Origin of the sequence: Paractinoplanes bogorensis (assembly GCF_018829635.1) — a bacterium.
In the GTDB taxonomy this organism is placed as follows: domain Bacteria; phylum Actinomycetota; class Actinomycetes; order Mycobacteriales; family Micromonosporaceae; genus Actinoplanes; species Actinoplanes bogorensis.
Genome location: NZ_JAHKKG010000002.1, coordinates 625905 through 682365, shown reverse-complemented (window position 1 = coordinate 682365; position 56461 = coordinate 625905). Strand labels below are relative to the sequence as shown.

Sequence of the window (56461 nt, the reverse complement as noted above, 5' to 3'; positions counted from 1 at the left end):
CGGCAAGAAGTTCCGGGTACGCGCCGACTACGTCACCGGCACGTCCGGCGACAGCCTCAATTACACGACAGCCGGCGCCTGGAAATACTTCACTTACACCAAATGACCCCGGCCGGATGAACCCCGGTCAAGAGCGCGAAAATCCCGTACGCAGGGTCGTTACCGTGCCGGAGTGACTACCAAGAGAGATCGTAAAGACACTCGCGGTGACTCTACGGTCGCCGGCCACCTGCGCCGCGCCGGGTGGGCTGTCGCAGTTGCCCTGATCGGGATGCTCGCACTCAACGCCACCGTGGCGCGTGCCAGCGACGCCGCCCGGCCGCGCACCGTGGTGCCGGGCGCGTCCGGGATCATCGCGCTGCGGCCGGACGGCAAGGTGTTCGCCACCGTCAGCCAGGCGTCGATCCGGCTGTGGAGCGCGACCACCGGACGCCGGGCCGCGCCGCCGATCAAGGGATACCGGGGACCGGTCAACTCGCTCGCGTTCAGCCCGGACGGCAGTGAGCTGGCCGTGGCCGGCACCGGCGACGTGACCCGCTGGGACATCACGACCGGGCAGCAGGCCGGGACGGCACTGGCCGGTCACGTCGGGGCCGTGCGCTGGGTGACCTACAGCCCCACCGGCGACCTGATCGCCACGGCCGGCGACGACGGCACGGTCCGGCTGTGGAACCAGGCGACCGGCGAACTCGTACGCACCGTGAACGGGCACGCGGGCGGGGTGCGCCTGGCTGTGTTCAGCCCGAACGGCGAGCGTCTGGCGACCACGGGCGTCGACAACACCGTACGGCTGTGGCAGACCAGCACCGGCCTCCCCGTCGGCACGCCGCTGACGGTCGGATCCGGCCCGGTCTACGCGGTGAGTTTCAGCCCGAACGGCCGGCTCCTGGCCGCCTCGGGTGGTGGCAGCGCCGTACGGCTGTGGAACGCCACCACCGGTGAGCCGGCCGGCGAAGCGCTCACCAGCAACGCCGGGCCCGTCTACGCCCTGACCTTCAGCAAGGGCGGCAAGCTGCTGGCCACCTCGTCGGGCGGCGACAACACCGTGCAGCTGTGGAACATGGCGTCCCGGCAGCCGGCCACCGAGCCGCTGGCCGGGCACACCGGGCCGGTGCGGGCGATGCGGTTCACCCCGAACGGCAAGCTGCTGGTCACCGGCAGCGACGACGGGACCGTACGGGTGTGGGCCGCGACCACCGGCGAACAGGTCGGCTCGACGCTGACCGGGCACCTCGGCCGGGTCTGGTCGGTGCGGATCACCCCCGACGGCAAGCGCCTGATCACCGCGGGCGAGGAGAACAAGGTCCGCCTGTGGCGGCTTCCCACCAAGTGACACCGATGTGAGAACGGGCCCGGGCCGCGACGACGCGACCCGGGCCCTTTTCGCTGGACGTTGGTAGGTTGCGATCGTGAGCCACGTACGAGCAGCGCTGTATCTCGACTTCGACAACGTGTTCGGTGGGCTCTACAAGCTGGATCCGGAAGCGGCCGTGCAGTTCGCCAGCGACCCGGGAGCGTGGCTCGGCCGGATGGCCGTCACCGCCACCTCCGAGGCGCCGCGGCGCTGGCTGGTGCTGCGCTGCTATCTCAACCCGGCGGGCTGGGTCTACGCCACCGATCAGACCCGCCTCTACTTCTCCAAGTTCCGGCCCGGTTTCGTACGGGCGGGCTTCGACGTCATCGACTGCCCCCGCTACAGCGGCACCAAGAACGCGGCCGACATCCGCATCGTGGTCGACGCCGTGGACGCGTTGTCGGCCGACACCCGCTACGACGAGTTCGTGGTCGCCTCCGGTGACTCCGACATGACCCCGCTGCTGCAGCGCCTGCGCCGCTCCGACCGCCGCACGATGATCGTGTCCCCGGCCGACGCGGCCGAGGCGTTCACCTCGATCGCCGACCACGTGCTGGACAGCCAGCAGCTGCTCGAGCTGGTGCAGGGCGAGCCGGTCGAACTCGGCGACGAGTTCGACGTCGAGGCCGACGAGTCGTTCCGCACGTTCATCACCAGCGAGTACGAGGCGGCGACGGAACCGCTCAACATGGCGTCGCTGGCCGCCCGGCTGCGCGTCCAGCTGGGCCAGGAGATCACCGACAGCAACTGGTTCGGCTTCGGCAGCTTCGCCCGCGCGGTGGCCAGCCTGAAACTGCCGGACCTGCAGATGTCGCAGCTCTTCCTGTGGGACGACACCCGGCACACCGCCCCCGAGCCGGGCTCGACGACCGCGCCCGGGCCGCCGCTGCCCGAGCCGGTCGAACGCCTGGCCGGTCAGCTCGACCTGCCCCGGCTGCCGCAGGCGTGGTGGCCGGCGATCTACGAGACGCTGGCGGCGTATGCGGGGTCGCACCGCTTCAACCTGACCCAGTGCACCGGCTGGTCCCGCGACCGGCTGCGCGACCAGGGCGTGCCGGTCAGCCGGGGTGCGGTGGCGTTCGTGGTGCGGGGGGCGGCGTTCGGCGGGTGCCCGCTGTTCCGACAGCCGCCACCCACGAACGACGAGATCGGGGCGGCCTTCGTGGCCAACGTGCTGAGCCGGGCCGAGGCCACCGAGATGACCTTCACCGACGAAGAAGCTTCCGCCGTACGGGAGTGGCTGCTCACCGGCTGATTTTCAGTCGAGTTCGACGGCGTCGATGCGATAGACCGCCGGGAGGTCGTCGCTGTCCTCGTCGTAGATCCGGGCCCGGGTGCGCACACCGTCGGGGCCGACGAGCCAGAAGTCGCTCGGTGGGAGCGGCATTGCTTTGTAGGCCACGACGGTGTCCAGGCTCTGGGCGAGTAGGGCCGCGGCGTCGGATTCCGATGGCGGATCGGTGATCGTGATGGACAGGTAGACGTCCAGATGCCAGTCGAAGTCGCCCGCAAGGGGTGTGATGGTGCAACTGACCGGGGCGCCCCAGTTGCGGTCGTCCTCGCCGTCGTCGCCAACGTCGACCTCGTTGCCCGTGAGCTCGGCCAGGACCTCGGCGAGCTGTTCACGCTCCGGGTGGCCGCGCAGCCAGAAGCCGTAGCTCATAGCCTTACCAGGTCTTCGCCCAGTCGGGCGGGGGGACGACTTTGAGTCCGGGCTCGCCGGAGATCGGCTCCAAGGCGTACAGGATGGTCAGGTCTTCGTTATCGGGGTCGGTCATCACCCGGCCGAAGCTGCCGTCCGCGGCGACCAGGAACCAGTAGTCGGGGGCGGGGCTGCCCTCGTCGACCAGCGCGCGGCTGCGGGCGATTCGGCAGACCGCCTGGGCCAGTTCGAGCGGGGTTGCCCGGGTCAGTTCCTGGAGCTTGTCGCCGGCCTGGAGTTCATGGCCGAAGGGCCCGTCGACTGGTGTGATGAGCACGATCGGATCAGGGCCGCCATAGGAGTTGAGCTGCTCGTACGGTCCTACGTAGACGAATTCCGGGGCGACGTTGTAAAGGGTGTGCAACGCCTGACGTAGCGCTTCGGCGGGCGTCGTGCTGTCGAAGTAAATGCCGTAGCTCATGCGCCACCTCGGTAGCTCTTGTGGTGCTGGAAGACGTCGAGGGCCCGGGTCCAGTCCGCGTCGCTCACGCTCGGGTCGCGGCGCAGTGCCTCGCGAGCCGCGCCGATGTCGCCGTCCGCGCCGATCAGATTCTTCAGAACCTTGTACTCCGAGCGGTTGAGGTTGACGAAGCCGGGACCGTCGACCGGGAAGGTCGTTCCGGTTGATTCCACACCATATCTGCGACCGTTGACCTCGTAGGTGTTGGTCTGCGGGTCCCAAGCGCCGCGACCGGCGGATATGTCGGCCAGATCGCCGGGAACGTCGGTGCCGGGCAGCACGATGGTGTTCTTGTCGTCGCTGCGGCTCTTGAGTTTGACGCTGTTCAGGTTGTGGCGACCGGCGTTGGGCGGGCGGAGCGGAATCTTCGCGGCCGGTCCGGTCACCGGGCTCGCGCCGCCGCCGCTGCTCGCTCGCGCTGCGGTGCCGGCTCGGCCCTCCTGGGCTTTTGCGGTGACCTTGGCTTGAGCCGCGGCGATGTTGCCGGCGTCGCCGCCGTCGGCGCTGCCGTGGGTGCGGCGGCGCGGTGGGGGCGGATCGCCGCCGTCGCCGCCGCCCGGGGAGTGCGGGCGTGGCTTCGCGGTCATCGCGGGCGCCTCCGGGAGTCAGGTTCGGGCGTCAGGGTAGCGGGGCTTGTCTCGCGCAATGAATAAAGTTTCTTTACAGAAAGCATTGACCAACCACCCTCGTATTTGGTTGTGTCAATGTGCCGCGCGCGCCCTTCATCCCCCCGGCGCTAGAAAAGGTCCGCCATGAAAAGAAAACATCTGCTGACGATGCTTGCCGTCCTCACCCTGGGTGTGGCCGGCGCGGTGGCTCCTATGGCGATGTCCCAGGCGGCTGCCGCCTGCGTGACGCCCTACAACAACAGCGCGGTCTACACCGGCGGCATGACCGCCTCCTACAACGGCCGCAACTGGACCGCCAAGTGGTGGACCCAGGGCGAGGCCCCCAGCACGGGCGGCTCGAACGTCTGGCAGGACAACGGCGGCTGTGACGGCAACAGCGGCGGCGGTGGCGGGAACACCGGCGGCTGCAACTACCCGAACTGGGTCGCTCAGCAGCCGTACTCGACCGGCGCGATCGTCCGGTACACCAACGGGCAGTACTACCAGGCCACCCACGACAACCCGGGCTACGACCCGGTGATCAGCACCTGGTACTGGTCGCCCTACTCCTGCAGCGGCGGGGGCGGCAACAACGGTGGCGGCAACAACGGCGGCGGTGGCACGTCCGGGTTCGTCGTCAGCGAGGCCCAGTTCAACTCGATGTTCCCGGGCCGGAACGGCTTCTACACGTACGCCGGTCTGACCGACGCCATGAAGAAGTTCCCCACCTTCGCGACCTCGGGCAGTGACACCGTCAAGAAGCAGGAGGCCGCGGCCTTCCTCGCCAACGTCAGCCACGAGACCGGCGGTCTGGTCTACATCGACGAGATCAACCAGGCCAACTGGCCGCACTACTGCGACACCTCGCAGTCGTACGGGTGCCCGGCCGGTCAGTCCGCGTACCACGGTCGCGGCCCGATCCAGCTGAGCTGGAACTTCAACTACTACGCGGCGGGCAACGCGCTCGGCATCGACCTGCTGCGCAACCCGAACCTGGTCGCCACCAATTCCTCGATCTCGTGGCAGACCGGCCTCTGGTACTGGAACACCGGAACCGGCGCGGCCGGCATGACCTCGCACACCGCGATGGTCAACGGTAGCGGCTTCGGCACCACGATCCGGGCCATCAACAGCATCGAGTGCAACGGCGGCAACTCGGGCCAGGTGGCGAGCCGGGTGAGCCTCTACACCCGCTTCGCCGGCATCCTGGGCGTCCCGACCGGGGGCAACCTGTACTGCTGATGTCCCAGCTTTGAGAAGGGAGGCGCCGACCGGCGCCTCCCTTTTCCCGTTTCGCCGCATCAACGACCGGATCCGGTGTTCGCTGAGCAGGGCGGGAAACATCGGACCGGGGGCTCGTGTGACGGCTGACAACAGGAGTGGACGCGTGCTGCGTCTGCTCACCGACCGACGGGTCGGTACGAAGATCATGCTGGCGGTCGTGGCGGTCACCCTGTTCAGCGTGGCCGACGGGCTGATCGCGCTGCGCAGCCTCGGCGAGACGAACAAGCAGGTCGGCGCGGGCTATCAGCACAGCCTCGAGCTCGAGACGGTGGGCAATCTGCGCAGCGCCGTCAACCGCACCTGGCTGAGCGTCAACGACTATCTGCTCGCCGTCGACGACGCGGGACGGACCAAGGCCCGCACGGCGCTCGCGACCAACCAGCAACAGGTGCAGGAGTACGCCGGCGCGTTCGAGGCGTACCCGGTCAGCGCCGCCATGCGGACCGCCGAGACCGACTTCACCACGGCTTGGACGGCGTACGTCGACGTGCTCGACAACCAGGTGCTGACGACGGCCGCGCTGCGGGACCGGGCGGCATTGCAGACCGTGCGGACCGGGCCGCTGGCCCAGGCGATGAACGGCGTCCGTACGCCGATGACCCAGCTCGCCGACCTCACCGTGTCCGCCGCCGAGGCGCAGCAACACGTCGCCGAGAGCCGTTACCAGTCGACGAAATGGCTGGTCATCATCATGCTGGCCGGCGGCGCGCTGCTCGGGATCGTGCTCGCGCTGGGCATCACCCGGCTCATCGTGCGTCCTCTGACTCAATGCGTCACCGCGCTGGAGCGGGTCGGTGAGGGCGATTTGACCGTACGGGTCCAGGTGGCCAGCTCCGACGAGGTGGGCCGGATGGCGCAGACGCTCAACCACACCGCCGAGGCGATGGCCGGCACGGTCGGACGGGTGCACGCGAACTCGGACCTGCTGGCCTCGGCGTCCGAGCAGCTGTCGGCGGTGTCAGCCGAGCTCGCCGCCTCCGCCGAGGAGACGTCGGTGCAGGTCAGCACCGTCTCCGACTCGGCCGGTCAGGTCTCCCAGGGCGTGCAGGCGGTGGCGGCCGGCGCCGACGAGATGGGCGTGTCGATCCGGGAGATCTCGAACAGCGCCAACGAGGCGGCCGGGGTGGCGGCCGAAGCGGCCCGCACGGCCGAGTCGACCAACACCAGCGTCGCGCGGCTCGGCGAGGCGTCGGCCCAGATCGGTACGGTCGTCGCCCTGATTACTTCGATCGCCGAGCAGACCAATCTGCTCGCGCTCAACGCCACCATCGAGGCCGCCCGGGCCGGTGAGGCGGGCAAGGGCTTCGCGGTGGTGGCGGCCGAGGTCAAGGATCTGGCCCAGGAGACCGCGCGGGCCACCCAGGAGATCACCTCGCAGGTGTCGGCGATCCAGGACGAGACCGGCAACGCCGTCCACGCGATCCGGCAGATCGCCGAGGTGATCGGCACGATCAACGACTACGCGACGACGATCGCGGCCGCCGTCGAGGAGCAGACCGCGACGACGGCCGAGATCGCGCGCAGTGTCGGGCAGGCGGCGCAGGGCTCGACCAGCATCGCCGAGAACATCACCGGCGTCGCTCAGGCGGCCCACCAGGTGACCTCGGGCGCGACCGAGACCCAGCAGACCGCCTCCGAGCTGGCCCGCACGGCCGCCGACCTGCAGAGCACAGTGTCGACGTACCGCCTCTAGCTCAGAACGTGCGCGAAGCCTCGTCCAGCGTGGCGATCTCGTCGGCCGTGAGGGCGAGCGTGGCCGAGGTGATCAGGGCCGGGAGCTGCTCGACCGTACGGGCACTGGCGATCGGGGCGGCGATCTGCGGACGCGTACGCAACCAGGCCAGCGCGACGGTGGCCGGCTCGACCCCGTGGTTGTCGGCGATGCCGGTCAGCACCTTGATCACGCCGAGGCCCTCCTCGGTCAGGTACGCCTTGGCGCCACCGCCGCGCGGGCCGCTGCTCAGGTCGGCTTCGGTGCGGTACTTACCGGTGAGGAATCCGCTGGCCAGCGCGTAGTACGGCAGCACGGCCAGGTTCTCGGCGGTGGCGATGGGGAGAATGTCGCGCTCGTACGGCGTACGGGAAACCAGGTTGTAATGGGGTTGAAGGGCGACCGGCAGCGTGAGGTGGTCGCGCCGGGCGATCTCGAACCACTCGCGGATGCGCTCGGGGGTGTAGTTGGAGACGCCGATCGCGCGCACCTTACCCGCCTTGACCAGCGCGTCGAACGCGCCCACGGTCTCCTCGAGCGGCGTGTTGGCGTCGTCGTAGTGCGCGTAGTAGAGGTCGATGTAGTCGGTCTTGAGCCGGCTCAGTGACGCGTCGGCCGCGGCCGCGACGTTGGCGGCGGCAAGGCCCCGGAACTGCGGATGCTGGCTGACCTTGGTGGCGAGGACGACGCGGTCACGGTTGCCGCGAGCCTGGAACCAGTCGCCGATGATCGTCTCGGACTCGCCGCCCGAGTTACCGGGAACCCAGGCCGAGTAACCGTCCGCAGTGTCGACGAAGTTACCGCCCGCTTCCACGAACGCGTCGAGAATGCGGTGCGAGGTCGCCGCGTCGCTGGTCCAGCCGAATACGTTGCCGCCGAGGTTCAGCGGGAACACCTCGATCCCGCTGCTGCCCAGAGTGCTCATGGTCGTTCCTTCCGCCGTCGATCTTGTACGACCATTCAAGTACCCGAGGAGTGCGAATCACGCGTGTTCGTCGCCACAGCTTGCTTCTGCCGGTCCCAGGCTGTTTCTGGTAGTCCCAGGAAAACGGGACTCCTGGATGGCCCGCCCGGTCGAGGACGACAGTGGGGTCATGACGACTTTCACGATGGCCGGCGGAATCACGGTCGAACGCATGGGATACGGCGCGATGCAACTGGCCGGACCAGGTGTTTTCGGCCCGCCGCGAGACCGGGACGAGGCGCTCGCGGTCCTGCGCACGGCGGTCGAGGCGGGCGTGAACCACATCGACACCGCCGATTTCTACGGACCGCACATCACCAATCAACTCATCAAGGAAGCCCTTTTCCCGTACGCGGAAAGCCTCCTGATCGTCACGAAGGTCGGCTCGGTACGCGACGACAAAGGCGCCTGGCTGCATGCCCGCGCCCCGGAGCAGTTGCGGGCCCAGGTACACGACAACCTGCGCAACCTCGGCGTAGACGAACTCGACGTGGTGAACCTGCGCGTCGGCGGCGGCGCGGACGGCCACTCGGTGGTGCCCGGCTCGATCGCCGAGGAGTTCGGGACGCTGGCCGACCTGCGGCGCGAGGGCCTGATCAAGCACCTGGGCCTGAGCGTGGTCGACGCCGACCAGGTCGCCGAGGCACAGGCGATCGCCCCGATCGTCACGGTGCAGAACTGGTACAACGTCGCACACCGTGGTGACGAGAAGCTGATCGCATCACTCGGTGAGCAGAACATCTCGTACGTTCCGTTCTGGCCGCTGGGCGGCTTCACTCCGCTGCAGTCGGGCACGCTCGACTCGGTGGCGTCCCGGCTCGGCGCGACCCCCAAGGCGGTGGCGCTGGCGTGGCTGCTCCACCGGGCACCGAACATCCTGCTCATCCCCGGCACGTCATCGGTCGCCCACCTGCGGGAAAACCTGGCCGCGGGCTCGCTGACCCTCGACCAGGAGGCGATCGACACCCTCGAGACGGTCGGCTGACCCCGGTCAGTCGTCTTCGATCTCGTGGTCGAAGAGGCGGCCGGTGGCCGGGTCGACGTGGATCTCGTTCTCGACGCCGCGCAGGAGGAACTTCAGCTCCCAGCTGTCGTTCTCGCGTTCGGTCTCGACGACCCGCGCGCCGGTGAACTCGGCTCGGACGATCCGGGCGGCACCGGCCGCGTCGATGTCCCGCGTGGGCGGCGTCGTCGCCTTGGCCGGCGGCTTTGTCGCGGCGGGCGGCTCGGCTGTCGCGGGCGGCGTGGGTTTGGCGGGTGGCTTTGTGGCGGCCGGCGGCGTGCTCGGGGCGCTGGCCGTGGGCCGGTCGGGTTCGAACACCACGGCCTGGTCGTCGGCGGCCTGGTGGGCACCGAACGGGTCGGCGACCATCACGGTTCCGGCGACCACGACGATGCCGGCCACCCCGGTCGCGATGCCACCCAGCAACAACCTGCTCATCAGCGCGTCCTCTCCGTTGTCCGCGCTGAGGTACGCGAGGTTGCCGCCGGACGACGGGTGCCAGGATCAAACCTGGGGACGTCCTGGCCCAAATCTGGACATCACCAGGCGACGACACCCTGCGTGGCCGGCTGGAGCGTGCCGACCTGGAGCGACTTCATGGTGATGGCGCTCTTCTCGGGGGCCGGGAAGTCGATCAGCTTGGCGGGCGGGCCGTCGGTCGAGGCCTGCAGGTTGAACGACAGCGTGTTGCCGGCGCCGCAGGTCGCGTCGCCCTTGTCGCACGGCACCCACTTGATGCCCTCGAACGCGCTGCTGCCGGACTTGAGCATGATCGGGATCGCCTTGCCGGGCTGGTTCACCTCTTTGGTCGGCACGTCGACGACCTCGTCGGCGGCGTTGCGCAGCGAGATCGACGCGCGACCGTTCACCCCGCAGTCCGAGTCCGACTTGTTGGTGACCGCGACCAGGCCCCGCTGCGCGCCGTCCTTCCGGTCGGGCTGCAGGGTGATCTCCACCGACAGGTCGTCGTTGGTGCAGGGCGCTCCGGGTTCACGCGACGGCACCGACGAGGGTGACGGTGACGCGGGTGCCGACGACGGCGTGGTCGTCGTGGCCGCGGCGGGGACGGCGGCCGTGTCTCCGGTGTTGTTGGCGCAGGCCTGCGTGCCGAGCGTGAGCCCAACGGCCGTCACACCGAGGACGGCGGCGCGGAAGGTGCGCTTATTCATGATTGCTCCCGGTTAGTCGGTCTTCATGCGGTGTTCTCCACATTGCCCGACAAGATCGAAAGCATGCGTCCGCGCGGCCCGGCTGGCATGAACCCGGGAGAGAGTTCACCCGACGATCACCCGATCGGCCGCTCCCGGCTGGGCGATCAACCGCGGAACGTCCCGGCCGGGCCGGCGGTGCAGGTCGAGCCCGTTGCGAGCCAGTTCGAACGCCACCTGGACCGATTGCCCGTACGCAAGGCCCTGATAGAACCCGGCCGAGAACTGGATGCCGTCGTGTCGTCGAAGGCGGCGTTCATACCGACGACGCAGGGCACGTGCCGGGCGATCGCCGTCGCCTGGGGCTCGGTGTAGCAGGCGTTCAGCACGACACACTCGATGCCGCGGCGCAGGATCCGGAAGAGATCGTGCAGTGCTTCCGGCGGTACGGGATGGGACCGGCCCGCGGCATCGGTCATCATGAGGCCGCTGCGCGCGTCGGCATGGCCGGAGAAGTGCACGATCGTCGGGCGATGGTGCAGCAGTTGCTCAGGCAGATCACCCAGGCGCAGGGCGGTGGCGACACGCACCTCGAGCCGATCGCTCGCCCCGGCCCCGGCGATGGCCTGGTTGATCGCCCGGTTCTCCTCGTCCAGCCGGAGCGACGGCAGCCGCTGGGCGTGGGTTGTCGTCCGGTCGTCGAAGGTGCGCTGGGTCGGGCTGCTGGTGCTCGGGTGTGCCGGCCGCGCGGTGCCCACGTGGGTCGGGGTGGCCTACGTGGTCGGTGTACTCGCCACGATCGGATTTCAGACGTTTCAGGTGGTGCGGCGGGTCGCCACGCCCGACCTGTACGCGCTGAAGGTCACCGCCGGTGTGACCAACGCGGCCCTGGTCAGCGACGACCGCGACGTGATCTGGAACCTGTCGGCACAGGTCGCGGCGGCGATCAACAACCCGGCCCTGGAGTTCCGCGTCGAGGTGCGAGGAGACATCGTGTTCGGCGACAAGATCGACGGCGACGTGATCGACGGCGACAAGATCGTCTACGGGGGCTGACGTGCGAGCGCTCACCGATGCGGCCGCCGGGCTCGTTGTCGACGTGGTCTCGACGCTGCTGGTCGTGGCGATTCTGCTGCTGCTCCTGCGCCGGGTCATGCCGGGGCTCGGCAATGCGCTGTGGGGTTACTACCGGCGGCTCCTCGGATGGCTGTTCGCCCTGCCGGTGCGCCTGATCCGGTGGCTGATCCGGGAGGCGGCCGGGCGGCGGAGAAGCCGCTAGCGGATGCGGGGACGCAGGACTCGCTCGAGCAGCGGGCTCAGGAACATCAGGAGGAACGCCGAGTAGTTGATCGAGTGGGCGAAGACCGAGCCGATCAGGGTGGCGACCAGCTGGAGGATGAAGGCGGCCACATTGCCCAGCACCACCTCGGCCGGGACCGGGGTGCGGCCCTCGCTGAGTTCGGGGTGGCGGTGGGCGTACAGGGAAAGAAGCGTGAGGGAACCGCTCGCCAGCACCAACGTGCCGCCGTAGAGGGCCACGCTGCCGGCCGACGGGCTGTACGCGGTGATGAGGGCGGTCGGGATAGGCAGGAAGACGATTGCCAGGGTCCATAGACCGCTCAGGAACACCACGCGGGAGCGGATCAGCGACACGTGTTTGAAGATCCGGTGGTGGGCCCACCAGAGCCGGAAGATGACGCAGAAGCTCAGCAGGAACGCCCCGAACTCCAGCGCGTGATCCTGCACCAGGGCGCCGAGAGTGGGGTGTTCCTCTTCGGACAGGCCGGTGATGACCTCGAGGAGCGGCAGGATCAGCAGCGTCATCGCGATCGCGGCGACGGCGTCGGTGAAGAAGACGAGCCGTTCCGAGCTGGTCTCCTCGCGGGGGTCGGTCACGCAGGGCAGTATGCGCGATCGGTTAATGCGTTGCGAGGGCCCGCGACGATCTTCTAGCGTGATGGGCATGACGAACACGGAACGGCCTTCTGAGGGCAGCGGCGGCTAGCCCACTCGAGATGCGTGGTCGCCGCCTATCCCCGTACGGGAAGGGCGGCTTTTTTGTTTGCGGTAAAAGCAGTATCAGCGGGCTGTTGGAGTAGCGGTCAACTCGCCTGACTCTCGATCAGGAGATCACGGGTTCGAATCCCGTACGGCCTACGTAAGTGCTCGGCGCGGTGGACGAAAGGTAGAGTCGCCCGGCTTTCACCCGGGACACGTTGCGGGTTCGAATCCCGTCCGCGCTGCTCAACTGAATAGAGCATGCCCTGGTAGCTCAGAAGGATAGAGCGGCCGAAAACGTTGAAGCGGTGTCACGGCGGGAGAGTTGCGGATGCACCGGGACCGGGCCTGTGGTGTAGAAGACCCCGGGACAGGGAACCTCATCCCCCGGCAGGGAAGCGAGTTGCCTCACCGTCGACTAGGGGACGCGGGTTCGAGTCCCGCCCAGGGCGCAGCAAAGGGGGCCCGGCAATGCGCCGGGCCCCTTTTTCATGCCGCGGAACAGGTCGGTGACAGGGAACCGGGCGAACCCGTGCCCTGGAAACCGAACTCGACGTATCCGCCGGCCGGGATCTGGCCGTTGAAGGTGACGTTGGTAAATGTGGTGCCGGTTCGGTTGGCATTCCAGGTATTGGTGACGGCGGTTCCGGCGGGAAGGGTCAGGCCGACGGTCCAGCCATTGACGGCGGTGGCGGCCGAGACGCGGATCGTGGCGACGAAACCACCGGTCCAGGCGTTGACCGAAGCGGTCGCCGAGCACCCACCAACAGGCGGCGGGGGAGCAGTAGTAGGCGGGGGAGTAGTAGGAGAAGGCGGCGGCGTGGACGAAGAGCCCAGGACGGGGGTCGTCCAGTCGGCCCAGTCGGCGAGCCGGCCCTGGGCCTTGCTCGCGATGCGGATCACGCCGGGGTCGGAACCGGTCCTGAGCAGGTGTTTGCGGATGTTCTGCTGCAGCGGCGTCCGCCACTCGGCCCGGTTGGCGCAGTGTGTGCCGTCCGAGACGTCCGACCAGTACGAGATGTTGTCGCCCGCCCCGAGCGCCTTGTAGACCTCCGCCGCCCCGAGCGCGGCCACACTGGCCGACCGCGGCCCGAGGTTGGCGATGTGCGGGTTGTCCATGATGAACAGTCCCCGCGGAGCGACCATGGCCGCGATCTGGTGGGTGTCCACGGGAAGCCGCTGCGGACTACCCGTGAACGAGCCGAACGCGTCACCGAGCCACGGCTGTTCCCCGTACGCGGAGGAAAGGCTCTGCGCGCCTTCGCCCGGAACGCCGCGGAAGATCGGTGCGCCCGCGGTGCCCGACTCGATCGGCATGGTGAGCGCGATCCGCTGGTCGAACGCGCCGATCACGAAGGCGCCCTTGCCGAACCGGGAGCAACCGGTCACTCCGGTGGCGTCGGCCCGCAGGATGCTGCCGCCGGACTGCTCGAGCACGTCGATGATCCGGCTCACGCCCCACGACCAGGCCATCAGGAGTCCGGTCGGGCTGGTCGCGCCGTAGATGCTGTAGAACGCGCCCTGTTTGTTGGTGCGGCCGGTGCCTTCCTTCCCGACCGCGTACGGGTCGTAGTTGATCACAGCCGCACCGGCCGCCTTGATCGACGCGGTGTCGGCACCGAACCCGCCCAGCACGACGACCGCGGGGAACGGTCCGGTGCCGCTGGGGAGCTCGACCCGGGCCGTGAAGCTCGAGCTGCGGCCCTGGTGGCTGACGTTCACGGTGATCGACGAGCTGGACACGGTGCCGGTGACCGACTGGGGTTTGGCCGGTTTCTCGCCGTAGACGAACTTCTCGGACAGCCGTTTGATCTCCTCGCGCCGGCAGGTCCACTCGGCGCGGGTGCTGATGCGGGTGCCGTCGATCTTCCTGAACGGGTCGGGGAGTTTGGCGTTGGTGGGCAGTGCGCCGGTGTCGGGCAGGGCGGGGACGGCGCAGTTGGCGCCTTCGTCCTCGACACCTACGGCCGCTTGGGCGGGAAGGGCGGCGGCCACCGTGACGCAGGCCAGCAGCGTCACGATCGCCGTGCGGATCGGGGGACGGGTCATCAGAGCTCCTCCGGACGAGCGGGGATTGGGAGCGCTCCCAGTGGCAGTCTCCGACTCGGTATCGAAAAGTGTCAATAACTTCTCGGAAACTTCCGGGGATTCGTGACCGAAACTCTCGGCCGAGTAGGGGCCGGAGGGGCGTGAGTTGACTTCTACAAGCGAATAAAAGAAGGTAAGCCTCAGCGTAGTTAGGTTTGGCTTACCTAGGAGATCTCGATGACGGCCATCTACCTGATCGGGCTCCGGGAAGGGCTGGAGATCACGTTGGTGGTCTCCATCCTCGTCGCGTTCCTCGTCAAGTCCGACCGCAAGCCGCTGCTCAAGTGGGTCTGGGCGGGCGTGTTCGTGGCCGCCGCCCTGTCGATCGGATTCGCCGCGCTGCTCCAGTTCGGCATCGCCCAGCTCTCGTTCACCCACCAGGAACTCTTCGAGGCCATCGCCTCGCTGGTGGCGGTCACCTTCGTGACCTGGATGATCTTCTGGATGCGGCGGATGGCCCGCCAGATGGGCAAGGAACTGCGCGGCCGCATGGAGGACGCGATCCAGGTCGGCCCGCTCGCCATCGTCGGCGTCGCCTTCCTGGCCGTCGTTCGCGAAGGGCTCGAGACCTCGATCCTGTTCTACGCCGCCGCCCAGGGCGCGGCCGACAGCGCCCGTCCGATCATCGGCATCACCCTCGGCATGCTGACCGCCGTGGTGTTGGGCTGGCTGCTCTACCTGAGCGCCGTCCGGATCAACCTGACCAAGTTCTTCACCTGGACCGGCGCGCTGCTGGTGCTGGTCGCCGCGGGCATTCTCAAGTACGCCGTGCACGACTTCCAGGAGGCCGGCGTGCTGCCCGGGCTCAACAACCTCGCGTACGACATCAGCGCGAGCTGGCCGCCCGACACCTGGTACGCCGAACTGCTGCGCGGCATGGTCAATTTCACGCCCGCGCCCACCGTGTTCGAGACGATCGCGTGGCTCGCGTACGGGATCCCCGTTCTTGTGCTCTTCCTCTGGCCGGCCCGCACCAGCAAGCCGGCGCCCGAACCCGTCAAGTCCTCTTGAGGAGATCCATGCGCACCCCCCGTTTGCTCGCCATCGTCGCGGCCGCCGCGGCGACTGTCCCGCTCGCCGCGTGTGGCGGCAACGATGAAGCCGGCACGGCCTCCGGCGCCAGCGGCAAGATCACCGTCGACGCCTCGGACACCGAGTGCAAGGTGGCCGCCGCCGAGTCGGACGCCGGCACCGTCACGTTCGCGATCACCAACAAGGGCAACAAGGTCACCGAGTTCTACGTCTACGCGGCCGGTGACCGGGTCATGGGCGAGGTCGAGAACATCGCGCCCAGCCTGTCCCGCGAGTTGATCGTCGAGCTGGCCGCGGGCACGTACGAGACGGCCTGCAAGCCCGGCATGATCGGCAAGGGCATCCGGAACGCGTTCACGGTCTCGGGTTCGGCCCCGGCGCTGACCGAGGACGCCAAGCTGGCCCAGGCGACCAAGGACTACCAGCGCTACGTCAAGAGCCAGACCGGTGCGCTGATCGAGCAGACCACCGCCTTTGTGAACGCGGTCAAGGCGGGCGACATCGAGAAGGCCAAGGGGCTGTTCCCGATCGCCCGCACCTACTGGGAGCGGATCGAGCCGGTGGCCGAGAGCTTCGGTGACCTCGACCCCAAGATCGACGCGCGTGAGGCCGACCTGGCGCCGGGCGAGAAGTGGACCGGCTTCCACAAGCTCGAGAAGGACCTCTGGGTCAGCAAGGACGTCAGCAAGTCGGGCCCGACCGCCGACCAGCTGCTGGTCGACGTGCAGACGATCGTCGACAAGTCGGAGACCGTGACGCTCTCGCCGGTGCAGCTCGCCAACGGCTCCAAGGGCCTGCTCGACGAGGTGGCCAGCGGCAAGATCACCGGCGAGGAGGACACCTTCTCGCACACCGACCTGTGGGACTTCGCGGCCAACGTCGAGGGTTCGCAGGCCGCGATCGCGGCGCTCCGCCCGGCGATCGAGGAGAAGGACGCGGCGCTGGCCAAGACCCTCGACGAGCGGTTCGCGTCGGTCGAGGCGGCGCTCGAGAAGCACCGGCAGGGCGACGGCTGGGCGCTGCACAACACGCTCAGCGAGGCCGACCTCAAGGTGCTGAGCGACGAGATCAACGCGCTCTCCGAGCCGATCAGCAAGGTCGCCGCGCTGGTCGCAGGTAAGTAAGGACGCAGCATGAAACGACGCAAGGTGATCGGGCTGGCCGGAGCGGGCGTAGTAGGAGCTGCGACGGCCGGTACGGTCGCCTGGCGCATGGCCGACGATCCGGTCGCGCCCGCGGCGCCGGCGCCTGATCGGATCGAGTTTTACGGTGAGCGGCAGGCCGGCATCATCACCCCGGCCCAGGACCGGCTGCACTTCGTCGCGTTCGACGTGATCACCAAGGATCGCGATGCCCTGATCGACATGCTGCAGTCGTGGACGGCGGCGGCCGCCCGGATGACCGCGGGCAAGGAGGCCGGCGCACTCGGTGCGGTCGGCGGCGTGCCCGAGGCCCCGCCCGAGGACACCGGCGAGGCGCTCGGCCTGCCCGCGGCCGACCTCACCATCACCATCGGTTTCGGCCCGAGCCTGTTCGACTCCCGCTTCGGGCTGCGGGCCAAGAAGCCGGCCGCGCTGGCCGATCTGCCCAAGTTCCCGGGCGACACCCTCGACCCGGGCATCTCGGGCGGCGATCTCTGCATCCAGGCGTGCGCCAACGACCCCCAGGTCGCGGTTCATGCCGTACGCAACCTCGCGCGCATCGGCATGGGCGTGGTGAGCGTCCGGTGGTCTCAGCTCGGGTTCGGGCGTACGTCGTCCACGTCGACCTCGCAGGCCACCCCGCGCAACCTGTTCGGCTTCAAGGACGGCACCGCCAACCTCAAGGCCGAGGAGGCCACGCTGCTCGACGAGCACCTGTGGGTGCACGCGGGCGACGGGCCGGACTGGATGGCCGGCGGCTCGTACATGGTGACCCGCAAGATCCGGATGCTGATCGAGACGTGGGACCGCACCTCGCTGCTCGAGCAGGAGACGATCGTCGGGCGGGACAAGGGCGAGGGCGCCCCGCTGAGCAGCAAGGCCGAGTTCGACGAGCCCGACTTCGCGGTCGAGGGGGACGACGGCGAACCGTTGATCGCCCAGGATGCGCACGTCCGTCTGGCCCATCCGACCGAGAACAACGGCGTCCGGATGCTGCGCCGCGGCTACAACTTCGTGGACGGCTCGGACGGGCTGGGCCGGCTCAACGCGGGGCTGTTCTTCATCTCGTACCAGCGGGATCCGCACAAGCAGTTCGTGCCGGTGCAGACCAAGCTGGCTCGGCTGGATCAGATGAACGAGTACATCCGGCACGTCTCCAGCGGCCTGTTCGCCTGCCCGCCGGGGCTGGCCGCGGCCGACGACTACTGGGGTCGCTCGCTGTTCGGCTAACCCACAGGGTCGATCGATAGGGTCTGCGCGTGACCACACCACCGACCGGGGGCGGGCGGCGTCGGCCCGGACAGCTCGAGACCGAGATCATGACGGTCCTCGACGCGACTCCGGGCTCACTCACTCCCGGTGAGGTGCGCGATCTTCTCGAACCGGACGGATCGCTCTCTTACAGCACAGTTGTGACCACTCTCACTAGGCTGTTCGAGAAGGGTGCGGTGGCTCGGCAGCGGGACGGACGGGCCTTCCGGTACGGCGCATTGAGCGCCCCGGCCGGCCTCGTCGCCGATCGAATGAGCCGGTTGATGGCGGTGGAACCCGACCGGGCGACCGTTTTGCGGCGCTTTGTCTCCACTCTGCACCCGGACGACGAACGTCTTCTGCGTGAACTTCTGCAAGAGGACTCCTCCGACGAGTGAAGGCGAGTGACCCGGTCTTCCTGTGGCCTTGCTGATAACTGGATGCTGTTGGCAGCAGATCGGTGGCAGCATGAATATCTCTGTGCGCGCGGGGGTGTCAGATGCGCGCCGGCCTTCTGCGAAGGCCCACCAAGCTGGGGGAGTTCTTTCGTGACCGACCAAGCCGCCGCGCCTCCGGGCAAGCTGGACGCCGCGGTTCTCAAGATCGCCGGAGTCGTCGTACTCGGCGCGATCATGTCGATTCTCGACATCACCGTCGTCAGCGTCGCCCTGCCGACCTTCCAGACCGAGTTCAACGCGACGTACGCCCAGGTCGCCTGGACCATGACCGGATACACCCTGGCCCTGGCCACGGTGATCCCGCTGAGCGGCTGGGCCGCCGACCGGTTCGGCACCAAGCGGCTCTACATGCTGGCCCTGCTGCTGTTCACCGCCGGTTCGGTGCTCTGCGCCACCGCGGGCTCGATCGAGCAGCTGGTCGCCTACCGGGTCCTGCAGGGCCTCGGCGGCGGCATGCTGATGCCGATCGGTATGACGATCATGACCCGGGCCGCCGGTCCGGAGCGGATCGGCCGGCTGATGGCCGTGCTCGGCGTTCCGATGCTGCTCGGCCCGATCGGCGGCCCGATCCTGGGCGGCTGGCTGATCGAGGCCGCGAGCTGGCACTGGGTGTTCCTGATCAACCTGCCGATCGGCATCATCGCCCTCGTCTACGCGCAGTTCGCGCTGCCCAAGGACGAGGCGCACCCGTCGGAGTCGTTCGACTTCGTGGGCATGCTGATGCTCTCGCCGGGTCTGGCCCTGTTCTTGTTCGGCGTCTCGTCGCTGCCCGAGACGGGCACTATCACGGCGACCAAGGTGTGGGTGACCATGCTGATCGGTGCCGTGCTGGTGATCGGCTTCGTCTTCTACTCGTTCAAGCCGAAGCACCCGCTGCTCGACCTGCGGCTGCTCAAGAACCGCAACCTGAGCGTGGCCAGCCTCTCGCTGTTCGTCTTCGTGATCGCGTTCATGGGTGCCGGCCTGCTCTTCCCGAGCTACTTCCTGCAGATCCGGGGTGAGTCGACGCTCGACGCCGGCCTGCTGATGGCGCCGCAGGGCATCGGTGCGGTGCTGACCATGCCGATCGCCGGCATGCTGGCCGACAAGATCCCGGTCGGGCGGACCGTGCCGTTCGCGATGGTGCTGATCGCGGCCGGGTTCTTCGGGTTCACCCAGGTCGGCACCGACACGTCGTACGTGTTCCTCTGCGGCTCGCTGTTCGTCATGGGTCTCGGCATGGGCGGCACGATGATGCCGATCATGACGTCGGCGCTGCGGACACTGCAGCCGGTCGAGGTGGCCCGCGGCTCCACGCTGGTCAACATCCTGCAGCAGATCGGTGGCTCGATCGGCACCGCGATCATGTCGGTCATCCTGACCAGCCGGCTCAACGGCTCGGCGGTCATCCCCGGGGCGGCCAACCCGCAGACCGGTGAGCCGCTGACCGAGGCTCAGGCCGCCATCGCGGTCAACCACGGGGCTCAGCTGCCGATCCCGCCCGACATTCTGCAGCGTGGTCTGCAGTTCGCCGCGGACTCGTTCGCGACGACGTTCTGGGTCGGCTTCGCACTGGTCGTGGCGACGTTCATCCCGATCGCGTTCCTGCCCAAGCGGCGGAAGCCGGCGACGGGTGGCGCGCCCGGCGAGCCCGCGGTGGAAACGCCCATTTTGATGCACTGATTTCCGGGCAATTTCGCGACGCCCCGGTCCACTCCTCGAGTGGGCCGGGGCGTTGTGCCGTTCCGGCTGTTACAAAGGCGGACAAAGAAACGCGAGAAATCCTCGATCACCCGCCATTCACCTGGGGCGATGCTTAACCGTTACCGGAAAGAGAATCGCTGGTCATGCTCGTTCCATAATCTCCCCCGGATCACCTGCTTCCGGAGGAAAATCTTCCATGCATCGATATTTGCGCGGCGGCCCATCCGCAGCGTCGCTACGAGCGATCGGCGCGGCCGCGCTCGCCACCGCGATCGGCGTCAGCCTGGCCGGACCGGCCGTGGCCGCCGAGCCGGGCGACCCGTTCATCAGTGAGATCCACTACGACAACGCCGGTGCCGACACCGGTGAGGCGATCGAGATCCAGGCCCCGGCCGGGACCGACCTGACCGGCTGGTCGATCGTCCTCTACAACGGCAACGGCGGAGCGCCGTACAACACCGCGACCCTCAGCGGCGCTGTCCCGGCGGCGGGCGTGGTGGTGCAGAACTACCCGACCGACGGCATCCAGAACGGCTCGCCCGACGGCGTGGCCCTGGTCAAGCCGGACGGCTCGGTCGCCGAGTTCCTCAGCTACGAGGGCGGCATGACCGGGGTCGGCGGGCCGGCCAACGGCCTGGCCGCCACCGACATCGGCGTCGCCGAGACCGCCTCGACGCCGGTCGGCCAGTCGCTGCAGAAGATCGACGGCACATGGACCGGCCCGGCCGCCTCGTCGTTCGGGGCGATCAACGGGGGCACGACGCCTCCGGAGGAGCCGCCCGCCGGATCCTGCGACACCGCCGTCACCCACACGATCGCCCAGGTGCAGGGGGCCGGCGCGAGCACCCCGCTGACCGGCACCAAGGTCACCGTCGAGGGTGTCGTCACGGCCGACGAGCGCACCGGCGGCTACAACGGCTTCTACGTGCAGACCAAGGGCTCCGGCGGCGACCGCCCGGTCAACGCCACCACCGCCTCGGACGGCATCTTCGTCTACTTCGGCACCAACGCCGCCAACGCCCCCGCGATCGCCGTCGGCGACCAGGTGCGTGTCACCGGCACGGCCACCGAGTTCAACGGCCTGACCCAGATCACCACGGCGGCCAAGGCCGACACCGCGGTCTGCGCGTCCGGTGTGGCGCTGCCCGCCCCGGTGGCTCTGAGCCTGCCGCTGGACGACGCCGCCCGCGAGTCGGTCGAGTCGATGCTGGTCGCGCCGGTCGGCGCGTACACGGTCTCGGACGTCTACAACACCAACCGGTACGGCGAGATCATCCTGGCCGCCGGCAACGAGGCCGCCCCGATCCCGACCGACAAGGCCCGCCCCGGTTCGGCCGAGGCCGCCGCCCTCAAGGCGGACAACAAGGCCCGCCGGATCCTGGTCGACGACGGCAAGACCACCAACCTCGCCACCGCGGGGCTCCCGCCGGCGTACCTGACCAAGGACAACCCGATCCGGGTCGGCGACGCCGTCGAGAAGTTCGGCCCGAGCGTGCTGAGCTTCGGCTTCAGCGAGTGGCGCCTGCAGCCGACCGACTCGGCGAACCTGCAGACCACGTTCAAGGACAGCAACCCGCGTACGGCGGCTCCGGCCAACGTCGGCGGCGACGTCCGGGTGGCCAGCTTCAACGTGCTCAACTACTTCGTCCACTTCGGTGGCGAGGCCCGCGGCGCGACCGACGCGGCCGCGCTGGCCAAGCAGCAGGCGAAGATCGTTTCGGCGATCAGCGCGCTGGACGCTGATGTCGTCGCCCTCATGGAGATCGAGAACTCGGTCCGCTTCGAGGACAACGACCCGCAGTTGGCGCTGAAGACCCTGGTGGGTGCGCTCAACGCGGCCGATGGTGCGGGGACGTGGGACTACGTTCGCTCGCCGGCCGACCTGCCGGGCGCTGAGCAGCAGGACTTCATCACGGCGGCGATCATCTTCAAGCCGGCCGCGGTGACCCCCAAGGGCGCCTCGCGCTCGGTCAACGACGAGACGGTGTGGTCGAACGCCCGCGAGCCGATCGCGCAGACCTTCACCGCCGGGTCGGCCACCTTCACCGTGGTCGCCAACCACCTCAAGTCCAAGAGCGCGTCGACGCCGCCGAGCGGTGACAACGTGGACACCGGGGACGGGCAGGGCGCGTACAACGGGGACCGCAAGCGGCAGGCCGCCGCGCTGGCCACCTTCGTCAAGTCGCTCGGCACCGACGACGTGCTCCTCTTGGGCGACTTCAACGCGTACAGCCAGGAAGACCCGATCCAGGTCCTGGCCGACGCCGGCTACAAGAACGTCGCGAACGCCGACCAGGCTTCGTACGTCTTCGGCGGCGAGTCCGGTTCGCTCGACCACGCCCTGGCCAGCGCTTCGCTCGCGTCCAAGGTGACCGGCGTCGACGTCTGGAACATCAACTCGGTCGAGTCGTTCGCTTACGAGTACGACGGTTACGCGCCGTTCTACAACGCCGACCCGTACCGGGCCAGCGACCACGACCCGGTCGTGGTCGGCCTGAAGACCAAGGCCAGCGGCCCGGTCGACCTGCAGCTGCTCAGCATCAACGACTTCCACGGCCGCCTCGAGCAGCCGTCCGCCGGCAACGGTGGCGCCGCCCAGCTGGTCGGCATGGTCAATGAGCTGCGCAAGGCCAACCCGAACACGGCGTGGATCTCGGCCGGTGACAACATCGGCGCCTCCACCTTCATCTCGGCGATCGACAACGACAACCCGACGCTCGACGTGCTGAACTCCGGCAAGCTGGCCGTCTCGGCGGTCGGCAACCACGAGTTCGACAAGGGCCTGGCCGACCTGCAGGGTCGCGTCGAGGACCGGGCCGACTTCCCCTACCTGGCCGCCAACGTCTACAAGGACGGCGAGCGGGTCCTGCCCGGCTACAGCGTGCAGACCCTGGGCGGGATCAAGGTCGGCTACATCGGTGTCGTCACCGAGCAGACCGCGTCGCTGGTCAGCCCGGACGGCATCGCCGGCGTCGAGTTCCGCGACCCGGTGGCCGAGGCCAACACCCTGGCCACCCAGCTCTCCGACGGCAACGAGGCCAACGGTGAGGCGGACGTGCTCGTGCTGCTGGCCCACGAGGGCGCGGCGACCGAGAACATCAGCTCGGCGGCGGCGCTGCAGGCCGACCCGGTCTTCGGCGACTTCACCCGGGTGAGCGCCGACATCGACGCCATCTTCAGCGGGCACACCCACCAGCCGTACGCGTTCCAGGTTCCGGTCCCCGGCACCGACCGCACGCGCCCGGTGATCCAGGCCGAGGACTACGGTCTGCGCCTGGGCAAGGCCGTGCTCACGGTCGACCCGGCCACCAAGACGGTCACGGCGTCGACGGCCGAGCTGCTCAACGTCACCGGCGCCCCGTCCGACGCGGCGGTCGCCGACATCGTGGCCAAGGCCAAGGTGACGGCGGACGAGCTCGGCAAGCAGCCGCTCGGCAAGATCACGGCGGACATCAAGCGGGCCTACAGCGCCGCCGGTGCCGAGGACCGTGGCGCCGAGTCGGTGCTGGGTAACTTCATCGCCGACGTGCAGCTCGACCAGACCAGCGCGGCCGGCCGTGGCGGCGCCCAGATCGCCTTCATGAACCCGGGTGGTCTGCGCAACGACCTGCTCTTCGGCACCGACGGCACGGTCACCTACGCCAACGCGTTCGCCGTGCAGCCGTTCGCCAACGACGTGGTCACCCAGACGCTGACCGGTGCGCAGATCAAGCAGGTGCTCGAGGAGCAGTGGCAGCCGGAGGGCGCGTCCCGCCCGGTGCTGCACCTCGGTTCGTCGAAGGGGCTCACCTACTCGTACGACGTCAGCCAGCCGCGGGGCTCGAAGATCATCGCTTCGACCCTCAAGCTGAACGGCACCGTGCTCTCGCCGACCGGAACCTACCGGGTCACGTCGAACTCGTTCCTGGCCGCCGGTGGAGACAACTTCACCACGCTCGGCCTGGGCACGAACCGGATCACCACCGGCGACAACGACCTGACCATGCTGGTCAACTACTTCGCCGCGAACACCCCGATCACCGCTGACCCCGCGCCGCGCAGCACCCCGGGCACGGCCACCCCGGCCGACACCACTCCGCCGACCGGCACCTTCAAGGTGGGCGCCACCGCACTCTGGGCGGGCCAGGAGGTGACGCTGACCCAGGTCGCCCTGGCCGACGACGTCAGCGCCGCCGACAAGATCAAGAAGGTCGTCACCTGGGGCGACGGCACCACCTCGGAAAGCCTGACCCACACCTACGCCAAGGCCGGCAACTACACCGTCTCGGTGCAGCTGACCGACGAGGCGGGCAACAAGGCCGCGGCCACCATCCAGGGCACCGCGGTCGTCAAGGTCACGGCGCAGCCGAAGGGCGTGTCCCTGCTGGCCCCGCAGTCGATCTGGGCCGGGCAGTTCACGGTCCTCGCCGTCAGCCGCTTCGACGGCGCGTCGAAGCTGGTCGTCACCTGGGGTGACGGCGCCACGGCGAGCATGTCGGCCAACGGTTCGCTGATCGCGCACACCTACACCAAGGCCGGCACCTTCCCGGTGACGGTCACGCCGTACAACGCGGCCGGTGCGGGCACGGCGGTCAAGGTCGGCTCGGTCAAGGTCACGGCCGACACGTACGCCCCGAGCGTGCGCTTCGTCGCCCCGTACAACCCGGCCTCGTCGTCCTCGTGGCGCTCGCTGTCCGGTCTGACCAGCGACTCCGGCGTGGGCGTGGACAAGGTCTCGGCCACGCTGATCCAGGAGCGGTCGGGCAAGTGGTACTACTTCGACGGCGCCCGCTGGACCAAGGCGTCGTCCCAGTCGGACGCGGCGGCCAAGGCCAAGGTGCTGACCGACACGCCGACGCTGTTCTTCGGAACGTGGAGCATCGGCATCAAGGGCGTCGAGAAGGGCGCCCTGAAGGTGACCTACTGGGCGACCGACAAGGCCGGTAACTCCTCGGCCAAGCAGGTCTACTCGGTGAACGTCACCCGCTAGTCGCCACACGAGAAAGCCCCCGTCTCCCGGTGTGGGAGGCGGGGGCTTTCCCGTACGCGGGCAGGCCGCTCAGACCACGAAAGCCAAGGAGCGGTGGTCGCGGGGCGCTGTGTACGCCTTGGGCAGCCGGTATCCACGTGCGGCGAGCAGCGTCCGCAGCCGGTCCGGGTAGTCGGTGATCAGGCCGTCGACGCCGTCGTCGAGCAGCTTGGCCATGGTCGGCACGTCGTCCACGGTCCACGGGATCACCTTGATCCCGTACGCGTGCGCGTGCTCGACCATCGCGCGGGTGACATAAGGCCGGTAGCCGGGATCGGTGACCTTGCCGTTCTGCGGGAAGCCGTGCACGGGCGAGAACGCAGCGGCGCCGAACGACTTGATCGCCCGGATCGGGTCGCCGCCGAAGTCGTCGATGTCGAGACCGCCCAGCCACGGCGATCTACCCGGCTGCCCGGTCTGCAGGAAGTCGTAGTTGGTCAGGGCGACCAGCGGCAGCCGCGGTTCGACCCGCCGCATGAGCATGAGTGAACCCCAGTCGAAGCTCTGGATGGTGACCTGGCGCAGCATCCCGGCCCGGCGGATCTCGGCCGCGGTCACCCGCACGAACTGCTCGCGCGGCGCGGTCTCGGCCGGGGCGCCGGCCTCGACCTTCGTTTCCACGTTGAGCTTCACGCCGTGTGCCCGGTAGCGCTTGACCAGGGCGAAGACCTCGCTCAGGAGCGGCATGCGGGCGCCCGCCGCGGCCACCTGCTCCGGCATGTCGGGCAACGTCTTGGAACCACAGTCGAGCGTGCGCACCTGGGCCAGCGTGAGCGTGTTGACGTACTTGCCGACGTACGGGAAATCGGGGTCTCCGCTCTTGATCGGCCCGGTGTCGGTGCACTTGGCCGCCGAGACCTGCCGGTCGTGCGTGACCACGGCGCGCCCGTCCTCGGTGATCTGCACGTCGAGCTCGAGCGTGCTCACGCCGATCCGCAGCGCGTTGCCGAACGAGGCGAGTGTGCTCTCGACGCGCAGTCCGAGGCCGCCGCGATGCGCCTGAAGGTCGAAGGCCGGGGCCGGGGTGGGCGCGGTGAGAACGCCGGCCGCCAGGAGGGCCACAAGAGGGATATGCATTCATGCAGCGTCCAACGATCGGAAGGCATCTATATGAACCGATGGCGGCCAGGGGCCGGAATCTCGGCCACCAGGGTGGCGAGCGCGGTCGTGATCGGCACCGAGGCGACCAACCCGATCGTGCCGACCGCGCTGCGCAGGATCTCCTGGCCGAGGAACTCGCTGGTCAGCAGGTCGCCCACGGGCTGCGGGCCGGCCGCGATCAGCAGCAGGAGCGGGAGCGAGGCACCGGCGTACGCGAGAACGATGGTGTTGACGGCCGATGCGACGTGCGCCCGGCCGATGCGGATGGCGGCCCGGTAGAGACTCCAGCGCGTGTGGCCGCCGGTCTGCGCCAGCTCGGCCACCGTGGTCGCCTGGGTGACCGTGACGTCGTCGAGGACGCCGAGCGCGCCGATGATGATGCCGGCCAGCAGCAGGCCGCGCATGTCGATGCTGCCCTGCGTGACCGCGAGGAACGAGTCGTCGTCGTTGGCGATGCCGGTCAGGTGCAGGGTGGCGGTGAACGCGACGCCGAGCACGCCGGTGACGATCAGGCTGGCCAGCGTGCCGGCAACCGCGACCGAGGTGTGCACGTCGACGCCGTGGGTGAGGTAGAGCGCGGCGAACATGATGGCCGACGAGCCGACCACCGCGACCAGCAGTGGTGGGGAGCCGTCGAGGATCGCCGGGATGATGAAGAACAGCAGGACGCCGAAGCTGATGGCCAGGCCGACCAGCGAGGTGAGTCCGCGCCACCGCCCGAAGACCAGGATGACGGCCACGGTCAGGGCCAGCATCCAGATCAGCGGTCCGCCGCGCTGGTGGTCGACGATCGTGTAGTCGGACCCGCCGGGCACCGCGCCGGGGAAGTAGAGCAGCACGATGTCGTCGCCCGGAGCGACCTTGATCGCGCCCGGACCCTGAGGAAGATCCACTGTGGTTTCCGGGCCGTTGTCGACGCGTACGGTGGCTTTCTGCGTGGTGACGGCGGTGACCGTGCCCTTGACCCGCTCGCCGCCGGGGTCGGTGTTGCTCAGTTCGACCCGCCCGGGCCACATCACCAGCATCGCGATCAGAGTCGCCACGGCGGCCGGGACCAGCACGGCGGTGACGATAAGGCGGGTGCGCCGATTCATGGAGGCAGGTTAGTCCGACTCGGAAAGCATGAATGAATGCACATATTCGTAGTTGACGACAGTTAGACGGTTGCCGAATCAACGACAAGAGTATTGACAAATAGGACTCCGGGAAAACTCTTGGCGCGTGTCCGGACATCGGTTACGTTAAGGAAAGCAGCCCCCATTGACCTGGTAAAACGGCCATCCGGGGAGTCGTCCTGTGACCGATTCACGTCCCCTTACGCTGACCCCCAGAATCGAACCGTCCCTCCAATCCGTTCTCGACGAGACCGAGCTCCTGCACCAGTTGGCCGACGGACTCGGCTCGCCCCTGAACATCGTCCTGCCCGGTGCTCTAGCGGCCAATGTGGAAGCGTTCCGGGCCGTCTATCGCCGTCATCACCTGCGCGGTCACGTCTATTTCGCGCACAAGGCGAACCGTTCTTCCGCGTTGTTGCGCGAACTGGCCACGACCGAGGCCGGCGTCGACGTCGCCTCGCTCGGGGAACTGCAGCACGCCCTCGGTGCCGGCTTCACCCCGGATCGCATCGTCGCCACCGGGCCCAAGAACCGCGACTTCCTCGGGCTGGCCGTGCGCACCGGCGTCCTGATCAGCGTCGATTCGCTGGACGAGTTGCTTCTTCTGCAAAAGAGTGGGGCCAGGGTCCTGCTGCGCCTCTCCGGATTCACCTCCACCGGCGTCCAGACGATCAGTCGCCGCAGTCGCTTCGGGATTCCGTTCGACCGCTTGGACGAGGCCCTCGACCGGTGCGAGGAAATCGCCGGCATCGCCTACCACCTGGACACGATCGGCCCGCCCGAGAAGGCGGTCGCGCTCGAGGGCTGCCTGGCCGCGATCGACGAATGCCGTCGCCGCGGACTGCCGGTGTGGTCGATCGACATCGGCGGCGGGTTCGGCGTCAACTATCTGGCCGACGGTGCCGAATGGGAGCGCTACACCACCGAGCTCGGTCAGGCCGTGCTCGGCCGGCGGGCCCCGATGACGTGGAACGACCACGGCTACGGGCTGCGCAACGAGGCGGGAACCCTGCGCGGGGCGCTCGGGCTCTACCCCGCCTATCGGCCGGTCTCCGGTCCCGGATATCTCGACCAGCTGCTGGCCACGCCCGCGCCCGAACAGCGCCGGCCGCTCGGCGAGCTGCTGCTCGACAGCATGATCGACCTCGACATCGAGCCGGGGCGGGCGCTGCTCGATCAGGCCGGCCTGGTGCTGGCCCGGGTGGTGTCGGCCGACGGTGAGATCGTGCGGCTCGACATCAACGCCGGCGACGTGAGCCTCGAGGAACACGGCGTGCTGATGGATCCGGTGCTGGTCGGGGATCGCCGGGAGGACCCGACCGAGGTCTTCCTGCTCGGCAACCTCTGCCTGGAGTCCGATCTGATCACCCGCCGCAAGGTGACGCTACCCGCCCGGCCCCGGCCCGGTGACCTGCTCGCCTTCGTCAACACGGCCGGCTACTTCATGGACTTCAGCGCCACCCGGGCCCTGCACCAGTCGATCGCCCGTACGGTCGCGGTCTCCCGGCGTGCGAACCGGTGGACCTGGTGCCTCGACGACCAGTACTGGCCCGTCCACGGAGGTGCTTCATGAGATTCGACGACATGACCGAGGCGATCGGCAACACCCCGCTGGTCCGCATCGACGCGGACGTGCACGGCCTGGTCAACATCGACCTGTACGCCAAGATGGAGCTGCTCAACCCGTTCGGCTCGCTCAAGGACCGCGCGGCCCTGCAGATGATCCGCCCGCTGCTGACCGGCGCCCGCGAACGCGGTGACACCGTGGTCGAGCTCTCCAGCGGCAACACGGCCAAGGCCCTCGCGATGATCGCCGGGATGTACGGCCTGCCGTTCAAGAGCGTGACCAACCGGATGAAGGTGCCCGAGGTCAAAGATCTCCTGCTGCTGCTCGGGGCGGAGATCGACGAGCTGCCCGGTCAGGCCGAATGCCTCGACCCGACCGACACCGAAGACCCGCTCTCGCGCATGCACCGCACGCTCAGCGCGCACGGCAGCGGCTATGTGCACACCGACCAGTACTTCAACGAGCGCAACGTCGAGGCCCATCTGCACGGCACCGGGCCCGAGATCGTCAAGGACCTGGACGGCCGCGCTCCCGACTACTTCATCGCCTGCGTGGGCACGGCCGGCTCGTCGACCGGGGTCGCCCGCGCGTTGCGCCAGCACGATGCCGACGTACGGGTGATCGGTCTGGTCGCCGCCAAGAGCGACTTCATCCCGGGTATCCGCACGATCGACGAGGTGCACGAGGTCGGCCTGTTCGACCCCGACGTCTACGACACGATCGAGACGATCAGCTCGGACGACGCGATCGACGGGCTGCTGACCCTGGTGCGGCGGTGCGGCACGCCGGCCGGTCCGACCGGGGGAGGAGCATTCCAGGGTGCCGTACGCCATCTCCGCGCGCTCGACGCCACCCTGACCACCCGTAAGACCGCCGTCTTCATCGTGTGCGACCGCGTCGAGAGCTACCTCAGCTATCTCCGCGAGCGGCGACCCGCGCTGTTCGGGCGGCCACCCCGGCGCTTCGATGTACGGTCGCTGACGGCCGACGAGGTGGACACGGCGCCGGCGATCGACGTCGAGGAGGCGTCGCGCTGGCCCGGCCTGATCGTCGACCTGCGCAACCCGCACGCGTTTCAGGCGCTGCACCTCGACGGCTCGATCAACATCGTCGACGAGCTGTTCGCCGAGATGCTCCATGGTGGACTGCCGTTCGGCCGCCGCCAGCCGGTGCTGCTGGTGTGCCCGGTCGGCGAGAAGTCGGCCCGCTATGCGGCGCTGCTCACCCGGATGGGCCACCCCGCCGTGAAGTCGCTCGCCGGCGGGATCATCGCGTGGCGGGACGCGGGCGGCCGGCTGGTGCGTGACTGATGACGCTGACCGTGGAGACGAGCTGGCGCTCCCAGTTCCCGATGCTGATGGCCAACCCGGGCGTCGCCTATCTGGACAGCGCCGCCACCGCGCAGAAGCCGCAGGCCGTGCTGGACGCCGTGATGGCCTATCTGACCAGCGAGAACGCCAACGCCGCGCGGGGCACCTATCCGTGGGCGAACCGGACTACGGCCCGGATTGCTTCGGCCCGGGCCGCAGTGAAGAGCTTTCTCGGCGCACCGGACAAATCGGACGTGTACTTCGTCAGCGGTACCACCGAGGGCCTGCGCGCCATCGCCCTCGACTGGCTGGTGCCCATGCTGTCGGACGGCGACGAGATCGTCGTGCCCTTCGCCGACCACAACGCGAACGTCGTGCCGTGGCTGGAGGCGGTGGAACAACTGCGGCGGCAGGGCATTCGCGTCGTGGTGCGGCCGATGCCGTACGACTCGGCACACGACTACGACGTGGCGCGGTTACCGATCGGGCCGCGTACCAGGCTGATCGCCGCCACCCACGTGCACCACGTCTACGGCAACGACATGAACGTGGCGCGGCTGCGCGCGGCGGCCGGCCCGGACATCCCGATCTGCCTCGACGCGGCCCAGAGCTTCGGCCACATGCCGATCTCGGTGACCGGCCTCGACGTCGACTTCGTGGTCTTCTCGGGCCACAAGGCGATGGCGTTGCCGGGCATCGGCGCGGTCTGGGCGGCCAATCGGCGCGGGCCGGTCTTCACGCCGGGCGGGTGGAGCGGCTCGCCCAACACGGCCGGGATCGTCAGCCTGCACGCGGCGATGGACTGGCTGTCGTCGGTCGGTCTGGAGAGGATTTCCGCGTACGTGGTCTCGCTCGGTGCCCGCCTCACGTCCGGGCTGGCCGGACTGCGCAGCTACGAGGTGCTCGGCTGTCAGAGCAGCCTGGAGGCCGGTTCGACGGTGCAGCGACGGCACGGGATCGTGACGTTCCGGCATCGTGAGATCGGCTCCAACGACCTCGGTTTCATCCTCGCCTCGGACGGGTTGCTGGTCCGGGCCGACGGCCACTGCCAGGGGTCGGGCGGCGAGGAGACTTCCTCCGTACGGGTGAGCCTGCACGTCTACAACACGCCGCAGGAGGTGGATCGTCTGCTGGCCGTGCTGACCTCGCTGGACTGACCCCTTCGTGGGTCCTCATCCTGTTAGAAATGGTTGTCGTTTCCGTTCGTTGTGACAGGATGGCCCGCATGTCGTCGATCGCACTCGACTCGGCCCGCTGGCGCGCCTCGTGGGACGAGGTGATGACCGGTTTCGTACCCGGCCTATCCCTGCTCGAGGCCGCGATCGCCCACGCGGCGGGCGAGCCCCGGCGAATTCTCGACCTCGGCGGCGGCCCCGGCGTGATGGCCGAACGCATGGCGGAACGCTGGCCCACCGCCACGGTCACCATGATCGACCTGGACCCGGTGCTGCTGGCGCTGGCCCGTTCCGCCGTGCCGACCGAGGTGTCCGTGCTGGAGGCCGACCTCGGTTCGTTCGATCCGCTGCCCGAAGCCGATCTCGTCACCGCCGTGATGACGGTGCACTACCTGCGCCCGGAACGCATCCGGACGCTGTATCGCCGCTGCCACCAGGCCCTCGCGCCCGGCGGCCTGCTGGTCGTGGCCGACCTGATGCCCGACGAGGGCCTGCCTTCAGTGATGAGCGCTCTCAATCCGGCCCCCGGCGAGGCCGCGGCCGAACTGGCGTGGGCCCAATGGTGGGGCGAGATGGCCGCCGCCGACGAGTTCACGCAGCTCATGGACGATCGCGAGGAGGTCTTCGGCAGCCGCCCGGCGGCCAACTTCGCCGGCTCGGTCGCCTGGCACATCGCCGCCGCCCGGTCGGCCGGTTTCCGCGAGGCCGGCCTCATCTGGCGCGACGGCCGCCACGCCGCTCTGGCCGCCCTCCGCTAGCTGACGTGCGGATATTCGGCTCTTGCAATTAGACAATTCTTGTTGAAAACGAATACCGTTTCGCTTCGTGAGGAACGGAGTGGTAGACGTGAAATGGCTGGGAATGGCAGGCGCGGCGGTGCTGCTGGCGAGCGTGGCGGCCTGCGGTGGTGGCGGGGCCGACGCCGCGGGCAGTAACGATGCCGCGACGAAATTGGCCGTCGTGGCGACCACGCCCGAGGTGGCGGACTTCGTGCGCAACGTCGGCGGGAACGACGTCGCGGTCACACAGATCATCAAGCCCAACGTCGACCCGCACGACTACGAGCCGACGCCTGCCGACATCAAGGCGATCGGCGAGGCCAAGGTCGTCGTCAAGAACGGCGTCGGCCTCGAGTCGTGGCTCGACCAGACGATCGAGTCGGCCGGCTTCAACGGTGCCGTCGTCGACTCGAGCCAGGGCGTCACCCTGCACGAGGGCGGCCACGAGCACGGCGCCGAAGAGGAAGCGCACGCCGGCGAAGAAGCCGACGAGCACGACCCGCACATCTGGCACGACCCCCGCAACGCCAAGATCATGGTGGCCAACATCGAGAAGGCGCTCGCGTCGGCCGACAGCGGGAAGGCCGCGACGTTCACCAAGAACGCCGCCGACTACACCGCGAAGATCGACAAGCTGGACTCGGACAACGAGGCCGCCTTCGCCAAGCTGCCCGCGGGCGACCGCAAGCTGGTCACCAACCACGACGCGTTCGGCTACTACGTCGACCGTTACCAGCTGGAGTTCGTCGGCTCGGTGATCCCCAGCCTGGACACCTCGGCCGAGCTCAGCGCCAAGCAGCTCAGCGACCTGGTCGCGAAGATCAAAGCAACCGGAACCAAGGCGATCTTCACCGAGAGCTCGCTGCCGCCGAAGTCGGCCGAGGCCATCGCCCAGCAGGCCGGGGTCAAGGTGATCGGCGGCGAGGACGCGCTCTTCGGTGACAGCCTGGGTGCGCCCGGCACGCCCGAGGGCACCTACCTGGGCGCCGAGGCCCACAACACCGAGGTCATCGTCAACGCGCTCGCGGGCTGACCATGCTGCGCTACCACCAGGCCGCGGTCGGCTATCGGGGTGTTCCGGTGCTCACCGACGTCACGTTCGAGGTCGGTCCGGGCCAGATCCTGGTCCTGGCCGGCCCGAACGGCGCCGGCAAGTCCACGTTGATCAAGTCGATGCTGGGCCAGGCCGAGGTGCTTTCCGGAAAAGCCACGATCGACGGCCCAACAGGCTACGTGCCGCAGCTCGGCGATCTCGACCCCGACTTCCCGATCTCGGCCGGCCAGGTGGTGCTGATGGGCCGCTACCGGCCGCGCGGCTGGTGGCGGCCCACCTCCAAGGCCGATCGCCGGGCCGCGGCAACGGCGCTGGCGAGAGTCGATTTACAAGAGCGTTCCCGCGTACGCTTCGGCCTGCTCTCGGGCGGCCAACGGCAACGGGTTCTGCTGGCCCGGGCCCTCGCCTCCGAGCCGCGCCTGCTGTTGCTCGACGAACCGTTCAACGGGGTCGACGTGGTGAGCCAGCAGGCCATCGTGGGCGTGCTGCGCGAGCTGGTGGCCGACGGTGTCACGCTGGTGCTCAGCACCCACGACCTGGGGCTGGCCCGTGACCTGGCCGACGTGGTGTGCCTGGTCAACGGGCGGCAGTGGGCGTTCGGCCCGCCGTCCGAGGTGCTGTCGGCCGAGACCCTGCGACTCGCGTACGGCGGCCACGCCATCGACCTCCCCGACGGCCGGACCGTGCTGGTGGATCCGTGATCGAGCCGTTCACCGTCCCGTTCATGGGCCGGGCCCTGACCGAGCTGGCGCTGCTGGCGCTGATCTGCGGCCCGGTCAGCGTGTTCGTGTTCCTGCGCCGGCTCTCGTTCGTGTCCGATGCGCTCACCCACACGGTCTTCCCTGGTGTGGTCATCGGTTTCCTGGCCGGTGGCCTGGAGGGGATCGTGGTCGGCGCGCTGGTGGCCGGGGTGCTGACCGCGGTCGTGCTCACGCTGCTGACCCGGGGCGGCGCACTGTCCGACGACGCGTCCACGGCCGTCGTGCTGGCCGCGATGTTCTCGATCGGCGTGGTGCTGGTGTCGCGGCGGAAGTCGTACACCTCGGATCTGTCGTCGTTCCTGTTCGGACGGATCCTGACCGTGACCACCCAGCAGATCGTCGAGACGGCGGTGCTGGCCGTGGTGATCCTCGCGATGCTGGCCGTCGCCGCACGGGCGCTGCTTTTCCGTACGTTCGACCCGGCCGGTGCGTCCGCGGCCGGCTTCCGGATCGTGGCGCTCGACCTGTGGCTCAACATCATCGTGGCGCTGGTCGTGGTGGCCGCCGTCCGCGCGGTCGGCACGATCCTGGTCGTGGCGCTCCTGATCGTCCCGGCCGCCACCGCGCGGCTGCTGACCGGACGTCTGGTGCCGATGGCCCTGATCGGCACCGGGCTGATCCTCGGCGCCGGCTATCTGGGCCTGCTGGTGAGCTGGACCGCCTCGGTCGACTACGGCATCTCGCTGACCTCGGCCTCGGCCGTCGTGCTGCTGCTGGTGCTGGCCTACGTGCTCGCCCTGCCGTTCCGGCGCCGCCACCAGAAGGCCACGACAACGAGGAGTTCTGTGCATGAGCTGGTGGGATGACGCGCTGCATCGGGCCGTCGTCGAGATCGTGCTGGCCGGCGCGCTGGCCGCGATCATCGGCGTGCAGGTCGTCGTACGGAAGCTGTCGTTCTTCACGATGGCCCTGACCCACGCCACGTTTCCCGGGGTGGTCGCGGCCTCGCTGATCGGCGTCAACATCTTCGTCGGCGGCCTGGTGGCCGGCGCCGTGGTGGCGCTCGCGGTGGCCGCGCTGGGCCGCCGCCCGGGTCAGAACTCGGCCGCGGCGACCGGGGTGGTGCTGTCAGCCGGGTTCGCGCTGGGTGCCGGGCTGGTCGCCACCCAGGACGGGTTCAGCCGCGACCTGTCCTCGTTCCTGGTCGGCTCGATCCTCACCGTCGACACCCAGGACCTGATCGTCACCGCGGTCATGCTGGTCGTCGTGTCCGCGTTGCTGCTGGTGTGCGCCCGGCCGTTCCTCTACGGCGGCTTCGACCGGTCGTTCTCCGGACGCTGGGACATCGTGCTGATGCTGGCGATCGAGGCCGTCGTGGTGACCGTCGTGCCCGCGGTCGGCACGATCCTGGCGGTGTCGCTGATCGTCGCGCCCGCGGCCGCGGCCCGGCTCTGGTCCGACCGCATTCCGATGATCACCGGTATAGCTGTCGGGATCGGGATCACCGGCGGGCTCGGCGGCCTGTGGATCTCGTACCAATGGAACGTGGCCGCGGGCGCGAGCATCGCTCTCAGCGTGACCATCCTGGCGGCGGTGGCCGCGGCGCTGAGACGCGCGATTCAGGTGCCGACCGGACCGCCGTCGAGCCGCCAGGTCACCACCACGGCCGGCTTGGCGTAGTCACCGTCGGGCCAGGTCGAGGCCGGCTGGTCGATGGTCGCCCCGGTGATCTCGCCCGGGTGCTGCACGGCCACGAACACCGACCGGTCGTCCTCGGTGATGAACGGTCCGCAGGTCTCGGCGCCCGGCGGCACGGTCAGGAACTGCCGCAGGTGGCCGCGCTCGGGCCCCTCGATCGGCGTCGCGAACAGGCCGTCGTTGCTGTCCAGCGCGTTGCCGTCGGTGGCGATCCACAGGTTGCCGGCCAGCCGGGCGAAGGTGAGCACCTCGACCGCCGTCATGCCGGGCACCATCCAGGCGGCAACCCGCCCGTCCTTGGCGACAATGACGTTGGCGCCCTCGTGCTTGAAGCGACCCATCGCGGTGTGCTTGCGCGGCAGCTCGTCGGGCCAGCCGAATCGGTTCGCCTCGTTGGGGTGCTTGGCCAGGTCGAAGCGTTCCTGGGCCCGCACCAGCGGTGCCCCGGCCACCGGCCCGTCCAGGCGGAAGGGCGTGGCCCCAGACCGAGGACCAGAGCACCGGCGCGCATGACACCGCGGCGGCTCATCGCCGCGTGGACGATGTCAACCGTGAGGTTCCGGACTTCCGCCGACGGCCGCGGCCCGGTGATGCGGGCCACGGCCGTGAGCAGGTGATCAGCTGCCGATCGGCCCGCCGTCGAGCCGCCAGCTCACCACGACGCCCGGCTTGGCGTAGTCGCCGTCGGGCCAGGTCGAGGCCGGCTTCTCCACGGTCGCACCGGAGATCTCACCCGGGTGCTGCACCGCCACGAACACCGACTTGTCGTCCTCGGTGATGAACGGCCCGCAGGTCTCGGCGCCGCGGGGCACCGTGAGGAACTGCCGCAGGTGGCCCCGCTCGGAACCCTCGATCGGCGTGGCGAACAGGCCGTCGTTGGTGCCGAGGGCGTTGCCGTCGGTCGAGATCCACAGGTTGCCGGCGCTGTCGAACGCCACGTTGTCGGGGCACGAGATCGGCGAGACGGCCGTCTTGTCGTACCCGCCGAAGTAGGTGTCGGCCGCGGCCGGGTCGCCACACACGATCGGGAGCGTCCAGGTGAAGGACTCGCCGGTGTGGTCGCCCTTGTCCTCGGTGATCTCGAAGATGTGGCCGTGCTTGTTGTTGGCCCGCGGGTTGGCCTCGTCCACGCCCGGGTTGGTGCCGACCGCCCGGTTCGTGTTGTTGGTCATGGCCGCATAGATTTTGCCCGTACGCAGGGAGGGCTGGACGTCTTCGGGACGGTCCATCTTGGTCGCCTTGACCGCGTCGCCGGCCTGACGGGTCCAGGTCAGCACGTCGGCCGCGGTCATGCCGGGAACGAACGACCGGTTGCCGGAGACCAGCTTGATCCACTTGCCGGTGCCGTCGAACTCGCCGTCGCTGGGGAGCTTGCCGGTGCCGTCGATCTCGGCGGCCGGGCTGTCCCCGGTCAGCTGGGCGACGTAGAGCGTGCCCGACTCGAGCAGCGTCAGGTTGTGCTTGCGCGCGGCCGGCGAGTTGCCCTTGATGAGCTTCTTGTCGGACACGAACTTGTACAGGTAGTCGAACCGCTCGTCGTCACCCATGTACGCGACCACGTGCCCGCTGCGGGCCACGATGACGTTGGCGCCCTCGTGCTTGAAACGGCCCATCGCGGTGTGCTTGCGCGGCGCCGACTCGGGGTCGAACGGGTCGACCTCGACGATCCAGCCGAAGCGGTTCGCCTCGTTGGGGTGCTTGGCCAGGTCGAAGCGCTCCTGGGCGCGGTCCCACTTGCGCGAGTCGCTCGGGTAGCGGGCGGTGGTCGAGATGCCGTAGCGGGTGAGCTTGGGCTTGTCGGCCTCGGCCACGCCGTCGCCGCCGACGAAGTACTGGTTGAAGTTCTCTTCGCCGGAAAGCACGGTGCCCCACGGGGTGATGCCGCCGGCGCAGTTGTTGAGCGTGCCGATGACCCACTGGCCCTTGGGGTCGGCCGCCGTCTTGACCGCCGCCGTGCCGACCACCGGGCCGGTCAGCCGGAACACGGTCTCGTTGGCGGTGATCCGCTTGTTGAAGTAGAGCCGCTTCTTGCGTGACACCTGCCACTCACCGGTCTTGCCGGCCCGCTCGATCTCGACCACGGACAGGCCGTGGGCGGCCATCGCGGTCTTGATCTGCTCGACCGAGAGCGCGTCGAGGGTGGTGAAGCCCGGGAACATCAGGTTCTCGTTGGTGTACTCGTGGTTGACCACGAGCAGGGCGCGGTCGCCGTCTTCGAACGGCAGCACGCCGACGAAGTCGTTGTTGTAGCCGAACTGCATCGCCTGCTTCTTGGCGGTCTGCTTGTCGATCTCGAACTCGGGGGCGCCGGGCACGACCGCGTCGCCCCAGCGGATCACCACGGACGAGTCGTAGCCGTTCGGGACGACCAGGCTGTCGAGCGTGTTGGGCGGGATCGGCTTGAAGCCGATCTTGCCGGCCCGGCCCTTGACCGGGGCCTTGCCCGCGTAGGGCGCGCCCGGGGGCACTTCGGCGGGCGCGGCGGCTGCCGGGACCGCCGTGGCCGCGGCGGTGCCGCTGATTCCGAGAACAAGGGCACCGGCGGCGCCGGCCCGCATCACGCCACGACGGCTCATCGACGTGCTGACGACGTCGCCGAGATACTCGTTGTCCGTTTCATTCGGAACGGGGTGGTCACAGGCGTTTCCACACCGGTAAAGGCAGGTCATCGCATCCCGCGAGCCACCGCTGTGGCCGAGCAGGGGTAAAAAGCGCATCCTCAGCTCCTCTTTCCATGGGCTGTTCCGCACGGTAAAAGAGCAGGTTGGCGCGACCGCCGATCCTAGGTAAACGGCACCTTAACGAATTGACCGGGCGGTATATATAACGCGATTAATAAATTGTTCTATTCGCATATGTGGAGCGCCCGCCGCCCCCCGAGTTCCGGCGCCCGCCGCATGGGATTCGGCCACCGTCCACTTGTCGCGGGTACACCGGGTGGCATGGACTTTTCCATCGAGCGCGACACCGATCGCACCGGGAAGACCACCTATCTCCTGCTGGGCGGAGTCTTCGACCGGTCCGCCCACCGCGACCTGCGGCGGTCGCTGCGGGACGCTTTCTCGCGCGCCCGGCAGGGGCGGGTCGTCCTCGACATGGCCCGGGTCGAGGAGATCAGCGGCGAGTGCGTCGAGGTGCTGCTCACCGGGTACACCCACGCGCTGCGCGGGGGTCACGGTTACGAGGTCACGAACGCCCGTGGGCACGTACGGCTGCTGCTCGAAGCGACCGGGCTGTGCCCGCGCCGCGAGGAGGACACCCTCTATGCGCCGGTCTGGCTGTCAGACAGCACCGCCGACGTTGCGTAGCCGATGATGCGCCACCCCGGCCGCGCTGAGTTGGCCGGCGATCGACTCGGAGGTGCGGTCGAGGAACACCGCGACCTGGTGGTCGTCGCCGAGATGACAGGCGGCGACCAGGGTGCCCAGGTTGATCGGGTCTACATCGGGGACATCGTGGAGGTCGAGGATCAGCCGGAGCGGGCGCAGGTGGCGCACCGCGTGAACCAGCGTCCGGCGTAGTTCCACGGCGTCGTCGGCGTCGAGTGAGCCGTGCGGCTGGATGACGAGAGTGCCGTCGGGGCTGGTTTCGACGTCGACCGTGGTTGCGGTCATCGCGATTTACCTTCCGTTACCCGTTGTTCTCCGGGGTGTCAGGTTAGAAGCCCGGAGAGGGGCCGTCGACTGCTCCGGCGAAGAATTCACCAGGTCACGACAAGGTCACAGTGACCCCGGCCGTTCACTTACAACGTTATGACCTGACGAGCGGCGTTTGAAGCGCCTGATCGCCTGAATTTTGCGTGAACTCGGGCGCCGGTGCGGGTCGTCCCAGGTGATAGCCCTGGAGCAGGTCGACACCGGCGGCGGCCAGCGCGGCCGCGGTCGGCTCGTCCTCGATGCCCTCGGCGACCACGGTGAGATCGAGCGAGCGGGCGATGGCGATGATCGAGTGGATGATCGTGGCCCGGGCCTGGGAGTCGAGCATCCGCGCGACGAAGGACCGATCGATCTTGAGTTCGTCGATCGGCAGTTCCGGGAGCAGGCCGAGCGATGTGTATCCGGTGCCGAAGTCGTCGATCGACACCCGGATCCCGGCCGCCCGCATCGACGTGAGCCGGGCCGCCGCCTCGTCCGGCCGGGCCAGCACGGCGGTCTCGGTGAGCTCGAGTGTCAGCAGCCGCGCGGGCAACTGCTCGAGGGCGAGCAGGGCCAGCACGGTCGGCACCGCCCGTTCCTGGGCCAGGTAGGCGGCCGGCAGGTTCACCGACACCGGCATGTCGGCGCCGCCCTGATGCCAGACCGCGGACTGGTGGATCGCCTCGGCCAGCACCCAGTCGGTCAGCTCGAGGATCACGTCGGATCGTTCGGCGTCGGGTAGGAAGACACCGGGCGGCAGCTCGCCCCGCTGCGGGTGCTGCCAGCGCACCAGCGCCTCGAACCCGTGGATCTCACGGGTCCGGGCACAGACCTGCGGCTGGTAGTGCAGGCGGAGATGGCCGGACCGGATGCCCGTACGCAACTCGGTGAGCTGGCGCAGGTCGGCCCGGTGGGTGGAGACCGTGTCGGCGGTCCAGAGCACCACGCCGACGCGGTCCCGCTTGGCCGTGCGTACGGCGTCCGCGGCGCGCCGTAGCACCACACTGAACTCGCGGTGATCGGTCGCGGCGATCCCGATGCTCGTCTCGATGCTGACCGGGATGCCGTTCACCGTGTGCGGGCCGCGGAGCGCGTCGGCCAGGCGGCGCGCGATGGTGATCAGTCCCTCGGCCGGGGCGGGCTCGGCCAGCAGCACGACGAACTGGTCGCCCTCCAGACGCGCGGTCAGATCCTCGGCCCGGCAGGCCGCGCGCAGTTCCGCCGCGACCCGCTGCAGCAGGACGTCGGCGCCCTGCGTACCGAGCATGTCGTTGGCATCCTGGAACCGGTCGAGACCGAGGTGCAGCACGGCGGCCAGCTCGCCGTCCTCGAGCCGTTGGCGGCCCTCGGTCAGCGCGGCCGAGCGGTTGGGCAGCCCGGTCAGCTGGTCGGCCCGGGCGAGCCGGGCGTAGCGGCCGGCCATGGCGGTGAGCAGCCCGATCACCGGCGCGATGCCGCACCGGCCGTCGCGCCAGCACACCACGATGGGTTCGTCGCGGGAGACGATCGGGCGGGCGAGCGCGGCCTGCGCGGCGAGGTCGACGTCGGTGTCGGACGGGAGGGCGAGGGGCTCGAGCCCGTCCGCCGGCTCGATGATGCGGCGCGAGGTCAGCGCGGCCCCGAACCCGAGCGGGCCCATCGTGAGTTGCTCGGCCCGGGCCCGGCTGAGCATGATCTGGTGGCCGCCCGAGGCGATCAGCACGCCGGGCAACAGCGGTTCGGCCTGCAGCAGCTCCATCACGTCGGCGAACGAGGTGCCGAGTGGCAGCACCTCGACCGGAACGCCGAGCTCGCCCAGTTTGCGCGGCAGCCGGACGGCCCTGCGCGGCTCGGTCATCGAGGATCCAGGTCGAAGCAGGATCCGTCGATCACCCGCCGGCCGTCCAGCTCGCGAGGCCGCAGGCGGAGCCACAGACGGCGTACGGAAGTGCCTCGCGGTTCGCACTCGACCTCGGCCGGCTCGCCGTTCACCGCGGACGTCCAGGCCTCGGCCAGGGCGAGCCGATCGGCCGAGCCGAGCACCGCGTGGAACGCCCCGAACAGGTTGGTGGACACCTGGGGGACGCCGAGGACCGGGGCCGGATCGCCGAACGAGGCGGTCAGCAGCGCGTCGCCGGTCGGGCCGGCGATCGCGGTGAACCGGAAGACGGCCAGCCGGCGGGTGAGCTCGTCGAGGTCGCGGCGGCCCGCCTCGAGGGCGAGCTCAGTGCGTCGCTCGGTGGTGCGGTCGAGCAGCATGCCGTCCCACATCGTGCTGCCGTCGCTCAACCGGAACGGCCGGCCCACGCCGTGCAGCCAGTGCCGCCGGCCGCCCCGGTCGATCACCGTGCCCTCCCAGCGCCAGGGCTCGAGGGTCACGGTGGATTCGACCACGGAGGCCTCGTACGCCTCCCGGTCCTCCTCGGCCACACAGTTGACGATCAGGCTGGCGTCGGCCAGGGCCTCCCGCGGCTCGTAGCCGAACAGCTCGCGGGTGCCTTCGGAGGCGAAGGTGAACGAGGCGGTGCCCTCGGTGTCGATGCGGAACTGGAACAGCATGCCGGGCACGTTGTTGACGGTGGCCCGGAAGCGCCGCTCGGTCTCGCTCAGGGCGGCCTCGCTGCGCCGCCGGTCGGTGTCGTCGATGCCGATCGAGCAGACGCCGTAGACCGAGCCGTCGGGGTCGGTCAGCGGGAACCGGGTGACCACGTACTGCCGGATCTCGTCGGCGAACGGCAGTTCCTCGAGCGCCGTCACCGCCTCGCCGCGCTCCAGCGCCTGCTGGTCGTGCCGGCGTCCGGCGGCGGCCACCGCCTCGGGCAGCACCTCGCTGTCCTCGTGCCCGACCAGGTCGTTCGCGGTGACCTGGAAGACGCGTTCGTACTCGGCGTTGACGAACAGGTAGCGCCCGTCGGTGTCCTTGGCCGAGATCATCGCCGAGGTGTGCTCGAGGATCGAGTTGACCAGCGTGGTGCTGCGCTCCAGCTCCTCGCGGGCCCGGTCGTGGTCGGTCTCGTCGGACAGGAAGGCGCAGAAACCGTCGTCCAGCGCGTTGACGACCAGCGTGACCTGCCGCTCGGAGCCGTCCCGGTGGCAGGCCGGCACCTTGACCTGGGTGCCCGGCCAGCCGTCGTGGTCGACCAGCCGCCGCACGAAGGCCGCCGAATGCGCGGACCGGAAGCGCTCCGGCACCAGAACGTCGGTCAGCCGTCGGCCCATCACCTCGGCGCGCGACCACCCGAAGAGGCGCTCGGCCGCCGGATTCCAGTCGCGGAGCATCCCGCATCCGTCGACCGCGACATACGCGAGCGACGTCGCACGCAGCGCGCTGTCGGCGAGACTGGCTTCGGCCTGCACTTTTCATTGTTCGGTCACAAACGCCCCCTCCTGAGCGTTTTCGCCACGCGGCGGTACGGTCGGGGGAACACCGCCCACGCCCCCGGAGTCCGCCGCGATGCCGAGCCCCGCTCCCGCCGCCAACCCGCTCGCGAAGCTCGCCACCGTGGGAGAGCGACTCGGGTGGATCTTCAACGACCGTGACTCGTTCCGTCGCGCTTTCACCGAACCCGCTCCCCGGCCCGCACCGCTCGACCCCGAGCTGCAGGAGCGGCTGACCCGGGCCCAGCGGGGGGTCGCCAGGAAGATCCTGCTGTCGCTCGGCGCCGGGCTCGGTCTGGCCGTGCTGATCGGCTGCTGCGGCGGCATCGCGACCAGGAACAGCGACAACGCGCGGACCCTGGTGATCTTCATGGCGGGCCTGTGCGCGCTCGGCGGCGTGGCCGGGGCGATCCTGGCCGGCGTCATGCCGTCGCTGGCCCGCCGGTCGATCGACGAGGCCGAGCAGCGGTCCCAAGCCGAGCTGGACACCGCGCACGCGGCCTGGGACAGCCGCCGCCAGTGGCACGAGCAGCAACAACAGAACGCGGTCGACGCCGTGCCGGACTGGTCGGCGGCGAGCCCGTCGCCCGGCACCCGGCGGGTCGACATCGTCGGCGGCACGATGTACGGCTGGGAGGCCGTGCTCACCGTGTTCGGCGGCTCGCTGCTGGCCACCCGCGGCCCGATGGTGGTCGCCGACTTCACCGGCGAGGCGCTCTCGGGCGAGCTGATGGAACTGGCCGAGGTGACCGGCCGATCCGTACGCGACGTCGTGCTGCCGGCCCAGCTCGCCGAGTTCGACCTGGTCGCCGGGCTCGAGCCCGCCGAGCTGGTGGACGGGCTGGTCGAGGCGATGTACGGCGACCAGCCGGGCGGCGGTAACCGGGCCGAGCGCTCGCAGGACGCGTTGCTGCTGACCGAGATCGCCGAGGTCCTGGCCCCGCGGGTGACGATGGCCCGGCTGGTCGCGGCGCTGCTGGGCAACCCGGCGCCGCTGAGCCCCGACGAGGTCGCCCGGCTCACCGCGCTGCCGGCCGACGAGGCCCGCGTCCGTCGCATCGCGGCTTTCCTGCGCCCGCTGGCCGACATGGGCAGCGCCCCCGCGACCACCGCTCCGGCCGATCTGACCTGCGTGGTCGCCGAGCCCGGAGGCGGCCACGCCCAGCACGAGCTGCTCAAAGACCTGATGGTGCAGTGGCTGGGCCATCAGGTGCGGCGGGGCGCGGCCCCGATCGGGTCGCTGCTGCTGCTCGGCGCCGACGAGGTCGACCACCGGGCGTTGGAAAGGCTCAGCACGCTGTGCGAGCGCCGCGGCATCCGGCTGGTCCTGTTCTTCCAGCATCTGCGGGCCGAGTCGCTGCGCACGATCGGCGGCGGCGAGGTGGCCCTGATGCGGCTGGGCAACCATCAGGAGGCGGCGCAGGCGGCCGAGTTCGTCGGGCGGGGACACAAGTTCGTGCTCAGCCGGCTGACCCGCACGCTCGGCGGCGAAGAGACACACACGGTCGCCGAGATGGAGGGCGGCTCCGAGACCAAGGGCGCCACCAAGGGCGAGCGCGCGTCGCGGCACGGGCTGCGCCGTTACACGAGCACGAACTGGAGCAAGACCCGCAACTGGAGCCAGACCGAGTCGACCGCCGACAGCACGAACTGGAGCGACGCCGAGTCGGTCGACCGCGTCTACGAATACACGGTCGAGCCGCGGGTGCTGCAGGATCTGCCGGAATACGCGATGGTCCTGGTCAAGAACGAGGGCACCAGCTCGGTGGTGCAGGCCGTCGAGGTCGACCCGGCGATCGTCACGCTGCCGCGGGTCTCGATGGTGCCGCTCGGCCACGAGCCGCCGCCGTCGCCGGCTGTGCCCGCGCCCCGGGTACTTCCGGCCTGGGGTGCGATCAGTGACCCACCGGGCCCGTCGATTCGCGGATGATCAGATCGGTGGCCAGCTCGACGTGCAGAGCGTCGAGCCGGTGCCGCTCGAGCAGCCGGATCAGCAGCCCGACGGCGATCCGGCCCATCTCGCCCAGCGGCTGACGCACAGTGGTCAACGCGGGCCGGGTGGCCTCGGCCAGGTCGATGTCGTCGAAGCCGGCGATCGACAGGTCTTCCGGCACCCGCAGGCCGAGCTGGGCCGCCGCGGCCAGCGCACCCGACGCCACCTTGTCGTTGAAGCCGAGCAGGGCGGTCGGGCGTTCCTCGGCCGAGAGCAGGTGCAGGGCCGCCTCGAATCCGAATCGGACGGTCGGCTGACCGGCCACCACCAGCCGCGGGTCGAGCAGCGTGCCCGCCTCGGCCAGAGCCGCGATGTGACCGGCCCGGCGGGCGTTGCCGGCCAGCCAGTTCTCCGGGCCGGCGAGCAGCCCGATGCGGCGGTGACCGAGCTCGGTCAGGTGCGCGGTCAGGCTGCGGGCGCCGGCGAAGTGGCTGGCCGACACCGCGGCGATGTCGCGCGGCACGTTCTCCCGCGGGTCGACGATCACGAACGGGAACCCGCTCTCCTGCAGCGCGACCAGTTCCTCGCCGGGCTCGGGCGGCAGCACCACGATCGCGCCGCCGATGCCGGGCCGGTTGGCCAGCGTGGGCAGCACCGAGGTGTGCTGGGCGGCCTCGCCCGCGTTGAGCACCAGCTGGCGGCCGTGCAGGTCGAGCGTCTCGGCGATCGACGAGACAATCAGGCCGAAGTAGTCGGTCAGCAGGTAGGGGCAGCGGACGAAGACCGCGCCGGTGCGGGCCGGACGGCGTCGCGGGCCCCGGCCGCCGAGCTCGTCGATGGCCTGTTGCACCAGCTCCCGGGTGCCGGGAGAGACGTGCTCCTGGTCGTTGAGCACCCGCGAGACCGTCGCGATCGACACACCCGCGTGGGAGGCGATGTCGCGCACGGTCGGACCCTGACCCGTCACCTCGGCTTTCTTCCCATCATCGAAGTCTAGACATTGACAAGCTTTGAGCCCGACGGGTTACCTGTGCTGTAACAGAAACATTCCGTATGTGTTTCAGCTTGTTACATGGGAGAGACCCGTGGCTCGTTTCGGAACCGCACTGGTGGCGTTGAGCGTCACCGTCCTGGCCGCACCCCTGCCGGCCGCCGCACATTCCGCGCACGACGTCCGTACGGCAAAGGTCTGGATCACCACGCCCGACGGCACCCAGCGTTTCGCCGACGGGGGCACGGTCGCCTTCAAGGCCGCGGGCAGCGACGCACCCACGGTCGTCGTCGACCCGAACCGCCGCTTCCAGACGATGGCCGGCTTCGGCGCCTCGATCACCGACTCGTCGGCCTCCGTGCTCTACACGCTCACGCCGGAGGCGCGCACCGCGGCGATGAAGTCGCTGTTCGCCGAAGACCGGATCAACTACCTCCGCCAGCCGATCGGTGCGTCCGACTTCACCGACGGCCCGGCCTACACCTACAACGACGTGCCCGCCGGTCAGACCGACTACCAGCTGCGGCACTTCAGCATCGACCACGACCGGGCGCAGATCCTGCCGCTGCTGCGCCAGGCCCGCCGGCTCAACCCCGAGCTGCGGATCATGGCCACGCCGTGGAGCCCGCCGGCCTGGATGAAGGACAGCGGATCCCTGGTCGGGGGCCGGCTGATCGATTCGCCGGCGGTCTATCGCGCGTACGCGGCCTATCTGGTCAAGTTCGTGCAGGCGTACGGGAAAGAAGGGGTTGATGTTGACACCCTGACGATCCAGAACGAGCCGCAGAACCGGGCGCCCGCGGGCTACCCCGGCATGGATCTGCCGTCGTGGCAGGCGGCCGAGGTGATCGAGCGGCTCGGGCCGATGCTGCGCGCGGCCGGGCTCCGGACCAAGATCCTCGGGTACGACCACAACTGGTCGGAACACCCGAACGACGCCGCCGGTACGCCGCCCGACTCGGTGGCCGACATCGATCACTACCCGCAGGAGCTGCTCGGAACCAGAGCGGCAAAATGGATTTCCGGTACGGCGTACCACTGCTACTACGGCGATCCGAGCGCGATGACGGCGCTGCACAACGAGTTCCCGACCAAGGACATCTACTTCACCGAGTGCTCGGGCAGCCAGTCGAGCGACCCGGCCAACACGTTCTCGGACACGCTGAAGTGGCACGCCCGCAACCTGATCATCGGCAACACCCGGAACTGGGCCAAGACGGTGATCAACTGGAACCTGGCCCTGGACGAGAACAACGGCCCGCACAACGGCGGCTGCGGCACCTGCACCGGCGTGCTGACCGTGGCCTCGGACGGCACGGTGACGCGTAACGCCGAGTTCTACACGCTCGGTCACCTGTCGCGCTTCGTGCGGCCGGGCGCCGTCCGGGTGGCCAGCACCTCGTTCGGCACGACCGGCTGGAACGGGCGGGTGATGGACGTCGCCTTCGTCAACCCGGACGGCAGCACGGTGCTGGTCGCGCACAACGAGAACGACAACCCGCAGAAGTTCGCGGTGCAGTACGGCGGGCGGACACTCGAGTACACGCTGCCGGGCGGGGCGCTGGCCACGTTTGTCTGGCGTGGACACTCGTCGGACCGGCCCGTCGACCCGGCCGGGTTCTCAGCGACCGCGAACCCGTCGGCTTCCGCATCGCTCGCCGTCGATGATGACGCCACCACCCGCTGGACCACCAACGCGGGTCAGCAGCCGGGGCAGTATCTGCAGGTCGACCTGGGCCGGGTTCAGTCGCTTCGGAAGATCGTCTTCGACGCTGGGGCCGATGTGGGTGACTTCCCGCGTGGCTTCCTTGTTGCCGCATCGACCGACGGCACCCGGTGGCGCACCGTTAGATCGTCGTCTAGCGGGCAATTTGCCGAGGCCGTCCCGGGTGTTGCGCGATATGTCCGTATCACGCTGACCGCGGCGGCCCCGGACAACTGGTGGTCGATCGCCGACGTGCGCGCCTACCGCTGAGCGAGCTGGTAGAACCGGCTCGGGTCCTCGGCCAGCGACGCCTTCACGGTGGCGCTCCAGTCGTCGGCCACGACCTCGAGCCGGTTCTCCTCGATCCCGTCCAGAGCCGCCTTCACAACGATCGCCGGGTCCACTTTGAACCCGTCATAGCCGGCCGACATGTCGGTGTCGGCCGCACCGAGATGCAGACCGGTCACCAACGTTCCTTGCGGAGCCAGTTCCAGCCGTACGGCGTTGGTCAGGTTCCACTCGGCGGCCTTCGCGACCCCGTACGCGCCGGTCTCGGCCAGATTGAACCAGGACAGCGCGGACAGCACGTTGAGGATCGCGCCGTCCGTCAATTGCGGGGCGAACGCCCGGATCAGGCCGAGCGTGCCCCAGAAGTGGGTGTCGAGTTCGAGGCGGATCTGGTCGAGGTCGCCGCTGACCAGCTTGGCCCCGGTCGAGATGCCGGCGTTGTTGACCAGCAGGTTCACGTCGGTGGCGACCTCGGCCACGGCGGCGATCGAGGCCGGGTCGGTGATGTCCAGGCGCAGCGTCTCGACGCCCGGGAGGTCGATCAGTTCGGGGCGACGCGCGGTGGCGTACACCTTGGTCGCGCCACGCTCGAGAAGCTGCTGGCTGAAGAGGCGGCCGAGACCGCGATTCGCGCCCGTGACCAGGGCGACTGCTCCTTGGATCTGCATGCCGGTTACGCTAAAACCTACCGTTGACGTCAGAGGCAAGGGTTGCGACGGAGGTCACTATGCGTATCGGCGAACTGGCCGACCGGGCCGGGGTGAGCGTGCGGGCGCTGCGCTACTACGAGGAGCAGGGGCTGCTGCACGCCTCCCGCAGCGGCCGAGGGCAGCGGCTCTACGCCGAGCCGGCGGTCGACCGGGTGCGGCTGATCCAGATGCTCTACGGGGCCGGGCTGACCAGCCGGACGATCGCCGACCTGATGCCCTGCGTCGACGCCAACGTCAGCACCCCGGAGTCGCGGGCGAGGCTGGCCTTCGAACGCGACCGGATCGACGCCCAGATCGCCGAGCTGATCCAGGCCCGCGACCGCCTCGACGCCGTGATCGAGATGTCCACCAGCCCCGAAAGCGGCTGCGTCGTAGCACACGCTGAGTGACCGCAGGGCGAATCCGCGAAATCGTCCCTGGACGTAGGTTTACTGCCTGAAATACGTTTTGTCGGCTTTCGTGCGCTTTAGCGTGTTCGCCGATGACTACTGCAGCCGGATTGCGCCACTCGACGGTCCCCGCGGCCGCCGGTTCGACCGGCTTCCGGCGTGACATCGAGGGGCTGCGTGCGGTCGCGGTCCTGCTCGTCGTGCTGTTTCATGCGGGCGTCCCGGGCGTAGCCGGTGGCTACATCGGGGTGGACGTCTTCTTCGTCATCTCCGGATTTCTGATCACCTCGGTCATGCTGCGCGAGGTCCGCCGGACCGGCGGGCTCTCGCTGATCGACTTCTACGCGCGGCGGGCCCGGCGGATCCTGCCCGCGGCCGCCGTCGTGCTGGTCGCGACGTTGCTGGCGAGCTACCACTGGCTCGGCTTCCTGCGCGGCGACGAGATCGCCGGGGACGTCGGCTGGTCGGCCCTGTTCGCCGCGAACTTCCGCTTCGCCAACACCGGCCTCGACTATCTGGCGTCGCAGGGCGCGGCCTCGCCGGTCCAGCATTTCTGGTCGCTCGCCGTCGAGGAACAGTTCTACCTCGTCTGGCCGGCCGCGATCGTGCTGCTGCTCTGGCTCGGTTTCCGGTGGGCCATCGGCTACTGGCTGGCCGCCGCCGTCGTCGCCTCCCTCGCCTACGGCGTGCTCTGGCAGACCGGCACCTGGTCGTACTTCTCGCCGTTCAGCCGGGCCTGGGAGATCGGTGCCGGCTGCCTGCTGGCCCTGGTCGCGACGAAGCTCGACCGGATTCCGCACCGGCTCGCGACGGCCATGGCGGGCGTCGGGCTCGCGCTCATCGTGGTGTCCGCTTTGACCTTCGACGAGACGACAACCTTTCCCGGGTACGCCGCAGGCCTCCCCGTAATCGCGACCGTGATGGTGTTGGCGGGGAGAGGCGACTCCCTGCTCGCCACCTGGCCACTGGTCTGGCTCGGGCGGTTGTCGTACTCGTTCTACCTGTGGCACTGGCCTGTTTTGATCATCGCTCAGCAGGCGTACGGGGAAATGCTCTCGGTTGTCACCCGCGCGGCGCTGGTGCTGGCCGCGCTCGGGCTCGCCGCGGTGACGTTCTTCGCCGTCGAGGAGCCGATCCGGCGCAGCGGCCGGCTGCGTCGCTCCCACGTGATCACGCTGTCGCTGGCCGCCTGGCTGATCGTCGCGCCGCTCGCGGTCGCGCGGTGGACCACCTCCACATCGCCTGCGGCCGAACCCGGCCACGCCGAATACACACCTCGACTGGGGGCGCCCTGATGCGTTCGTTCCGGATCGCTCTGCTCGCGGCCCTGCTCACCGTGGTCGGCGGGTGTGCCGCCGCGGTGCCGCCACCTCCGCGCGTGGCCGCCGACCAGCCCGGGCCGAAGGTGCCCCTGACCACCGTGCTGTCCGCGGTGGCCGACGCCCCGGCGATCCGGGCGCTGCCCGCCGACCTCACACCGTCGCTGGCCACCGCCGCCGAAGACGTCGGCTACAACAACGAGAAGTGCGAGGCCGGCCCGTCCGACGACCGGATCGAGCCGTGCGTGTTCGGCGACCGGGCGAGCGCGACCGACGTGGTGCTCTACGGCGACTCGCACGCCGGGGTGTGGCTGCCCGCGCTGACCCAGATCGCCGAGCGGCTCGACTGGCGACTGCAGTTCTATGGCAAGCCCGGCTGCCCGACCATCGACCTCGCCGTGTGGAACCAGCAAGAGCAGCGGGTCTTCGGCGAGTGCGACCGGTTCCGGGATTTCGTGGCCGGGCGGATCGCCGGCACGAAGCCGGAACTGCTGATCGTGACGAACGAGAGCTACTCGCAAAAGGACGGCCGGGGCTCGGTCATCGACGCCGGCGCCTGGTCCTCCGCGTTGGGGCGGACCCTGCGTACGTTGGGAAAGTCGGCCGGTCACGTGGTCGTGCTGGGTGACACTCCGGTGCTCGACCAGAGCGCCCCGGAGTGCCTGGCCGCCCACCAGGACGACGTCCGGGCCTGCTCGACGACGCGGGCGGCGGCGACCGCGCGCACCTGGAACGATGCCGACGCTGCGGCCGCGTTGACAAGCGGTGCCGACTACATCTCGGTGCTGCCGTGGGTCTGCACGGCCACCTGTACGGCGGTGATCGGCAACATCGCTGTCTATCGCAACCGATTCCACCTGACCGGGACGTACGCCCGGATGCTGAACGGCGTCCTCGAGGATGCGCTGCTGAAGCACTTCCCTTCGAACGCCGTTCCCTAGAGCGTTTCCTAGCGGCGGTGGCGGCGCCGGAGCAGTGCCGTCACCGCCGCCGCGCCGGCCAGCAGGACCGCACCGGCTACGGCCAGCGGGATCGGGCGGCGCTCGCGGGCGCCCTCGACGTACTGGTCCTTGGCGTCGACGGCGTGCTCGGCCACACGGGCCGCGGTCTCCGCCGTCGACTGCTTCACGTGGGCCAGGCTCTCCTTCACCTGCTCGGTTTTCGCCGCCGCGACCTCTTTCACGTGCTCGGTCTTTTCGGCGGCGACCTCTTTGGCGTGGGCCGTTTTGTCGGCGGCGGCCTGCTTCTTCTCGGCTACCGCGTTCTTGACGTGGGCCTTCACGTCCGCCTTCTCGGCCAGGGCGGAGGCCGTCTCGGCCATCTCCGTCCGGGTCTCGGCGATGTCCTTGCGCACCTCGTCGCGTGACCTGGTGTCGCTCATCAGTGCCGTCCCTCCTGGATGGCCGACTTCACGGCCTCCACGTCGCGCTTTCCGCTGGCGATGGCTTCTTCCGGTTCCGGGGGTACGGCCTGCTTGACCTGGTTCTTGCCGATCAGCGCGGCGATTCCGGCCGTGGCGAACAGGGCGACCGTCACGATCAGGGCGGCGGCCCACACCGGCATGACCAGCGCCAGCAGGGCCCCGATGGTCACGAAGAGCGCGCCCAGCCCGTACAGGGCGATAACCCCGGCCCCGCCGAGGAGGCCCGCACCCACGCCGGCCTTCTTGCCCTTCTCGACCATCTCGATCCGGGCCAGCGTCAGCTCGTCCCGCACCAGCCTCGAAACCTGCTCGCTCAGCCGGCTGACCAACTCGCCGACCGGCTGTTCGGTGTGTGTCGTCATCAGGGGAACTCCCTTCCTTCTGGGAGTTCACATACCCGCTGCTCAGCGGCTTATGCCCCGATCTCACTCACCTCAGCGAACGGGCGGTCGTTAAACCACGTGGCGTGAATGATGAAGCTGTGGTTGGGCTCGTTGAAGTAGACCGCGAGGTTGTCCTCGGTGTCCTGCACCTTCTGCACCTGCCAGCCGTCGGCCGGGGTCGCGGTCACCAGCTGAACCACGCCGTCTGACGTCATCCGGATGACGGCCTGGCCGCCCTCGACCCGGAACGACCGCACATAGGTCCGCTTGCCGTCGGCCGCGGTGGTGACCGTCCAGCCGTCCTCGGTGCGGGTGGGCGGGGCGGTGGTCGCCGGTGCCGTCGTCGTGGGTGCGGTGGTGGTCGGCTTCGGCGGCGTGGTCGTCGTCTTCGTCTCGGTCGGCTTCGGCTTCGTGGTCGGCTTCGTCGTCTCGCTGGGCGTCGTCGGCGTCGTCACGCTGGGTAGCGGGGCCGGGAAGCTGCTCGAGTCGGCCGCGGGCAGCTGCGCGAGCGCCCTGTCTTCGGGCGCGTTGGCGCGCAGGACGGGCAGCAGAGCCACCGAGGCCAGCACGATGCTCGTCGCGGTAGCGGCCAGCCACCCCGCGATCGGCGTCCACCGGGAAGATCGCACGAGGACATCGTCTCATCTGCCCCTATGGTGTACGCCATGGCGATGATCCTCTTGGTCGAGGACGACCGCATCATCACGGCGGCACTGTCCCGTGCCCTCACCGACGCCGGTCACGTCGTGCGACCGGTCGGCCGGGCCGCCGAGGCGCTCAAGATCGTCACCGACGAGCGTCCCGACCTGGTGATCCTCGATCTCGGCCTGCCCGACATCGACGGCACCGACGCGCTGCGCATGATGCGTTCCGTGTCCGACGTGCCGGTCATCGTGGCCACCGCACGCCGTTCCGAGGCCGACATCATCAGCCTGCTCAGCGCCGGAGCCGACGATTATGTGACCAAACCGTTCTCGGGCGGGCACATCCTGGCCCGCATCTCGGCCGTGCTGCGCCGCTCCCGCGCGACGACCAACGAGGCCCCGAGCGCGATCACCGTGGGCGAGCTGGTGATCAACCCGCGTCAGCGCCGGGCCGAACTGCGGGGCGAGCCGTTGCAGCTCACCCGGCGTGAGTTCGACGTGCTGGCCTATCTGGCCGAGCGGGTCGGCCAGGTGATCAGCCGCCGCGAGCTGATGAACGAGGTCTGGAACCAGGCCCGGATCGGCGAGGAACAGACCATCGACGTGCACATCTCGTGGCTTCGACGCAAGCTCGGCGAGACCGCGGCTCAACCCCGGTTCCTGCACACCGTACGCGGCGTGGGGGTCATGATGGTCGATCCGCGATGAGGTGGGCCATGAACCGGCTGGCCCTCGCGATCACGTCGATGGTGGCCCTGGCCTTCCTGGTGCCGCTGGCCGTCGCGACCCGGCAGATCGCCCACGACCGGGCCGTCAGCGACGCCCGCCAGCAGGCCACCTCGCTGGTCACCGTGCTCGGCGTGGACGCTGATCCGACCCTGCTGACCAACGCGGTGGCGAGCACGACCGCGGGCAGTGAGGGCCGGCTCGCCGTCCACCTGCCCGACGTCGGCGACATCGGCGTCTCGCACACCTCCGAGGCCCAGCTGACGATCGCCGCCCAGGACCGCCGGTCGGCGCTGGCCCCGGTCGCGGGCGGCATCGTCTACCTTCAGCCGACCGTGCTCACCGACGGCCGTACGGTCATCGTCGAAGTCTTCGTGCCCGACGCCGAACTCACCCGCGGCGTGTGGACGGCCTGGTTCGTGCTCGGCGGGCTCGCGATCGTGCTGGTCGCGGGGTCGATCCTGTTCGCCGACCGGCTCGGCAGCCGGGTCGTCCGGGCCACCCGCGAACTGTCCGGCTCGGCCCGCAAGCTGGGCGCGGGCGAGCTGAACACCCGGGTCGAACCGGACGGGCCGCGCGAGCTGCGCGACGCCGCGAAGGCGTTCAACACGATGGCCGACGACCTGAGCAACCTGCTCGAACGCGAGCGGGAACTGGCCGCCGACCTGTCCCACCGGCTGCGCACCCCGCTGACCGCGCTGCGCCTGGACGCCGAGGCCATGCCGCCCGGCCCGATCGGCGAACGGATGCGCCAGGCCTGCGACCTGCTCGACGAGGAACTCGAGGCGATCATCAAGGGCGCCCGGCTCGGTGTGGCCGCCCGCGGCAAGGAGCAGACCGACCTGGTCGAGGTGCTGGCCGACCGGCTGGCGTTCTGGTCGGTGCTGGCCGAGGACCAGGAACGTCCGTGGCAGGTGGTCGGCGGCGACGAGCCGGTGATGCTGCCGATCCCGCGCAGCGAGCTGATCGGCGTGGTCGACGCGATGCTCGGCAACGTCTTCTCGCACACCCCCGAGCGGGTCGCCTTCCGGGTCAGCGTCTCGCCCGCCGGCCTGCTCGTCGACGACGCCGGCCCCGGCATCCCCGACCCGGCGCGGGCCGTGCAACGCGGGGTCAGCGGCGCCGGCTCGACCGGGCTCGGCCTCGACATCGTGCGCCGCGCGGCCGAACAGTCGGGCGGCGAGATGGTGATCGCCCGCAGCCCGCTCGGCGGCGCCCGCGTCGGCATCTACCTGCAGTCGCCGGCCGTGGCCCCGGTCAGACCGCGCCGCTCCCGCCGTACGGCTTCATGATTGTTTTCGGGCCCTTTAAGGCTCTGTTATGGAACCTGCCAATAGCGTCCCCGCCGTAACTGCCGCAACGAGACAGTACGGAGTGAGTGGATATGCGCAGGAAGATCGCCTACCCCTTGGTTGCCCTCGGAATGACAGCGGGTGCCACCCTCGGGGTCGTCTCACCGGCCTCCGCTCACGGGTACGTGTCGTCGCCGCCGAGCCGCCAGGCGCTGTGCGCGTCGGGTGCCGTGGCCAACTGCGGGCAGATCCAGTTCGAGCCGCAGAGCGTCGAGGGCCCCAAGGGGCTGAAGTCCTGCGACGGCGGGGTGGCCGGCTTCTCGGTGCTGGCCGACGAGTCGCGTAACTGGCCGGCCAAGGCGGTTGGCTCCACGGTCGACTTCAGCTGGGTGCTGACGGCTCGCCACCGCACCTCGACCTGGGAGTACTTCATCGGCGGCACGCGGGTCGCCTCGATCGACGACGGTGGCGCGCAGCCGGCCGCGGTGGTCAACCACAAGATCGACCTGAGCAAGTTCCCCGGACGCCAGAAGGTGCTGGCCGTGTGGAACATCGCGGACACCGGTAACGCCTTCTACAACTGCGTCGACCTGAACGTGGGCGGCGGCTCCTCCGGTGGTGGCGGTACCCCGACTCAGCCGCCGGCCACCACGCCGCCGACCAAGTCTCCCACCACCCCGCCGACCGCTGCGCCGACCACTCCGCCCGCTCCGCCGGCCGGTACTACTACTGCTCCTCCGGCCGCTGGTGGTGGCTCGTGGGCTGCCGGCACTGCGTACAAAACGGGCGACGTGGTGACTTTCAACGGCGCGAAGTACCAGTGCCGCCAGTCGCACACCTCGCTGAACAGCTGGGAGCCGTCGATCTACACGCTCGCGCTCTGGCTTCCGCTGTGAAGCGCCGCCTTCTCGGGTTGATGATCGTCGCGCCTCTTGCACTCGGCGCGTGCGGCACCGCGCCTTCCTCGGCGCCGCCGCCGGCCAGCCAAGCAACCGTCGCGGCCGAGGCGGTCGCCGAGATCAAGGCTGGCGACGAGCACAACGAGACCGACGTGATGTTCCTGCAGATGCTGGTCTTCCACCAGAAGCAGGGCCTCGAGATGACGTCGACGGCCATGAAGCGGGCCAAGAACCCCGAGCTCAAGACGCTGGCTCAGGCCATCCAGGTCACCGAGAAGGACGAGCTGGCCATGATGCAGAGCTGGCTGTCCGGCTGGGGCGCGGACACCGAGGTCGACAAGGCGCCGAGCCTGCACGCCGACCACGGCGGACTGCCCGGCACCGGCGCGGCCGAGATCAAGGCCCTGACCACGGTGAAGGCCGCGTCGTTCGACACCGCGTTCTTGAACCTCTTCCTCGCCCACCAGCACCAGGCGATGGAGATGTCGAAGATCGAAACCGCCGGCGGCAAGAACGAGGAGACCAAGAAGTTCGCCGACCGGGTGAAGCAGTCCCGGCAGGGCGAGATCCAGCAGATGCTGAAGCTGATGAACGGGTAGTACTTTCGTTCTCCGGAGGGGCAGCCTGGCGGGGCTGCCCTTTTCGGCGTTTTCATGTGCTTTCGTAAGCCTATGTTGCTAGCTGCGCTTCTCTCGCTTCTACTGGTGCCCGGCTGGGATCACGCCGGCTACGACGCCGAGGACAGCTACTACAACCCGGCCGAGTCACAGATCAACGCTTCGACGATCAACACGTTGACCCAGCGCTGGTCGGTGCCGTTGCGCAGCTCGTCCCCGTCCTGCTCGGGCCCGTCAGCACCGCTGGTCGCCGACGGTGCCGTCATCGCGACGGATGCCCGCGGGGTCGCGTCCTACCAGGCGTCCAGCGGTCGCCGATCCTGGACTTTCGACTGGGACGACGTCGAGGACTCGACCACGCCGTCGATGGCCGTGGCGTCCGGCTTGCTGCTGCTGGCCAACGGCGACTGCCACTCAGCCAGCGACCCGAACGGGCGGTTGGTCGCCCTCGACGTGGCGACGGGCCGCGTTCGGTGGCGGCACGACCTGGACATGCCGGTCGACTCGTTTGTGGTGGACCGAGGCGTGGCAGTCATCTCCGGCAGCTCCGAATCCGACGAAACGGCCACGGTCGCTTATCGCGTGGCCGATGGTCGCCAGATGTGGCGGAAGGTCGGCTACCTGTCGTCGTCGTCCGCGTCCGCCGGCCGTCTCCTGCTGACCAAGGGCACCACGACCACGGCGGTCACCCTGCCGTCGGGAGCGGTGCTGTGGACAAAACCGCGTTCCATGTACGCCGAGAGCGCTACGCCGACA

At 69.3% G+C, this 56461-nt stretch carries 53 protein-coding genes, 2 tRNA genes and 1 pseudogene (2 of these 56 only partly in view); 35 read left to right on the top strand and 21 right to left on the bottom strand.

Annotation, left to right across the window (positions count from 1 at the left end):
• From KOI35_RS07960 to KOI35_RS07950, 3 genes are all read left to right on the top strand, one after another.
• Positions 1 to 106, top strand: partial view of a YncE family protein gene (locus KOI35_RS07960; RefSeq protein ID WP_215785365.1) — the final stretch only. 1598 nt of this gene lie to the left of the window's left edge; only the last 106 of its 1704 coding nucleotides appear in the window; its start codon lies off the left edge, out of view; it ends in the stop codon at positions 104 to 106.
• A gap of 165 nt (positions 107 to 271) precedes the next feature.
• On the top strand, positions 272 to 1333 hold the full coding sequence (locus tag KOI35_RS07955) for a WD40 repeat domain-containing protein (protein ID WP_215785364.1): 1062 nt from the start codon (positions 272 to 274) through the stop codon (positions 1331 to 1333).
• Between the two features lie 76 nt (positions 1334 to 1409).
• A complete protein-coding gene (locus KOI35_RS07950) occupies positions 1410 to 2609 on the top strand; it encodes an NYN domain-containing protein (RefSeq protein WP_215785363.1) in 1200 nt (399 codons plus the stop codon).
• Positions 2610 to 2612: 3 nt separating this feature from the next.
• Here KOI35_RS07950 and KOI35_RS07945 read toward each other — a convergent pair whose 3' ends face one another.
• Genes KOI35_RS07945 through KOI35_RS07935 form a run of 3 tightly spaced genes read right to left on the bottom strand, consistent with a single transcriptional unit; the run spans position 2613 to position 4103 of the window.
• Positions 2613 to 3017, bottom strand: coding sequence for a hypothetical protein (locus KOI35_RS07945; protein WP_215785362.1), 405 nt, complete (start codon positions 3015 to 3017; stop codon positions 2613 to 2615).
• Positions 3018 to 3021: 4 nt separating this feature from the next.
• Positions 3022 to 3477 carry a hypothetical protein gene (locus KOI35_RS07940; protein WP_215785361.1) on the bottom strand — a complete coding sequence of 152 codons (456 nt, stop codon included), beginning with the start codon at positions 3475 to 3477 and terminating at the stop codon, positions 3022 to 3024.
• Positions 3474 to 4103 carry a hypothetical protein gene (locus KOI35_RS07935; protein WP_215785360.1) on the bottom strand — a complete coding sequence of 210 codons (630 nt, stop codon included), beginning with the start codon at positions 4101 to 4103 and terminating at the stop codon, positions 3474 to 3476. The genes KOI35_RS07940 and KOI35_RS07935 overlap by 4 nt, the downstream gene beginning before the upstream one ends.
• Before the next feature lie 165 nt (positions 4104 to 4268).
• Here KOI35_RS07935 and KOI35_RS07930 point away from each other — a divergent pair, with 165 nt between their 5' ends.
• Positions 4269 to 5366 (top strand): glycoside hydrolase family 19 protein, encoded by a 1098-nt coding sequence (locus tag KOI35_RS07930; protein ID WP_246612644.1) that lies wholly within the window; start codon positions 4269 to 4271, stop codon positions 5364 to 5366.
• Between the two features lie 145 nt (positions 5367 to 5511).
• A complete protein-coding gene (locus tag KOI35_RS07925) occupies positions 5512 to 7101 on the top strand; it encodes a methyl-accepting chemotaxis protein (RefSeq protein ID WP_308120846.1) in 1590 nt (529 codons plus the stop codon).
• 1 nt (position 7102) lies between these two features.
• Here the strand turns inward: KOI35_RS07925 and KOI35_RS07920 are convergent, their stop codons facing one another.
• Positions 7103 to 8044 carry an aldo/keto reductase gene (locus tag KOI35_RS07920; protein WP_215785359.1) on the bottom strand — a complete coding sequence of 314 codons (942 nt, stop codon included), beginning with the start codon at positions 8042 to 8044 and terminating at the stop codon, positions 7103 to 7105.
• A 169-nt stretch (positions 8045 to 8213) separates the two neighbouring features.
• Between KOI35_RS07920 and KOI35_RS07915 the strand changes: the two genes are divergently transcribed.
• Positions 8214 to 9068: an oxidoreductase gene (locus KOI35_RS07915; RefSeq protein WP_215785358.1), complete on the top strand. Its 855-nt coding sequence runs from the start codon at positions 8214 to 8216 to the stop codon at positions 9066 to 9068.
• 6 nt (positions 9069 to 9074) lie between these two features.
• On the opposite strand, the gene KOI35_RS07910 is transcribed toward KOI35_RS07915, so the two are convergent.
• The 3 genes from KOI35_RS07910 to KOI35_RS07900 form a co-directional block, all read right to left on the bottom strand.
• A complete protein-coding gene (locus tag KOI35_RS07910; protein WP_215785357.1) occupies positions 9075 to 9524 on the bottom strand; it encodes a PepSY domain-containing protein in 450 nt (149 codons plus the stop codon).
• Positions 9525 to 9625: 101 nt separating this feature from the next.
• On the bottom strand, positions 9626 to 10255 hold the full coding sequence (locus tag KOI35_RS07905; RefSeq protein WP_215785356.1) for a DUF4232 domain-containing protein: 630 nt from the start codon (positions 10253 to 10255) through the stop codon (positions 9626 to 9628).
• 146 nt (positions 10256 to 10401) lie between these two features.
• Positions 10402 to 10992 carry a CHAT domain-containing protein gene (locus tag KOI35_RS07900; RefSeq protein ID WP_215785355.1) on the bottom strand — a complete coding sequence of 197 codons (591 nt, stop codon included), beginning with the start codon at positions 10990 to 10992 and terminating at the stop codon, positions 10402 to 10404.
• Here KOI35_RS07900 and KOI35_RS07895 point away from each other — a divergent pair.
• Together KOI35_RS07895 and KOI35_RS07890 are read left to right on the top strand one after the other, a co-directional pair.
• Complete coding sequence (locus KOI35_RS07895; RefSeq protein ID WP_215785354.1) at positions 10985 to 11290, top strand: hypothetical protein; 306 nt, start codon at positions 10985 to 10987, stop codon at positions 11288 to 11290. The genes KOI35_RS07900 and KOI35_RS07895 overlap by 8 nt on opposite strands.
• A gap of 1 nt (position 11291) precedes the next feature.
• Complete coding sequence (locus KOI35_RS07890) at positions 11292 to 11513, top strand: hypothetical protein (RefSeq protein ID WP_215785353.1); 222 nt, start codon at positions 11292 to 11294, stop codon at positions 11511 to 11513.
• Here KOI35_RS07890 and KOI35_RS07885 read toward each other — a convergent pair.
• A complete protein-coding gene (locus KOI35_RS07885) occupies positions 11510 to 12130 on the bottom strand; it encodes a TMEM175 family protein (RefSeq protein ID WP_215785352.1) in 621 nt (206 codons plus the stop codon). The two genes, KOI35_RS07890 and KOI35_RS07885, sit on opposite strands and share 4 nt — an antisense overlap.
• Before the next feature lie 188 nt (positions 12131 to 12318).
• On the opposite strand from KOI35_RS07885, the gene KOI35_RS07880 reads away from it, so the two are divergent.
• Together KOI35_RS07880 and KOI35_RS07875 are read left to right on the top strand one after the other, a co-directional pair.
• Positions 12319 to 12391: transfer RNA gene (locus KOI35_RS07880), tRNA-Glu, on the top strand.
• 11 nt (positions 12392 to 12402) lie between these two features.
• A tRNA-Glu gene (locus KOI35_RS07875) sits at positions 12403 to 12477 on the top strand.
• Between the two features lie 244 nt (positions 12478 to 12721).
• Here the strand turns inward: KOI35_RS07875 and KOI35_RS07870 are convergent.
• Positions 12722 to 14281 (bottom strand): glucuronyl esterase domain-containing protein, encoded by a 1560-nt coding sequence (locus KOI35_RS07870; RefSeq protein ID WP_215785351.1) that lies wholly within the window; start codon positions 14279 to 14281, stop codon positions 12722 to 12724.
• A gap of 216 nt (positions 14282 to 14497) precedes the next feature.
• Between KOI35_RS07870 and efeU the strand changes: the two genes are divergently transcribed.
• The 6 genes from efeU to KOI35_RS07840 all read left to right on the top strand — a co-directional run bounded on the left by efeU (position 14498) and on the right by KOI35_RS07840 (position 24855).
• Positions 14498 to 15331, top strand: coding sequence for an iron uptake transporter permease EfeU (gene efeU, locus KOI35_RS07865; protein ID WP_215785350.1), 834 nt, complete (start codon positions 14498 to 14500; stop codon positions 15329 to 15331).
• An 8-nt stretch (positions 15332 to 15339) separates the two neighbouring features.
• A complete protein-coding gene (efeO, locus tag KOI35_RS07860; RefSeq protein ID WP_215785349.1) occupies positions 15340 to 16476 on the top strand; it encodes an iron uptake system protein EfeO in 1137 nt (378 codons plus the stop codon).
• A gap of 9 nt (positions 16477 to 16485) precedes the next feature.
• Entirely contained in the window at positions 16486 to 17724 is a 1239-nt protein-coding gene (gene efeB / locus KOI35_RS07855) for an iron uptake transporter deferrochelatase/peroxidase subunit (protein ID WP_215785348.1), read from the top strand.
• A 29-nt stretch (positions 17725 to 17753) separates the two neighbouring features.
• Positions 17754 to 18143, top strand: coding sequence for a BlaI/MecI/CopY family transcriptional regulator (locus KOI35_RS07850; protein WP_308120845.1), 390 nt, complete (start codon positions 17754 to 17756; stop codon positions 18141 to 18143).
• A gap of 150 nt (positions 18144 to 18293) precedes the next feature.
• A complete protein-coding gene (locus KOI35_RS07845) occupies positions 18294 to 19865 on the top strand; it encodes a DHA2 family efflux MFS transporter permease subunit (RefSeq protein ID WP_308120844.1) in 1572 nt (523 codons plus the stop codon).
• Positions 19866 to 20082: 217 nt separating this feature from the next.
• Positions 20083 to 24855 (top strand): ExeM/NucH family extracellular endonuclease, encoded by a 4773-nt coding sequence (locus tag KOI35_RS07840; protein ID WP_215785346.1) that lies wholly within the window; start codon positions 20083 to 20085, stop codon positions 24853 to 24855.
• A gap of 69 nt (positions 24856 to 24924) precedes the next feature.
• On the opposite strand, the gene KOI35_RS07835 is transcribed toward KOI35_RS07840, so the two are convergent.
• Both KOI35_RS07835 and KOI35_RS07830 read right to left on the bottom strand, forming a co-directional pair.
• The gene (locus KOI35_RS07835; protein ID WP_215785345.1) at positions 24925 to 25971 is read right to left on the bottom strand and encodes a glycerophosphodiester phosphodiesterase family protein; all 1047 of its coding nucleotides are present in this window, start codon (positions 25969 to 25971) and stop codon (positions 24925 to 24927) included.
• 29 nt (positions 25972 to 26000) lie between these two features.
• Positions 26001 to 27089, bottom strand: a complete 1089-nt coding sequence (locus tag KOI35_RS07830) for a YibE/F family protein (RefSeq protein ID WP_215785344.1) — start codon at positions 27087 to 27089, stop codon at positions 26001 to 26003.
• A gap of 202 nt (positions 27090 to 27291) precedes the next feature.
• On the opposite strand from KOI35_RS07830, the gene KOI35_RS07825 reads away from it, so the two are divergent.
• The 8 genes from KOI35_RS07825 to KOI35_RS07790 all read left to right on the top strand — a co-directional run bounded on the left by KOI35_RS07825 (position 27292) and on the right by KOI35_RS07790 (position 35376).
• Positions 27292 to 28683 carry a type III PLP-dependent enzyme domain-containing protein gene (locus KOI35_RS07825; protein ID WP_215785343.1) on the top strand — a complete coding sequence of 464 codons (1392 nt, stop codon included), beginning with the start codon at positions 27292 to 27294 and terminating at the stop codon, positions 28681 to 28683.
• Positions 28680 to 29987 (top strand): pyridoxal-phosphate dependent enzyme, encoded by a 1308-nt coding sequence (locus tag KOI35_RS07820; protein WP_215785342.1) that lies wholly within the window; start codon positions 28680 to 28682, stop codon positions 29985 to 29987. Before KOI35_RS07825 ends, KOI35_RS07820 begins: the two co-directional genes overlap by 4 nt.
• Positions 29987 to 31144 (top strand): aminotransferase class V-fold PLP-dependent enzyme, encoded by a 1158-nt coding sequence (locus KOI35_RS07815; protein ID WP_215785341.1) that lies wholly within the window; start codon positions 29987 to 29989, stop codon positions 31142 to 31144. The genes KOI35_RS07820 and KOI35_RS07815 overlap by 1 nt, the downstream gene beginning before the upstream one ends.
• Before the next feature lie 68 nt (positions 31145 to 31212).
• The gene (locus tag KOI35_RS07810) at positions 31213 to 31920 is read left to right on the top strand and encodes a class I SAM-dependent methyltransferase (protein ID WP_215785340.1); all 708 of its coding nucleotides are present in this window, start codon (positions 31213 to 31215) and stop codon (positions 31918 to 31920) included.
• 67 nt (positions 31921 to 31987) lie between these two features.
• On the top strand, positions 31988 to 32974 hold the full coding sequence (locus KOI35_RS07805) for a metal ABC transporter substrate-binding protein (RefSeq protein WP_308120843.1): 987 nt from the start codon (positions 31988 to 31990) through the stop codon (positions 32972 to 32974).
• Between the two features lie 2 nt (positions 32975 to 32976).
• Positions 32977 to 33696: a metal ABC transporter ATP-binding protein gene (locus KOI35_RS07800; protein ID WP_215785339.1), complete on the top strand. Its 720-nt coding sequence runs from the start codon at positions 32977 to 32979 to the stop codon at positions 33694 to 33696.
• Positions 33693 to 34562, top strand: a complete 870-nt coding sequence (locus tag KOI35_RS07795) for a metal ABC transporter permease (RefSeq protein ID WP_215785338.1) — start codon at positions 33693 to 33695, stop codon at positions 34560 to 34562. The genes KOI35_RS07800 and KOI35_RS07795 overlap by 4 nt, the downstream gene beginning before the upstream one ends.
• Positions 34546 to 35376: a metal ABC transporter permease gene (locus KOI35_RS07790; protein WP_215785337.1), complete on the top strand. Its 831-nt coding sequence runs from the start codon at positions 34546 to 34548 to the stop codon at positions 35374 to 35376. The genes KOI35_RS07795 and KOI35_RS07790 overlap by 17 nt, the downstream gene beginning before the upstream one ends.
• Here the strand turns inward: KOI35_RS07790 and KOI35_RS07785 are convergent.
• Positions 35316 to 35825: pseudogene (locus KOI35_RS07785) on the bottom strand (alkaline phosphatase PhoX); the annotation flags it as partial. The gene KOI35_RS07790 and the pseudogene KOI35_RS07785 overlap by 61 nt on opposite strands.
• A gap of 186 nt (positions 35826 to 36011) precedes the next feature.
• Positions 36012 to 38111, bottom strand: a complete 2100-nt coding sequence (locus KOI35_RS07780; protein ID WP_215785336.1) for a PhoX family protein — start codon at positions 38109 to 38111, stop codon at positions 36012 to 36014.
• A 225-nt stretch (positions 38112 to 38336) separates the two neighbouring features.
• On the opposite strand from KOI35_RS07780, the gene KOI35_RS07775 reads away from it, so the two are divergent.
• A complete protein-coding gene (locus tag KOI35_RS07775) occupies positions 38337 to 38702 on the top strand; it encodes an STAS domain-containing protein (protein ID WP_215785335.1) in 366 nt (121 codons plus the stop codon).
• On the opposite strand, the gene KOI35_RS07770 is transcribed toward KOI35_RS07775, so the two are convergent.
• The 3 genes from KOI35_RS07770 to KOI35_RS07760 form a co-directional block, all read right to left on the bottom strand.
• Positions 38676 to 39008: an STAS domain-containing protein gene (locus KOI35_RS07770; protein WP_215785334.1), complete on the bottom strand. Its 333-nt coding sequence runs from the start codon at positions 39006 to 39008 to the stop codon at positions 38676 to 38678. The genes KOI35_RS07775 and KOI35_RS07770 overlap by 27 nt on opposite strands.
• Before the next feature lie 136 nt (positions 39009 to 39144).
• Positions 39145 to 40866, bottom strand: a complete 1722-nt coding sequence (locus KOI35_RS07765) for a putative bifunctional diguanylate cyclase/phosphodiesterase (protein ID WP_215785333.1) — start codon at positions 40864 to 40866, stop codon at positions 39145 to 39147.
• Positions 40863 to 42365, bottom strand: coding sequence for a PAS domain-containing protein (locus KOI35_RS07760; RefSeq protein WP_215785332.1), 1503 nt, complete (start codon positions 42363 to 42365; stop codon positions 40863 to 40865). Before KOI35_RS07760 ends, KOI35_RS07765 begins: the two co-directional genes overlap by 4 nt.
• 145 nt (positions 42366 to 42510) lie before the next feature.
• Between KOI35_RS07760 and KOI35_RS07755 the strand changes: the two genes are divergently transcribed.
• On the top strand, positions 42511 to 44316 hold the full coding sequence (locus KOI35_RS07755) for a hypothetical protein (RefSeq protein WP_215785331.1): 1806 nt from the start codon (positions 42511 to 42513) through the stop codon (positions 44314 to 44316).
• Here the strand turns inward: KOI35_RS07755 and KOI35_RS07750 are convergent.
• Positions 44282 to 45265 carry a LacI family DNA-binding transcriptional regulator gene (locus KOI35_RS07750; RefSeq protein ID WP_308120842.1) on the bottom strand — a complete coding sequence of 328 codons (984 nt, stop codon included), beginning with the start codon at positions 45263 to 45265 and terminating at the stop codon, positions 44282 to 44284. The two genes, KOI35_RS07755 and KOI35_RS07750, sit on opposite strands and share 35 nt — an antisense overlap.
• Positions 45266 to 45404: 139 nt before the next feature.
• Here KOI35_RS07750 and KOI35_RS07745 point away from each other — a divergent pair, with 139 nt between their 5' ends.
• Positions 45405 to 47285 carry a discoidin domain-containing protein gene (locus KOI35_RS07745; protein ID WP_215785329.1) on the top strand — a complete coding sequence of 627 codons (1881 nt, stop codon included), beginning with the start codon at positions 45405 to 45407 and terminating at the stop codon, positions 47283 to 47285.
• Here KOI35_RS07745 and KOI35_RS07740 read toward each other — a convergent pair.
• Entirely contained in the window at positions 47276 to 47971 is a 696-nt protein-coding gene (locus tag KOI35_RS07740) for an SDR family oxidoreductase (RefSeq protein WP_215785328.1), read from the bottom strand. The genes KOI35_RS07745 and KOI35_RS07740 overlap by 10 nt on opposite strands.
• Before the next feature lie 59 nt (positions 47972 to 48030).
• On the opposite strand from KOI35_RS07740, the gene KOI35_RS07735 reads away from it, so the two are divergent.
• From KOI35_RS07735 to KOI35_RS07725, 3 genes are all read left to right on the top strand, one after another.
• Positions 48031 to 48402 (top strand): MerR family transcriptional regulator, encoded by a 372-nt coding sequence (locus tag KOI35_RS07735; protein ID WP_215785327.1) that lies wholly within the window; start codon positions 48031 to 48033, stop codon positions 48400 to 48402.
• Between the two features lie 92 nt (positions 48403 to 48494).
• Entirely contained in the window at positions 48495 to 49697 is a 1203-nt protein-coding gene (locus KOI35_RS07730; protein ID WP_215785326.1) for an acyltransferase family protein, read from the top strand.
• Positions 49697 to 50662: an SGNH hydrolase domain-containing protein gene (locus KOI35_RS07725; RefSeq protein ID WP_215785325.1), complete on the top strand. Its 966-nt coding sequence runs from the start codon at positions 49697 to 49699 to the stop codon at positions 50660 to 50662. The genes KOI35_RS07730 and KOI35_RS07725 overlap by 1 nt, the downstream gene beginning before the upstream one ends.
• Positions 50663 to 50670: 8 nt before the next feature.
• Here the strand turns inward: KOI35_RS07725 and KOI35_RS07720 are convergent, their stop codons facing one another.
• From KOI35_RS07720 to KOI35_RS07710, 3 genes are read right to left on the bottom strand one after another with little or no spacing between them, the layout of a single operon-like run.
• Positions 50671 to 51102 carry a DUF3618 domain-containing protein gene (locus KOI35_RS07720; protein WP_215785324.1) on the bottom strand — a complete coding sequence of 144 codons (432 nt, stop codon included), beginning with the start codon at positions 51100 to 51102 and terminating at the stop codon, positions 50671 to 50673.
• Positions 51102 to 51506: a phage holin family protein gene (locus tag KOI35_RS07715; RefSeq protein ID WP_215785323.1), complete on the bottom strand. Its 405-nt coding sequence runs from the start codon at positions 51504 to 51506 to the stop codon at positions 51102 to 51104. Before KOI35_RS07715 ends, KOI35_RS07720 begins: the two co-directional genes overlap by 1 nt.
• 50 nt (positions 51507 to 51556) lie before the next feature.
• Positions 51557 to 52156 carry a DNA mismatch repair protein MutL gene (locus KOI35_RS07710; protein WP_215785322.1) on the bottom strand — a complete coding sequence of 200 codons (600 nt, stop codon included), beginning with the start codon at positions 52154 to 52156 and terminating at the stop codon, positions 51557 to 51559.
• A gap of 36 nt (positions 52157 to 52192) precedes the next feature.
• Between KOI35_RS07710 and KOI35_RS07705 the strand changes: the two genes are divergently transcribed.
• From KOI35_RS07705 to KOI35_RS07685, 5 genes are all read left to right on the top strand, one after another.
• Positions 52193 to 52879 carry a response regulator transcription factor gene (locus tag KOI35_RS07705; RefSeq protein ID WP_215785321.1) on the top strand — a complete coding sequence of 229 codons (687 nt, stop codon included), beginning with the start codon at positions 52193 to 52195 and terminating at the stop codon, positions 52877 to 52879.
• Entirely contained in the window at positions 52876 to 54189 is a 1314-nt protein-coding gene (locus KOI35_RS07700) for a HAMP domain-containing protein (RefSeq protein ID WP_215785320.1), read from the top strand. The genes KOI35_RS07705 and KOI35_RS07700 overlap by 4 nt, the downstream gene beginning before the upstream one ends.
• 86 nt (positions 54190 to 54275) lie before the next feature.
• A complete protein-coding gene (locus tag KOI35_RS07695) occupies positions 54276 to 55085 on the top strand; it encodes a lytic polysaccharide monooxygenase (protein ID WP_215785319.1) in 810 nt (269 codons plus the stop codon).
• A complete protein-coding gene (locus KOI35_RS07690) occupies positions 55082 to 55687 on the top strand; it encodes a DUF305 domain-containing protein (RefSeq protein ID WP_215785318.1) in 606 nt (201 codons plus the stop codon). The genes KOI35_RS07695 and KOI35_RS07690 overlap by 4 nt, the downstream gene beginning before the upstream one ends.
• 54 nt (positions 55688 to 55741) lie before the next feature.
• Positions 55742 to 56461 carry the 5' portion of an outer membrane protein assembly factor BamB family protein gene (locus KOI35_RS07685; RefSeq protein WP_215785317.1) on the top strand. The gene runs 372 nt beyond the window's last position, so the window shows 720 of its 1092 coding nt (coding positions 1-720); it begins with the start codon at positions 55742 to 55744; its stop codon lies off the right edge, out of view.

Excerpts from the sequence above, each read along its gene's own strand:
- KOI35_RS07955 (WP_215785364.1), top strand. The coding sequence starts at position 272 with ATGCTCGCACTCAACGCCACCGTGGCGCGTGCCAGCGACGCCGCCCGG.
- KOI35_RS07945 (WP_215785362.1), bottom strand. The coding sequence starts at position 3,017 with ATGAGCTACGGCTTCTGGCTGCGCGGCCACCCGGAGCGTGAACAGCTC.
- KOI35_RS07940 (WP_215785361.1), bottom strand. The coding sequence starts at position 3,477 with ATGAGCTACGGCATTTACTTCGACAGCACGACGCCCGCCGAAGCGCTA.
- KOI35_RS07935 (WP_215785360.1), bottom strand. The coding sequence starts at position 4,103 with ATGACCGCGAAGCCACGCCCGCACTCCCCGGGCGGCGGCGACGGCGGC.
- KOI35_RS07930 (WP_246612644.1), top strand. The coding sequence starts at position 4,269 with ATGAAAAGAAAACATCTGCTGACGATGCTTGCCGTCCTCACCCTGGGT.
- KOI35_RS07920 (WP_215785359.1), bottom strand. The coding sequence starts at position 8,044 with ATGAGCACTCTGGGCAGCAGCGGGATCGAGGTGTTCCCGCTGAACCTC.
- KOI35_RS07915 (WP_215785358.1), top strand. The coding sequence starts at position 8,214 with ATGACGACTTTCACGATGGCCGGCGGAATCACGGTCGAACGCATGGGA.
- KOI35_RS07910 (WP_215785357.1), bottom strand. The coding sequence starts at position 9,524 with ATGAGCAGGTTGTTGCTGGGTGGCATCGCGACCGGGGTGGCCGGCATC.
- KOI35_RS07905 (WP_215785356.1), bottom strand. The coding sequence starts at position 10,255 with ATGAATAAGCGCACCTTCCGCGCCGCCGTCCTCGGTGTGACGGCCGTT.
- KOI35_RS07870 (WP_215785351.1), bottom strand. The coding sequence starts at position 14,281 with ATGACCCGTCCCCCGATCCGCACGGCGATCGTGACGCTGCTGGCCTGC.
- efeU (WP_215785350.1), top strand. The coding sequence starts at position 14,498 with ATGACGGCCATCTACCTGATCGGGCTCCGGGAAGGGCTGGAGATCACG.
- efeO (WP_215785349.1), top strand. The coding sequence starts at position 15,340 with ATGCGCACCCCCCGTTTGCTCGCCATCGTCGCGGCCGCCGCGGCGACT.
- efeB (WP_215785348.1), top strand. The coding sequence starts at position 16,486 with ATGAAACGACGCAAGGTGATCGGGCTGGCCGGAGCGGGCGTAGTAGGA.
- KOI35_RS07840 (WP_215785346.1), top strand. The coding sequence starts at position 20,083 with ATGCATCGATATTTGCGCGGCGGCCCATCCGCAGCGTCGCTACGAGCG.
- KOI35_RS07835 (WP_215785345.1), bottom strand. The coding sequence starts at position 25,971 with ATGCATATCCCTCTTGTGGCCCTCCTGGCGGCCGGCGTTCTCACCGCG.
- KOI35_RS07830 (WP_215785344.1), bottom strand. The coding sequence starts at position 27,089 with ATGAATCGGCGCACCCGCCTTATCGTCACCGCCGTGCTGGTCCCGGCC.
- KOI35_RS07820 (WP_215785342.1), top strand. The coding sequence starts at position 28,680 with ATGAGATTCGACGACATGACCGAGGCGATCGGCAACACCCCGCTGGTC.
- KOI35_RS07815 (WP_215785341.1), top strand. The coding sequence starts at position 29,987 with ATGACGCTGACCGTGGAGACGAGCTGGCGCTCCCAGTTCCCGATGCTG.
- KOI35_RS07810 (WP_215785340.1), top strand. The coding sequence starts at position 31,213 with ATGTCGTCGATCGCACTCGACTCGGCCCGCTGGCGCGCCTCGTGGGAC.
- KOI35_RS07800 (WP_215785339.1), top strand. The coding sequence starts at position 32,977 with ATGCTGCGCTACCACCAGGCCGCGGTCGGCTATCGGGGTGTTCCGGTG.
- KOI35_RS07790 (WP_215785337.1), top strand. The coding sequence starts at position 34,546 with ATGAGCTGGTGGGATGACGCGCTGCATCGGGCCGTCGTCGAGATCGTG.
- KOI35_RS07780 (WP_215785336.1), bottom strand. The coding sequence starts at position 38,111 with ATGCGCTTTTTACCCCTGCTCGGCCACAGCGGTGGCTCGCGGGATGCG.
- KOI35_RS07775 (WP_215785335.1), top strand. The coding sequence starts at position 38,337 with ATGGACTTTTCCATCGAGCGCGACACCGATCGCACCGGGAAGACCACC.
- KOI35_RS07770 (WP_215785334.1), bottom strand. The coding sequence starts at position 39,008 with ATGACCGCAACCACGGTCGACGTCGAAACCAGCCCCGACGGCACTCTC.
- KOI35_RS07765 (WP_215785333.1), bottom strand. The coding sequence starts at position 40,866 with ATGACCGAGCCGCGCAGGGCCGTCCGGCTGCCGCGCAAACTGGGCGAG.
- KOI35_RS07740 (WP_215785328.1), bottom strand. The coding sequence starts at position 47,971 with ATGCAGATCCAAGGAGCAGTCGCCCTGGTCACGGGCGCGAATCGCGGT.
- KOI35_RS07735 (WP_215785327.1), top strand. The coding sequence starts at position 48,031 with ATGCGTATCGGCGAACTGGCCGACCGGGCCGGGGTGAGCGTGCGGGCG.
- KOI35_RS07730 (WP_215785326.1), top strand. The coding sequence starts at position 48,495 with ATGACTACTGCAGCCGGATTGCGCCACTCGACGGTCCCCGCGGCCGCC.
- KOI35_RS07725 (WP_215785325.1), top strand. The coding sequence starts at position 49,697 with ATGCGTTCGTTCCGGATCGCTCTGCTCGCGGCCCTGCTCACCGTGGTC.
- KOI35_RS07720 (WP_215785324.1), bottom strand. The coding sequence starts at position 51,102 with ATGAGCGACACCAGGTCACGCGACGAGGTGCGCAAGGACATCGCCGAG.
- KOI35_RS07715 (WP_215785323.1), bottom strand. The coding sequence starts at position 51,506 with ATGACGACACACACCGAACAGCCGGTCGGCGAGTTGGTCAGCCGGCTG.
- KOI35_RS07705 (WP_215785321.1), top strand. The coding sequence starts at position 52,193 with ATGGCGATGATCCTCTTGGTCGAGGACGACCGCATCATCACGGCGGCA.
- KOI35_RS07700 (WP_215785320.1), top strand. The coding sequence starts at position 52,876 with ATGAGGTGGGCCATGAACCGGCTGGCCCTCGCGATCACGTCGATGGTG.